At 61.3% G+C, this 51,526-nt stretch carries 71 protein-coding genes (2 of these 71 running past the window's edge); 33 read left to right on the top strand and 38 right to left on the bottom strand.

Translation table 11 applies throughout. The features are described 5' to 3' along the window. The 3 genes in view from AC0L27_RS17305 to AC0L27_RS17295 are tightly spaced (each overlapping or abutting the next) and all read right to left on the bottom strand, a layout consistent with a single transcriptional unit that may run on beyond the window. Window positions 1-457, bottom strand: partial view of a helicase-related protein gene (locus tag AC0L27_RS17305; protein WP_473319806.1) — the 5' end (the start) only. It extends 1,157 nt beyond the left edge of the window; only the first 457 of its 1,614 coding nucleotides appear in the window; its start codon is at window positions 455-457; the stop codon falls past the left edge of the window. Then, entirely contained in the window at window positions 454-993 is a 540-nt protein-coding gene (locus AC0L27_RS17300) for an HNH endonuclease (RefSeq protein WP_473319804.1), read from the bottom strand. The genes AC0L27_RS17305 and AC0L27_RS17300 overlap by 4 nt, the downstream gene beginning before the upstream one ends. Beyond that, a complete protein-coding gene (locus AC0L27_RS17295) occupies window positions 993-1,262 on the bottom strand; it encodes a hypothetical protein (protein WP_473319803.1) in 270 nt (89 codons plus the stop codon). The genes AC0L27_RS17300 and AC0L27_RS17295 overlap by 1 nt, the downstream gene beginning before the upstream one ends. 700 nt (window positions 1,263-1,962) lie before the next feature. Between AC0L27_RS17295 and AC0L27_RS17290 the strand changes: the two genes are divergently transcribed. From AC0L27_RS17290 to AC0L27_RS17280, 3 genes are read left to right on the top strand one after another with little or no spacing between them, the layout of a single operon-like run. Further along, window positions 1,963-2,199 carry a hypothetical protein gene (locus AC0L27_RS17290; protein ID WP_473319802.1) on the top strand — a complete coding sequence of 79 codons (237 nt, stop codon included), beginning with the start codon at window positions 1,963-1,965 and terminating at the stop codon, window positions 2,197-2,199. A 23-nt stretch (window positions 2,200-2,222) separates the two neighbouring features. Further along, window positions 2,223-2,429, top strand: a complete 207-nt coding sequence (locus tag AC0L27_RS17285) for a hypothetical protein (RefSeq protein WP_473319801.1) — start codon at window positions 2,223-2,225, stop codon at window positions 2,427-2,429. Window positions 2,430-2,453: 24 nt separating this feature from the next. Next, a complete protein-coding gene (locus AC0L27_RS17280) occupies window positions 2,454-3,251 on the top strand; it encodes a tRNA(His) guanylyltransferase Thg1 family protein (RefSeq protein WP_473319800.1) in 798 nt (265 codons plus the stop codon). A gap of 4 nt (window positions 3,252-3,255) precedes the next feature. On the opposite strand, the gene AC0L27_RS17275 is transcribed toward AC0L27_RS17280, so the two are convergent. The 23 genes from AC0L27_RS17275 to AC0L27_RS17165 form a co-directional block, all read right to left on the bottom strand. Next, window positions 3,256-4,530, bottom strand: a complete 1,275-nt coding sequence (locus AC0L27_RS17275; RefSeq protein ID WP_473319798.1) for a glycoside hydrolase family 16 protein — start codon at window positions 4,528-4,530, stop codon at window positions 3,256-3,258. 8 nt (window positions 4,531-4,538) lie between these two features. After that, window positions 4,539-6,902 (bottom strand): hypothetical protein, encoded by a 2,364-nt coding sequence (locus tag AC0L27_RS17270; protein WP_473319797.1) that lies wholly within the window; start codon window positions 6,900-6,902, stop codon window positions 4,539-4,541. Beyond that, window positions 6,903-7,250, bottom strand: coding sequence for a hypothetical protein (locus tag AC0L27_RS17265; RefSeq protein ID WP_473319796.1), 348 nt, complete (start codon window positions 7,248-7,250; stop codon window positions 6,903-6,905). Then, window positions 7,247-7,738: a hypothetical protein gene (locus AC0L27_RS17260; protein ID WP_473319794.1), complete on the bottom strand. Its 492-nt coding sequence runs from the start codon at window positions 7,736-7,738 to the stop codon at window positions 7,247-7,249. Before AC0L27_RS17260 ends, AC0L27_RS17265 begins: the two co-directional genes overlap by 4 nt. Window positions 7,739-7,793: 55 nt before the next feature. Then, window positions 7,794-7,985, bottom strand: coding sequence for a hypothetical protein (locus AC0L27_RS17255; protein ID WP_473319793.1), 192 nt, complete (start codon window positions 7,983-7,985; stop codon window positions 7,794-7,796). Then, window positions 7,975-8,154 carry a hypothetical protein gene (locus AC0L27_RS17250; protein ID WP_473319792.1) on the bottom strand — a complete coding sequence of 60 codons (180 nt, stop codon included), beginning with the start codon at window positions 8,152-8,154 and terminating at the stop codon, window positions 7,975-7,977. Before AC0L27_RS17250 ends, AC0L27_RS17255 begins: the two co-directional genes overlap by 11 nt. Then, the gene (locus AC0L27_RS17245) at window positions 8,151-8,708 is read right to left on the bottom strand and encodes a 3'-5' exonuclease (protein ID WP_473319791.1); all 558 of its coding nucleotides are present in this window, start codon (window positions 8,706-8,708) and stop codon (window positions 8,151-8,153) included. The genes AC0L27_RS17250 and AC0L27_RS17245 overlap by 4 nt, the downstream gene beginning before the upstream one ends. After that, complete coding sequence (locus tag AC0L27_RS17240) at window positions 8,705-8,929, bottom strand: hypothetical protein (RefSeq protein WP_473319789.1); 225 nt, start codon at window positions 8,927-8,929, stop codon at window positions 8,705-8,707. Before AC0L27_RS17240 ends, AC0L27_RS17245 begins: the two co-directional genes overlap by 4 nt. A gap of 24 nt (window positions 8,930-8,953) precedes the next feature. After that, window positions 8,954-9,148, bottom strand: a complete 195-nt coding sequence (locus tag AC0L27_RS17235) for a hypothetical protein (protein ID WP_473319788.1) — start codon at window positions 9,146-9,148, stop codon at window positions 8,954-8,956. A 199-nt stretch (window positions 9,149-9,347) separates the two neighbouring features. Then, entirely contained in the window at window positions 9,348-9,602 is a 255-nt protein-coding gene (locus AC0L27_RS17230; protein WP_473319787.1) for a hypothetical protein, read from the bottom strand. 61 nt (window positions 9,603-9,663) lie between these two features. Continuing rightward, complete coding sequence (locus AC0L27_RS17225) at window positions 9,664-10,041, bottom strand: DUF1937 family protein (protein ID WP_473319786.1); 378 nt, start codon at window positions 10,039-10,041, stop codon at window positions 9,664-9,666. A gap of 169 nt (window positions 10,042-10,210) precedes the next feature. Beyond that, window positions 10,211-10,336 carry a hypothetical protein gene (locus AC0L27_RS17220; protein ID WP_473319784.1) on the bottom strand — a complete coding sequence of 42 codons (126 nt, stop codon included), beginning with the start codon at window positions 10,334-10,336 and terminating at the stop codon, window positions 10,211-10,213. Then, a complete protein-coding gene (locus AC0L27_RS17215) occupies window positions 10,333-10,548 on the bottom strand; it encodes a hypothetical protein (RefSeq protein WP_473319783.1) in 216 nt (71 codons plus the stop codon). The genes AC0L27_RS17220 and AC0L27_RS17215 overlap by 4 nt, the downstream gene beginning before the upstream one ends. Window positions 10,549-10,627: 79 nt before the next feature. Beyond that, a complete protein-coding gene (locus AC0L27_RS17210) occupies window positions 10,628-10,852 on the bottom strand; it encodes a hypothetical protein (RefSeq protein ID WP_473319781.1) in 225 nt (74 codons plus the stop codon). Beyond that, a complete protein-coding gene (locus AC0L27_RS17205; protein WP_473319779.1) occupies window positions 10,849-11,043 on the bottom strand; it encodes a hypothetical protein in 195 nt (64 codons plus the stop codon). The genes AC0L27_RS17210 and AC0L27_RS17205 overlap by 4 nt, the downstream gene beginning before the upstream one ends. Further along, window positions 11,040-11,363, bottom strand: a complete 324-nt coding sequence (locus AC0L27_RS17200; protein WP_473319778.1) for a hypothetical protein — start codon at window positions 11,361-11,363, stop codon at window positions 11,040-11,042. Before AC0L27_RS17200 ends, AC0L27_RS17205 begins: the two co-directional genes overlap by 4 nt. 1 nt (window position 11,364) lies before the next feature. Further along, window positions 11,365-11,541, bottom strand: coding sequence for a hypothetical protein (locus AC0L27_RS17195; protein ID WP_473319777.1), 177 nt, complete (start codon window positions 11,539-11,541; stop codon window positions 11,365-11,367). A gap of 134 nt (window positions 11,542-11,675) precedes the next feature. Then, window positions 11,676-11,894 carry a hypothetical protein gene (locus tag AC0L27_RS17190; RefSeq protein WP_473319775.1) on the bottom strand — a complete coding sequence of 73 codons (219 nt, stop codon included), beginning with the start codon at window positions 11,892-11,894 and terminating at the stop codon, window positions 11,676-11,678. After that, window positions 11,894-12,076, bottom strand: a complete 183-nt coding sequence (locus AC0L27_RS17185; RefSeq protein ID WP_473319774.1) for a hypothetical protein — start codon at window positions 12,074-12,076, stop codon at window positions 11,894-11,896. Before AC0L27_RS17185 ends, AC0L27_RS17190 begins: the two co-directional genes overlap by 1 nt. A gap of 990 nt (window positions 12,077-13,066) precedes the next feature. Next, window positions 13,067-13,333 (bottom strand): hypothetical protein, encoded by a 267-nt coding sequence (locus tag AC0L27_RS17180; RefSeq protein WP_473319773.1) that lies wholly within the window; start codon window positions 13,331-13,333, stop codon window positions 13,067-13,069. Between the two features lie 42 nt (window positions 13,334-13,375). Next, window positions 13,376-13,612 carry a hypothetical protein gene (locus AC0L27_RS17175; RefSeq protein WP_473319771.1) on the bottom strand — a complete coding sequence of 79 codons (237 nt, stop codon included), beginning with the start codon at window positions 13,610-13,612 and terminating at the stop codon, window positions 13,376-13,378. An 82-nt stretch (window positions 13,613-13,694) separates the two neighbouring features. Continuing rightward, window positions 13,695-16,319, bottom strand: coding sequence for a VapE domain-containing protein (locus AC0L27_RS17170; RefSeq protein ID WP_473319770.1), 2,625 nt, complete (start codon window positions 16,317-16,319; stop codon window positions 13,695-13,697). A gap of 905 nt (window positions 16,320-17,224) precedes the next feature. Then, complete coding sequence (locus AC0L27_RS17165) at window positions 17,225-17,635, bottom strand: integrase arm-type DNA-binding domain-containing protein (protein WP_473319768.1); 411 nt, start codon at window positions 17,633-17,635, stop codon at window positions 17,225-17,227. A 206-nt stretch (window positions 17,636-17,841) separates the two neighbouring features. Between AC0L27_RS17165 and AC0L27_RS17160 the strand changes: the two genes are divergently transcribed. From AC0L27_RS17160 to AC0L27_RS17070, 19 genes are all read left to right on the top strand, one after another. Then, window positions 17,842-18,504 carry a hypothetical protein gene (locus tag AC0L27_RS17160; protein ID WP_473319766.1) on the top strand — a complete coding sequence of 221 codons (663 nt, stop codon included), beginning with the start codon at window positions 17,842-17,844 and terminating at the stop codon, window positions 18,502-18,504. A gap of 59 nt (window positions 18,505-18,563) precedes the next feature. Next, window positions 18,564-18,782 (top strand): hypothetical protein, encoded by a 219-nt coding sequence (locus AC0L27_RS17155; RefSeq protein WP_473319764.1) that lies wholly within the window; start codon window positions 18,564-18,566, stop codon window positions 18,780-18,782. Between the two features lie 344 nt (window positions 18,783-19,126). Beyond that, window positions 19,127-20,146 (top strand): hypothetical protein, encoded by a 1,020-nt coding sequence (locus tag AC0L27_RS17150; protein ID WP_473319762.1) that lies wholly within the window; start codon window positions 19,127-19,129, stop codon window positions 20,144-20,146. Then, window positions 20,143-20,556, top strand: coding sequence for a hypothetical protein (locus tag AC0L27_RS17145; protein ID WP_473319760.1), 414 nt, complete (start codon window positions 20,143-20,145; stop codon window positions 20,554-20,556). Before AC0L27_RS17150 ends, AC0L27_RS17145 begins: the two co-directional genes overlap by 4 nt. Before the next feature lie 29 nt (window positions 20,557-20,585). Further along, window positions 20,586-21,002 (top strand): hypothetical protein, encoded by a 417-nt coding sequence (locus AC0L27_RS17140; protein ID WP_473319759.1) that lies wholly within the window; start codon window positions 20,586-20,588, stop codon window positions 21,000-21,002. Next, a complete protein-coding gene (locus tag AC0L27_RS17135; protein WP_473319757.1) occupies window positions 20,999-21,343 on the top strand; it encodes a hypothetical protein in 345 nt (114 codons plus the stop codon). Before AC0L27_RS17140 ends, AC0L27_RS17135 begins: the two co-directional genes overlap by 4 nt. A 452-nt stretch (window positions 21,344-21,795) precedes the next feature. Then, window positions 21,796-22,041 (top strand): Acb2/Tad1 domain-containing protein, encoded by a 246-nt coding sequence (locus AC0L27_RS17130; RefSeq protein WP_473319755.1) that lies wholly within the window; start codon window positions 21,796-21,798, stop codon window positions 22,039-22,041. Next, a complete protein-coding gene (locus AC0L27_RS17125) occupies window positions 22,041-22,421 on the top strand; it encodes a helix-turn-helix domain-containing protein (protein ID WP_473319753.1) in 381 nt (126 codons plus the stop codon). Before AC0L27_RS17130 ends, AC0L27_RS17125 begins: the two co-directional genes overlap by 1 nt. Next, entirely contained in the window at window positions 22,418-22,663 is a 246-nt protein-coding gene (locus tag AC0L27_RS17120; protein WP_473319751.1) for a hypothetical protein, read from the top strand. The genes AC0L27_RS17125 and AC0L27_RS17120 overlap by 4 nt, the downstream gene beginning before the upstream one ends. Beyond that, window positions 22,660-23,787, top strand: a complete 1,128-nt coding sequence (locus tag AC0L27_RS17115; protein ID WP_473319750.1) for a DUF2800 domain-containing protein — start codon at window positions 22,660-22,662, stop codon at window positions 23,785-23,787. Before AC0L27_RS17120 ends, AC0L27_RS17115 begins: the two co-directional genes overlap by 4 nt. Before the next feature lie 116 nt (window positions 23,788-23,903). After that, complete coding sequence (locus tag AC0L27_RS17110) at window positions 23,904-24,815, top strand: hypothetical protein (protein ID WP_473319749.1); 912 nt, start codon at window positions 23,904-23,906, stop codon at window positions 24,813-24,815. A 25-nt stretch (window positions 24,816-24,840) separates the two neighbouring features. Then, the gene (locus AC0L27_RS17105) at window positions 24,841-25,308 is read left to right on the top strand and encodes a DUF2493 domain-containing protein (RefSeq protein ID WP_473319748.1); all 468 of its coding nucleotides are present in this window, start codon (window positions 24,841-24,843) and stop codon (window positions 25,306-25,308) included. After that, complete coding sequence (locus AC0L27_RS17100) at window positions 25,301-27,334, top strand: hypothetical protein (protein WP_473319746.1); 2,034 nt, start codon at window positions 25,301-25,303, stop codon at window positions 27,332-27,334. The genes AC0L27_RS17105 and AC0L27_RS17100 overlap by 8 nt, the downstream gene beginning before the upstream one ends. Next, window positions 27,331-27,723 (top strand): VRR-NUC domain-containing protein, encoded by a 393-nt coding sequence (locus tag AC0L27_RS17095; protein WP_473319743.1) that lies wholly within the window; start codon window positions 27,331-27,333, stop codon window positions 27,721-27,723. The genes AC0L27_RS17100 and AC0L27_RS17095 overlap by 4 nt, the downstream gene beginning before the upstream one ends. A 62-nt stretch (window positions 27,724-27,785) precedes the next feature. Next, entirely contained in the window at window positions 27,786-28,493 is a 708-nt protein-coding gene (locus AC0L27_RS17090; protein ID WP_473319741.1) for a response regulator transcription factor, read from the top strand. Continuing rightward, window positions 28,490-29,296: a DNA-methyltransferase gene (locus tag AC0L27_RS17085; protein WP_473319739.1), complete on the top strand. Its 807-nt coding sequence runs from the start codon at window positions 28,490-28,492 to the stop codon at window positions 29,294-29,296. The genes AC0L27_RS17090 and AC0L27_RS17085 overlap by 4 nt, the downstream gene beginning before the upstream one ends. Continuing rightward, on the top strand, window positions 29,296-29,697 hold the full coding sequence (locus AC0L27_RS17080; protein WP_473319738.1) for a GIY-YIG nuclease family protein: 402 nt from the start codon (window positions 29,296-29,298) through the stop codon (window positions 29,695-29,697). The genes AC0L27_RS17085 and AC0L27_RS17080 overlap by 1 nt, the downstream gene beginning before the upstream one ends. Next, a complete protein-coding gene (locus AC0L27_RS17075; protein ID WP_473319736.1) occupies window positions 29,694-29,972 on the top strand; it encodes a helix-turn-helix transcriptional regulator in 279 nt (92 codons plus the stop codon). The genes AC0L27_RS17080 and AC0L27_RS17075 overlap by 4 nt, the downstream gene beginning before the upstream one ends. After that, complete coding sequence (locus AC0L27_RS17070; RefSeq protein ID WP_473319735.1) at window positions 29,929-31,005, top strand: tyrosine-type recombinase/integrase; 1,077 nt, start codon at window positions 29,929-29,931, stop codon at window positions 31,003-31,005. Before AC0L27_RS17075 ends, AC0L27_RS17070 begins: the two co-directional genes overlap by 44 nt. 178 nt (window positions 31,006-31,183) lie before the next feature. On the opposite strand, the gene AC0L27_RS17065 is transcribed toward AC0L27_RS17070, so the two are convergent. The 3 genes from AC0L27_RS17065 to AC0L27_RS17055 all read right to left on the bottom strand — a co-directional run bounded on the left by AC0L27_RS17065 (window position 31,184) and on the right by AC0L27_RS17055 (window position 32,864). Next, window positions 31,184-32,110: an AraC family transcriptional regulator gene (locus AC0L27_RS17065; protein WP_473319733.1), complete on the bottom strand. Its 927-nt coding sequence runs from the start codon at window positions 32,108-32,110 to the stop codon at window positions 31,184-31,186. A 189-nt stretch (window positions 32,111-32,299) separates the two neighbouring features. Further along, a complete protein-coding gene (locus AC0L27_RS17060; protein ID WP_354209308.1) occupies window positions 32,300-32,434 on the bottom strand; it encodes a hypothetical protein in 135 nt (44 codons plus the stop codon). A gap of 157 nt (window positions 32,435-32,591) precedes the next feature. Further along, entirely contained in the window at window positions 32,592-32,864 is a 273-nt protein-coding gene (locus AC0L27_RS17055) for a hypothetical protein (RefSeq protein WP_354058752.1), read from the bottom strand. Window positions 32,865-33,178: 314 nt separating this feature from the next. Here AC0L27_RS17055 and AC0L27_RS17050 point away from each other — a divergent pair, with 314 nt between their 5' ends. Further along, the gene (locus tag AC0L27_RS17050) at window positions 33,179-33,640 is read left to right on the top strand and encodes a host attachment protein (protein WP_354209310.1); all 462 of its coding nucleotides are present in this window, start codon (window positions 33,179-33,181) and stop codon (window positions 33,638-33,640) included. Between the two features lie 30 nt (window positions 33,641-33,670). Here AC0L27_RS17050 and AC0L27_RS17045 read toward each other — a convergent pair whose 3' ends face one another. After that, window positions 33,671-33,934: a hypothetical protein gene (locus AC0L27_RS17045; protein WP_354209311.1), complete on the bottom strand. Its 264-nt coding sequence runs from the start codon at window positions 33,932-33,934 to the stop codon at window positions 33,671-33,673. Window positions 33,935-34,223: 289 nt separating this feature from the next. On the opposite strand from AC0L27_RS17045, the gene AC0L27_RS17040 reads away from it, so the two are divergent. The 3 genes from AC0L27_RS17040 to AC0L27_RS17030 all read left to right on the top strand — a co-directional run bounded on the left by AC0L27_RS17040 (window position 34,224) and on the right by AC0L27_RS17030 (window position 36,488). After that, a complete protein-coding gene (locus AC0L27_RS17040) occupies window positions 34,224-34,670 on the top strand; it encodes a hypothetical protein (protein WP_354209313.1) in 447 nt (148 codons plus the stop codon). 101 nt (window positions 34,671-34,771) lie between these two features. Beyond that, a complete protein-coding gene (locus AC0L27_RS17035) occupies window positions 34,772-35,644 on the top strand; it encodes a DMT family transporter (RefSeq protein ID WP_354058755.1) in 873 nt (290 codons plus the stop codon). Window positions 35,645-35,741: 97 nt separating this feature from the next. Continuing rightward, window positions 35,742-36,488: a hypothetical protein gene (locus AC0L27_RS17030; RefSeq protein ID WP_275168051.1), complete on the top strand. Its 747-nt coding sequence runs from the start codon at window positions 35,742-35,744 to the stop codon at window positions 36,486-36,488. Between the two features lie 56 nt (window positions 36,489-36,544). On the opposite strand, the gene AC0L27_RS17025 is transcribed toward AC0L27_RS17030, so the two are convergent. Continuing rightward, complete coding sequence (locus AC0L27_RS17025; RefSeq protein ID WP_354209314.1) at window positions 36,545-36,874, bottom strand: histone; 330 nt, start codon at window positions 36,872-36,874, stop codon at window positions 36,545-36,547. 66 nt (window positions 36,875-36,940) lie between these two features. After that, the gene (locus AC0L27_RS17020) at window positions 36,941-38,452 is read right to left on the bottom strand and encodes a cryptochrome/photolyase family protein (RefSeq protein ID WP_354209315.1); all 1,512 of its coding nucleotides are present in this window, start codon (window positions 38,450-38,452) and stop codon (window positions 36,941-36,943) included. Window positions 38,453-38,529: 77 nt separating this feature from the next. On the opposite strand from AC0L27_RS17020, the gene AC0L27_RS17015 reads away from it, so the two are divergent. Beyond that, window positions 38,530-40,260: a methyl-accepting chemotaxis protein gene (locus AC0L27_RS17015; RefSeq protein ID WP_354058758.1), complete on the top strand. Its 1,731-nt coding sequence runs from the start codon at window positions 38,530-38,532 to the stop codon at window positions 40,258-40,260. Window positions 40,261-40,316: 56 nt separating this feature from the next. Here AC0L27_RS17015 and AC0L27_RS17010 read toward each other — a convergent pair whose 3' ends face one another. Beyond that, window positions 40,317-40,976 (bottom strand): peroxiredoxin, encoded by a 660-nt coding sequence (locus AC0L27_RS17010; protein WP_007603114.1) that lies wholly within the window; start codon window positions 40,974-40,976, stop codon window positions 40,317-40,319. 392 nt (window positions 40,977-41,368) lie between these two features. On the opposite strand from AC0L27_RS17010, the gene AC0L27_RS17005 reads away from it, so the two are divergent. Beyond that, window positions 41,369-41,941, top strand: coding sequence for a hypothetical protein (locus AC0L27_RS17005; protein WP_275168047.1), 573 nt, complete (start codon window positions 41,369-41,371; stop codon window positions 41,939-41,941). A gap of 56 nt (window positions 41,942-41,997) precedes the next feature. On the opposite strand, the gene AC0L27_RS17000 is transcribed toward AC0L27_RS17005, so the two are convergent. The 5 genes from AC0L27_RS17000 to AC0L27_RS16980 form a co-directional block, all read right to left on the bottom strand. Next, window positions 41,998-43,863, bottom strand: coding sequence for an alkaline phosphatase family protein (locus tag AC0L27_RS17000; RefSeq protein WP_354209316.1), 1,866 nt, complete (start codon window positions 43,861-43,863; stop codon window positions 41,998-42,000). A 910-nt stretch (window positions 43,864-44,773) separates the two neighbouring features. After that, window positions 44,774-45,082 carry a response regulator transcription factor gene (locus AC0L27_RS16995; protein WP_275168044.1) on the bottom strand — a complete coding sequence of 103 codons (309 nt, stop codon included), beginning with the start codon at window positions 45,080-45,082 and terminating at the stop codon, window positions 44,774-44,776. Between the two features lie 48 nt (window positions 45,083-45,130). Beyond that, window positions 45,131-46,354, bottom strand: a complete 1,224-nt coding sequence (locus tag AC0L27_RS16990) for an ABC transporter permease (protein WP_354058760.1) — start codon at window positions 46,352-46,354, stop codon at window positions 45,131-45,133. Continuing rightward, complete coding sequence (locus tag AC0L27_RS16985; RefSeq protein WP_354209317.1) at window positions 46,351-47,076, bottom strand: ABC transporter ATP-binding protein; 726 nt, start codon at window positions 47,074-47,076, stop codon at window positions 46,351-46,353. The genes AC0L27_RS16990 and AC0L27_RS16985 overlap by 4 nt, the downstream gene beginning before the upstream one ends. Beyond that, window positions 47,073-48,500 (bottom strand): efflux RND transporter periplasmic adaptor subunit, encoded by a 1,428-nt coding sequence (locus tag AC0L27_RS16980; protein ID WP_354209318.1) that lies wholly within the window; start codon window positions 48,498-48,500, stop codon window positions 47,073-47,075. The genes AC0L27_RS16985 and AC0L27_RS16980 overlap by 4 nt, the downstream gene beginning before the upstream one ends. 643 nt (window positions 48,501-49,143) lie before the next feature. Here AC0L27_RS16980 and AC0L27_RS16975 point away from each other — a divergent pair. The 5 genes from AC0L27_RS16975 to AC0L27_RS16955 all read left to right on the top strand — a co-directional run. Next, window positions 49,144-49,803, top strand: a complete 660-nt coding sequence (locus AC0L27_RS16975) for a response regulator transcription factor (RefSeq protein WP_275168040.1) — start codon at window positions 49,144-49,146, stop codon at window positions 49,801-49,803. 165 nt (window positions 49,804-49,968) lie between these two features. After that, on the top strand, window positions 49,969-50,370 hold the full coding sequence (locus AC0L27_RS16970) for a curlin subunit CsgB (protein WP_275168039.1): 402 nt from the start codon (window positions 49,969-49,971) through the stop codon (window positions 50,368-50,370). 118 nt (window positions 50,371-50,488) lie between these two features. After that, window positions 50,489-50,881 (top strand): curlin, encoded by a 393-nt coding sequence (locus tag AC0L27_RS16965; RefSeq protein WP_275168038.1) that lies wholly within the window; start codon window positions 50,489-50,491, stop codon window positions 50,879-50,881. 83 nt (window positions 50,882-50,964) lie between these two features. Next, complete coding sequence (locus AC0L27_RS16960; protein WP_354209320.1) at window positions 50,965-51,291, top strand: curlin; 327 nt, start codon at window positions 50,965-50,967, stop codon at window positions 51,289-51,291. Between the two features lie 71 nt (window positions 51,292-51,362). Continuing rightward, window positions 51,363-51,526, top strand: the 5' end (the start) of a protein-coding gene (locus AC0L27_RS16955) for a curlin (RefSeq protein ID WP_354209321.1). It continues 259 nt past the right edge of the window; 164 of the gene's 423 nt are visible here — the first part of the coding sequence; the start codon lies at window positions 51,363-51,365; the stop codon falls past the right edge of the window.

The raw sequence follows: 51,526 nt of genomic DNA, 5'->3' as shown, positions 1-51,526 counted from the left end.
AACGATATACGGTGCCGGAGAACCCGGGGAACCGGGCGCCGGGAAAGCCCCGTCGGAATTCACGATACATGCCGTTGTCGCTCGGCGGGATCAAATGCGCTTCGTCCGTGAAAATATTGGCTACTGGACCGAACGCTGGCGCATTTTTGTAGACGCTTTGAATGCTGGCACTGATCACAGGAGCGCGCCAGGTTCGTTCGCCGAGGGACGCCGCGTTGACGCCGACCTGCAAACCAAGCTTCCGGCAAGCCTCTGCGTTTTGTTCGACCAACTCCCGTGTGTGAGCGAGGATGATGGTTCGTTCCCCGCGCAGCCACGCGCGCCGGGCTAACTCTGCCATGGTCAACGATTTGCCGGAACCGACACACGAATCGACCAGAGGGCGCATCATACCGAGGCGATAAGCGTTCTCGACCGCGTCCGCCGCGTCGATTTGATTGGGACGGAGCGCGATCATGACAGGGGCACAGGGCAGGGTGGGAAATTGAGCCGCGCGAACTGACCAAAGTGTTTCGCCGCGGCCCGGTCATAAGCGATCGCGGCTTGTATCGAAGTTTCGTGCAGGCCGAGAAACACCGGTTTTGTTTTGACACCCAAGAACGCCTGCCACTTGCCTGCACTGCGATTGAAACTAACGCCCTTGTAGCCGCTCTTATTGGCCGTCGAGCGCGCAGAGTTGGCCCGATTCTCACACTGCGTAGCAGGTCGCAGATTCTTAAAACGATTGTTGGTGGTGTCGCCGTCCTTGTGGTCAATGCCCTTCGGCATCTCACCGGTCATGTAAAAATAAGCAAGACGGTGAGCATAGTACCGATGGCCGTAAATCGTAATCGACCGATAGCCGTGGTGCGCGTTGCATCCTGCGATATTGCCGGCATTCTGGGTATTCCAAATCTTATCAAAACGCGATCGTACCTCGCGGGCTCGCCAAACGAACACACCCGTTTCGGGGTTGTAATCAATGAACTTATGGACTTGCTCGACACTCAACATCACGCAGCAAGCCGCTTGCTAACGATTTCGTCGCGGCGCCTGTGGTTATCCTCCGCCGCTTTTGCGTGCCGGATATGGGCTTGGAACACCCGACGCAGGTTCTTTGGCTTGTGCCCTTTCCAAGACGTGATCGGCATCCACCGGTACCGCACACGCGACAACGGCCTGAAATAATAGACGGTGGTCACATGACCGTAGTCGACGCGAGTGTGCAAATGCCACTCGTGCTCGTCGACAATGATGCTCGGGGAGCGATACAGCGTTACCATGACACCAAGTCCCCGAATGCTGCGTGCGCCAGCGCGGCGCAAAGACCGATTTCAACGGCCGCGAGAACTAGCCACTTCATCGGGCGCACTCCCGCGCAAGGCGGTCAGCCTCTTGCCAGGGCAGGCCGGCGGTCAGGAGCAGGGTCAGAAGGCGTTCATATGTGTGTTTCATTCCGCGACGATACAACATGAATGTTCATTGTCAACATAAATGTGTTGCACGGTTCGAATTTGCGGGGTAGGGTGGGGTCAATACCGCAGTCGTGACCGAGGAGCGATGAAGTGAACCTTTGGGGACATCTATTCCGCAAATACGGAGAAGAAGAACGCATATGCCGCGCCTGCGGCTACGTGATCGGCTCGAAGTGGACGGAACAAGAAACAAAAGATTGGATCAGGGACGAGGAAGGCTGCGAATTGCACTGCGGGGGTGCTTGGCACGTTCATAAGCGCGTCCCGATTAGACAGGGAGCACTGAAGTGAAAAGAGAAGATTGGGTCGTCTTCGAGGGCGAGTGCCGAACCTATATTGCTGTGGCCGAGGCATGCTGGCGAAAGGAAAGCCCGTCGCACTCGTTCCATGTGTTCGAGTGGCTCTGTTGGCGCCAGCGCCTCAGAATGCCTTTGGTGCGTAAATGCGACCAGATTATCAACTTGGACTATACGGGCACATAAGCGCAGTTGAGCAGGAAGGGAAACTGATGATTTTTCTGTTGGTACTTTGCGCCGCTGCGATCTGGCTACTTATTCACGTTAGCAGTCTGGGCAGTTATTGCATTGAATTCGATGGCCGTGATTATTGGGTGTGGCGGCGGGAGTTTGGCGGCTACAATCGCTGTCAAGGCCACTTCAAGACAGAAGCGGAAGCTCAGTCTTGCGTAGCTGAACGCGAGAAAAACCCTCCGCGCATCATCGATCCATCACACCACAGATCATAAGCGAACAACTCTGAGGAGGCAAAATGCGAATAGTCCACAAGAAGCGCGGCACGGTCTATGAGATAGTCGGGCACGCAAACATCCAGTGCGACCGGCCGCTCATCGACTACGACGTTGTTGCAATCTACAAAGACCCATACAGCGGAAAGCTATGGGTGAGGCCGGTTCATGAGATGGAAGACGGCCGGTTTGCCGAGGTTGCGGACGACTACGCCGCACCACCTAAGTGATGGGCAATCAACGCGAGACACCCTATGAGCCGGCTTAAAGATACCGACGAGTTCGGCAACCGGATGAAGGCTTACGAGGCCGCAGAGACGGCGCGCAAGTTTGACGCGACGCTGCCGATCTATGCCCGCATTGACGGCCGGTCGTTCTCGCGGTTCACCCGAGGCATGGAGAGGCCCTTCGACGGCAGGATGACCGCCGCCATGGTCGAGACCACAAAGCACCTTGTCCACGAAACGCATGCGCGGATTGGCTACACGCAGTCCGACGAGATCAGCCTTGTATGGCTGGCTGACAGCCCGGAATCTGACGTGTTCTTTTCGGGGAAGGTACAGAAGATGGCGAGCGTGCTGGCCTCTATGGCCGCCGCCAAGTTTGCCCGCGTCTGCCCGCCCAGCTACGAGGACAGGATGCCCCATTTTGATTGCCGGGTGTTCCAGCTACCATCCAAGGAAGAGGCCGCCAACGCCTTCCTGTGGCGCGCTATGGACGCCCGCAAGAACGCCATCAGCATGGTTGCGCAGAGCAAGTTTTCACACAGGAAGCTACACGGCCAGGATCAGAAGGCCATGCTGGCGATGCTGAAGGAAATCGACGTCAACTTCGAAGCGTTCCCGGCAGCCTTCCGACGCGGCTCATTCATCCGACGCTTCACCGTCGAGCGGCCGTTGACGGCTGAGGAACTAGAGCGCATCCCCGAGAAGCATCGGCCCACCGGCCCCGTCATGCGGAACGAGATGCGTGTGGTCGATATGCCGCCATTCAACCGGGTTGCCAACCGCGTCGATGTGATCTTTGACGGGGCACTCCCCCGCTCTCCCTGAGACATTACACAGGCGACGGCGGCCCGTACTTGCTCGCGATCTTCGTATAGGTCTTGAGGAAGTTGACCGTCGTGGTCACAGGTCCACTCGGGACCGGCAGCGTCCATGCTCCCGTGGGCCAGTTTCCGCCGATCGCAAAATTCAGCATCATGGTCGCCGGGACAGCCACTCCCCCTTGGAAAAACCAAGGGAAGTACCACTTAGCGGTCGGATTGCCGTCATGGTACAGCGTCATTGTGCTGTCGTCGCTCCAGAGAATGCAGATATCGACCGGGCGATTAACCCAGTAATCCGCATCATAGAATGTCGGGTCCGGCTTTAAGAAACCGAACTGTTTGTTATAACTTGCGTCGCTCCAGAGCAGCGACTTATTTGCACTGCAATTTGTGTGAATCATGTTCGCCGTTTCGTTCGCCCCGTTGTAGACGAATTCGAGCATATCCATTTCTGGATTCGGGTCGATCGCACCGTCGCCTGGAATAATCCACCAAGCCGGCCATACGCCCCTTTCCTTCGGCAAAACGATTTGAAGGTGGCTGAAGAAATACTGAGAGGTTGCGACGGATCTCACCATGCCACTATCGAACAGCGGATATGGGTCGCCGTTCGGGCTCGGAGCATGGCCTGAAGTCCCCGGACGGGGAGTCGCAGTCAGAAGCAGCCGACCGTTTTGATAATCCACCCCGCTGTCAACGTAGCGCTGGAGTTCATCATTGAGGTGGTCGGAAAAGCCGCCGTACTTGGCCCATAACTTCCGCCGCCATTTCGTGGTGTCGAGCACGGAACTGTCAACGATGCTCATGTCCGGGATGGGCTGCCAGTTGCCCGTGCTAGGCAAATACGATCCATCATACTGCTTAACGAGCGGCACGATTCCCACCTCAGCAGGCGGCTTGTAGACCGGAACATAGTATTTGAAGCCGTTGACAGAGGGAATGTCGGCGACGCTCCACTCCTCGCCGACTTGAGCAACAGTCTGCCAGGCGTAGTTGCTGGTGGTCCGCACGGACATTAAGAGGCGATATTTGCCCAAGGTGGGAGGCGTGTACGTCGGGCCAAAGAACGTCTTTGGCTCCTGCGTGATCGCCTGCGGCGTCGGGAGCATATAGTCCATCACGCTCGCCCAGGCGCCGTTCGCGTCCTGCTTGTGAAGCATGAACGCCACATAGTACGTCCCAACGCTTGCAGCGTCGGCCGCTGCAATTGTGGCTTTCGTACTGATCCTTTGGCTTAAAACAATATCGTCAATTGGCGTGATCGTCGCAATATAATTGGTCATGGGTTATCCTACTGCCACTTCGTGGCGAGGTATGATTCCGCCGACAACAATGTGCTGTCCGCAAGTGACACGCCGCCCGCAATCAGGATCACCTCTCCGATTGCGCCATCGAATGCCGTCGTAGTGTCCCACGCCGCCGAGGCAGCGGTGAACAGAGCGCCGACCGAGAACTGACCAAGCGTTAGAGCGTTCGTGTCACACGCAACTGCGCTTGCGATCAGCGTCCCGTTCATTCGGACGTCGAGCGTCGTTCCGTTGAAGTGGAATAGGACAATGTTCCACACGTCCGTGGTCGCGATTGTGTTCGCCGATAAGGCGTTCGTGGTCGTGCCGTTGATCGAACGAGCACAGCCCACAGCGTCACCACCGCTGAACAGATAGCGCATGAAGTCGTTCTGCGTCGTCAGCCTGGAATAAGAGGCCGGAGTGACAGAGACGGCATTGGTGCCGCGCCTGACAGCCATCAGAACGGAGTGCGTCTTGTCGTTACCGTTCGCCAGCGCGACAACAGTAGCGTCGGTCGTCGTCAACCGGGTGACGTTGGCGCGCGTGAATTTAGCGACCTTCTTGCTGTTGATACCGTCAGTCTGATAGGCAGGGCTGGTCGTGGTGCTGGTGCTATTGGCCAGATTGGCGCCGAGCTTCTTACCAACCCATCCCCTGACCTTGTCGGTGCCCACAACCGCTTGGGTTGTTGCGGCGGCATCAGAAAATACCGTCGTGTTATCGGTCGAGTCCCACCACTCGATGGCACTGGCCCACGTCGCCGGGTTGAAGATCGCCGAGTAGGAAATCGTTTTTGTGACGGTGGTGGTCTGGCCGATCGCGTTGGTGCACACAATCGAAAAGGTCGATGTCTCGTTCGTCGAGGCCGTCCCCGAGATTGTCAGAGTTCCCGTGCCGTTACCCGTGATCGTGTAATCGGTGCCGCCAACTGTCTTTGTTGCGGTGTAGGTATGCGGGCCTAGGTTGCCGGAATGGAAATCGGTGTAAGCAATAGTCTTTGACACCACGTCACCGCCGCTTGCAGTGAAGTCACTCCAAACCGTGCCGAGAGCGACAGGGGCAACGTTGAAATACCGAATTGCCCTCCGGACAGGGCCGCCAGCGGTGAACGAACCCAAGAACAGAAGACCGACGCGCCCGCCCTCAGTTGCCGGCACCGTGCCCGAGGTGGTGCGGCCCGTCATGTCCACGGTCATGCCACCGGGCAGCCGGTTGGCCCGCGTCGGCATTCCGGGCGTGTCTTCGTTGTCGAAAGCCGCGTAGACCTCGACCAAGTCGGGAGATGTGCCGCCGAACAAGGACGAATCTGTCGGGATCGAGGAAGCCCATGACCCGCCTGCCGTGGTGTTGACAGAGGATATGACGTTCATAGAGGTATTGGCGGCGGCGGCACTTGGACCCCAACAACGAATCCAATCCCACTCGACCGTCTTCGGCCAGTCCGCGGCACTGAAAGCCGACCCGTCCCAGCCGGGATTGACCATGTTGTCAACTCGAATGTCGTGAGCGCCACGGAGACGCCCCACGCGCGCATTCGTGTACGTTCCCTTGAGGGCCATTGTCCCTTCAACGGCGACGTCGTCGTAGACCGTTAGAGTGGTCCCGACCTTCTTGATTGCCATCGTCGTATAACGCGAGGTCGAAATAGAACCGGAAGAGGCGAGCGCCGTCCCGACATCTGCGCCGGCATCGGTGTCTGAGACATGCAGAACAGCCGTGCTGCCGACTGCACTAGCCAAGGAGGTTTTCAACGTCTCCAGGACATCGACCTCGCCGTAATCGGGCCAGTTAAGCGCAGTTCCCCAAAAGCCGGACCAGAAGCCCGAGGCGACACCGGAAGGAAGGCGAACCTTGCACTCGATCATGAAGTCGCCGGAAGCGCTGTACATGAACGTCGGCCACGTCCTTATGGCCGTCGAGATCAGTTGCGGCTTGCTGCTGCCGTCGCCGCCGCCCTGCGTATAGGTGGTCGGGAGATATGCTGAAAGGCCCACCGGGATGGGCTGGATCGCGACACTCAGAATGCTTGATGCAACGGAAGCGGCGTCGAACCCGAGATCAGTTGGCGACGTGTTCCGCGGGCCTCGATAGCCGGGCTCAATATAGATTGCGACGTCGGCGCCAGCCGCGTTCTCTCGCCGAAAGCCGATGTGGGGCGGGCTCGATGAATACTTACCGGACGTGTTCGCACCTGACCATGTCGTCGGCCGGGTGTTGAAATCGTCACCCCACAGGAGTTTAAGGCCGGAGCGAATACCCGTGCCGGCGTCGCCGATGGCGATACCCCCGATGACCTCGGGTGTGCTCGTCCCCACTCTCCCAAGGGCATTGAAAGTGTTGAACGGCCGCGTGAGGATCTGATCCATTTACGCGAAGTCTCCGCCGACGAGGAATTCCGCGGCGTTCTCGGCGCTGTTCTGCTTGCAGACAATCACCGAGCCCGAACCGTATTGCGTCGACAGCGCGGTCTTGGCGGAGCGATTGAGCGCGGTTCCCGACGCCACGAGCGTGATCGTCCCGGTTGACCACGCTGTGAAGCCGCAGGAGAACCCGCCGATCAACGTGCCGGGAACGGTGATGGTGTAATTGATCGAGCCATCGTTGCGAAACACCGACCCCATGTCGTCATTGGTCAGCGTGTAATTGTCGCCGGGGCTGACGAGAGTGGAGAGATTGCGGAGGCGGACGCGGCCGGTCGAATAATCGTAGCTCAAGATCCACCCCCATTCGTGAGTTGGTTCAGCGCGTCCTCTGCGGCGCTCACACCGCGCTCTGCGTCGTCCAAGAGCGATTCGTGACCACTGAACGCCTTGTCGCCGCCGGTCTCGAGGGCATCCCACCGGGCGCTGATCTGATCAGCACGTTGACCCAATTTGGTAGGGACAGCCTTGGAGCGCTCGGCGAGCCGGCGGAATTTGTCGGACAGCACAATGGCACCTACGATGTTGGCATGAGCGGAAACGATTTCGGTTGCCCGGGGCAGGGTCTCGGCGAGCGCGGCCACAGCCTGGCTGGTGATCTCGTGTCGAACCGTGCCGATGACGGTCTCGATGCGGTAATGGCCCGCGCCGAGGTGCAAAGGCGATTTGGCGCCGACGTTCCATTGGCCGAGCGGGCCGAACACGGTTCCATAAGAGCCGGCAGCGGCCGTCACGGTCAAAACGTCGCCATCAGCGACGGTAACGTGCAAGGGGTCGGGCATTGGACTCGTTACATGACGCAGCGCCGGCCGGGTTCAGGGCGTTCGGCGAACCGTATCAGCGTTTATGTAAATTGTCAACAAACGGCAATGCACTGGCGAAAGGAAGCCGCTCGGGGGCGAGCTGCACCGACTTGGGGCACACGGGCACAATCTGGTCGTCAATATCCCAGGCGATCCGGCAGACCGCGCAGCGGATCGTGTGCGGGTCGTGGCGCTCGGCGCGGGCGTAGCAGATACTATTCGCCATCGTCGCGCTCGCTGAAATCATGGACAAAGCCGATCGCCTCGACGCGTTCGGACTGACGCAAGCGCGGCACGTTCGGCTCGGTGTCCGGAATGCGCCAGATCGAACGCACGCCAACCTTGGGCTGGTGGATCGGTCGACCGGACGGGTGCGGCTTGCCTTTGGGCGTCACGCCGCCACCCCCTGATGCGCCCTGCTCAGTATCGCCAAGCTAGCCACTAGCGCGCGCGCCTGGCCCAACGCATCGTTGAGCGCGATGTGCGGCGGCGGCACGGCGTAGTCCTTGGGGTTCACGCCGGCGAGGTTGAAGGCCGTTCGGGTGCACTGAACGCGCCAAAAGTCGCGAGTCCATGGGCATTCGATTCCGGCCCTACGATACACCTCGCCAAGAATTGGCCCGTCGAATGTGGCGCCGTGACACCAAAGCAGGAAATCGCCATCGGGCGCAGCCCAATTGATCCATTGCAGGAAGTAGGGCAGGGCAACCGACAGCGATTGCGGGTTCGACGTCGCCGCCGCCCACGCGCCGGGGTGCCTGGCTTCCTGATCGTGCCACCATGCGGCCGTTTCCGGATCCTGTTCGAGCCCGAGTGCGGTTTGCTCGGGGGTCGATAGGTTCAGCGTGCAATGCGCCTCGTCGTGACAGCGAACGAACGCTGCGGCCAGGACCACGCCGCCGGGACGCTTACAAATCGTTTCCAGATCGCACATGATGTGAGTGGTCATCCCAACACGTCCTCAATTCGTCGCAGCAACTGCCGCGGGTCAGAAACCAGGCGCCGCATCACGAGCCCGTCGTGCAGCCAGTATTTGACGTCGGTTAGAGCGGCCTCGAGTTGTTCGTCGCGTTCGTTCTCGCGGCCCGATTCCTGCTCTGAGCGCCACTTGCTGAGCAGGAGCCGTTTCTTGGTTTCGTCGTTCTGAGCCATGCCGCCAACAGTAAACACGCCATGCTCATTGTCAACATAAAATCAATCGCCGTGCGCATTTTGTTTGCTCGGCAACGGCACGGGGCAGGGCGGCATGGTCAGGAGCGCCACAAAGCGCACCAGGCGTTCCGCGTTCATGAGGTAATGCAGATCGGCCAAATCGTCCGACGTGCCCATGACGACCGCGCCGGAGCGACAGGCGGCCTCGTGGATTTGATCGAGGTCGGGTGTCGTCATGTGCGGTCCTGCACGAACGTATTCTCAATTTCGTCAATTGAGCCGTCGGGGCGTTCAGCTCCCCAATAGCCGTCTAGGAGTCGCATCCAAACGATCGGGCCGTCTTGTGCATGGATGTCCCACGCCTCTCGCGCCGACCGACAATTAGCCGGAGGGCGCGAGGTATATTTTTTGTAACTGGTGCGGAACGCCGCGTAAGTCATCGAAGCCCGAGTGTCTTGGCGGTTGCCATGCCCTTGGCGACATTCTTGGCAAAACTGGCCAATCCGCGCTCTTTCAAGAGCCGATAGGGAAATTGCCCGACCTGCCAACTGTGCAGGTCATCCAGCGACTTGCCGGCATCCAGATAGCACTTGAAATGTGCATAGTGCCGGACGCCATACTTCACCATCTTATCGGTGTCGAACGATGATTCCTTGCAGAACCGACATGTCATTAGCGTCTGATCGAACATTGATGCCTCCCGTTGCGAGCAAGGTTACGGTATAGCATCAATGTTCATTGTCAACATAAATTTATAGTTCAATCACCCGTTTTCCGAGTGCTTCCGCGACGGCCTTTTCGGCCTTGGCGCCCTTGGACGTTTCCCAGCCTGGCAGAAGCGCGACGACATCGGCGTGATCGCAGATAAAGTTCAGATCCGCTTTGAACACCACACACCCGTCAATCCCGGCCTTTGTCTCGTCGCCTTCCGGGTTGTTCAGGTAGACGGCATAGCCGTAAAGCGACTCGGTGTGCTCGACCGGATTGAACACGATACAGCCGAGCTGGCGGAGCATCGTCGCCGCGTCTCGGAATTGTTGGTGGTTGAAGTTCGGCAAGCCGCGCATCTTGCCAGCCACATAAACCCGCGTGCCCATCGGCAGCGTGTTAGCCAGTTGCGTCAACGTCATATCGCTTCCCCTTCGTGGTTGATCGTGGCGCCGTAGAGGCGATTGGGTACGGACATCCCGCAGGTCGGGCGGGAGCAATAGCGCTCCATGCATTGAGTGCAGCGTTTTGGCTCCGCCTGCTTCCGGAACGGCACGCCGTTGCGTGTCTGTATTCTCTCAATCGTCGCCATCAAACGCACTCAATGAGGAACACGAGGAACAGGCACCAGCCCCACCCGTCATGTCCCGAATAGCCGATCACGGCCGCAGCGGCGCAGAGCGCCAGCGAAACGCAGTGCTTGCCGATATCCTTCATAGCGCCATCCCTTGGCTCGTCACCGCGAACGCGCCGTGCGTCGGCGCCAGGAGACCCGCCCCGATCAGCCCCTCGAGTTCGTCGATTCGCACCGTGGCATGTTCGCCGCGGTCGGACGTCGCGCGCACCATTGCGCCTTGGAAGATGGCCTGCGTGCGCTCGACGATGCGAGATTGATGCAGGCGCAGAAAGCGGAGCTGTTGCGGTGTCACGTCTAAAACCCCCATCGCAGACCGGCGGCGATCGACACCGCAGTAAACAGGACCACCACGACCCATCCCCGTGCGTTGATCATTTGCCCACCCATTCGGCTCGGATCCTGCGCACCAGGCGCCGCGCGCGGTCATCGGACACGCCGAGCGCGTAAGCGACTTCGCGGGCCGTGCAGCCAAGGTGCGTTTCCATGAAACTGCGGGCGCGTTCGACGTTCAGCGCGGCGGTGTATTGCATGTTCGGGCGGATCTGCACCATTGCAGCGATGCGGGCCAGGTCGCCGGTATATTGAAGGTCGCTCATGTCCGCGCGTCCCTCTGCGCCGTCCAGTCCGCCGACGTCGCGGGCTCGAACCGGCCTTTGGTCAGCCATTTGCCGGCGACGAAATAGTTGTGGTCCTGCTCGCCGCTACATTCGTAGACTTCGCCGACGGTGAGCAGGTTGCGCACCAACGTGTTGTCTTTGCAGCGGACGAAGCGGGGATAATTGGTCATCGACCCGCGCCCGCGAAAATGTGGCCAAGTCGACGGGACTGCACCAGTTCACGCTTGATCGCAGCGATAACATCGGGATCGGGAGAGGCGAACAGCCGAACCTCTATGGTGCGACGGCTCGGAGCCTTGACGCGAATGATCGGCTTGAAACGGCGCGTGGCGTATCGACCCATACCGGCCTGTGTCTTTCCGCCGGTCACGAAGATGTTGTCGCCTGCGTTCCATAGAACGGTGTAGGTGCGCCCCACGTCAAGGAACAGCGCGCCCTTTGCATCCACACACCGCACGCGCATTCCGGGTTCGAGGGCGATCGACTGCATCTCAGTGAGCCGCGATCTGGCGAGCGCGCCGCGCCACTTCACGGGCGCCGCCGCCGGCCAGGCTCGCGACTCGGTGGTTCTGCGCGTGGTGCTCGCGCTTGATCCGCTGCCACTGAGCCCGCGTGTAGCGCTGTTCCTGCGGCTTCCGCATCTGATAGTCAGCCTGGCGCTTGAGCATGTGCAATTCTCCGGAGGTGAACGCGCCTACAGTCCCGGCCGTCACCGTGTTGAGGGCTTCTAGACCGAATGCCATCGGTCGGTGCTGCGCCCTGTCTCGCACTGTAAACACCGTTTGTTGATTGTCAACATTAATTAGAAAAGTTTGTAGACGGCCACGCCCTGCACAGTGATCAGGTCGCCGTCGTCCGATTCCTCGCAATGCACGTCGTCCTCATCGACCCCGTGCTCGAGCGCCACGGTCTCGCACACCCAGCCCCAAGCCGCGCCAGGATCGCCGCCGGCGAACCCGGCCGATGCCCATGGGCGGCCGTCGAGGTGCAGGAGGCGGATATGCCGAAGGGTAAGGGGCATCAGATCAACCCTTTCTCTCGCGCGAGCCAATAGGGCAGGGTGATGATACCGCCCTTACCATCGTCGTGATATTTGCATTCGGACTTCGGGAGCCAGATCGGGTTCGGCTCGCCGATGTCGACGAGATACGCCCGTTCGGTCTCGTGCTTCAGGATCACGGCAAAGTCGAGGGTGTCTCTCATGACTGCGTCCCTTTCGAAATGTACTGCTGCAAATAGGCGCGAGCGTCGTCCGTCAGGCGAAAGTAACTCAGCATGAAGAATGCCCGAGCACGCGGATTTTCGTTGCTCTCAACGTCCCGCTTGACGGTTTCGAAAGTGTGGAGGCCGCGGACTTCTGCGCGATAAGGGAGAAGGGTTGTCATTGCCATTCGCTCCGTTTCGATACGCTCACAATAAGCATCGGATGTTCATTGTCAACATAATTGTGAGGTTATTCGGGTGGAACGCTTGGAACGCATCTGGAACGGCATGTTTTGGGCTAAGCGTTCCAAAAAATGTTGCGATTTTCCAAGGCTTTAAGCCTCTCTGGAACGCTTGGAACGCTTAGACTCTATTTTATGTAACCGTATTGCCGAGAGAGGAATGTATTATTACCCGGTATTAATTAAATAGTAACCATAGCGGGTTCCATTTTAGAGCGGCGGAGACTCCATGGGAATCTAGCGTTCCATGCGTTCCACGCGTTCCAAGCGTTCCACTTCCTACACCAGAATACCGTTTCGATGTAAGAGCAATTTACATTCAACTGATTTGTTCAGTCCGAAGCGGCCCAATCGCCTCTAATAAGACCAGGGTAATAATAGACTGTCAACTAAATGTTGCACTAGCCTCCGCCTGCGCTCGGGCTAGAATGCGACTATGCGAACCATAGCAATTACCATTGTGGCGCTCTGCATCACTGCACCCGCGATCGCCGCCACACCGGCCGAACAAGCCTGCGTGCTTAAGGCCGCGGACACGTTGCCCAAGGTCCAAGGGATGAAGATTGGAAAGAGTAGGGCGAGCCCTGCCGCGGGTGCTCCGGCGGGCTTCGTGCGCGTCGAGGTCGATTGGTCGGCCGCCGGCCAGAACGCGACGTGGGTCTATCTGTGCGCGACCGACGGGGCGGGAAACGCTCGAGTGCAGCGTCTGGCTCAGTAGTGGGCAAAAGAAAAGGGCGCCGAAGCGCCCCTAGTTTGACATCCGACCGAACCAGAACCCCATTGGGTCGATCTTGTTCTCGGTCGTGTTCGCCATCTTAGCGCGGAACTTCCGCAGCCGGTCCTTTCGATCATAATAAGCATCGGGAGATGCGTGCAGGCCGTTGCCGTTGTCGCCAATCTCAAGATCACGCTCGAGGTCGGCAAGGCGGGCGCGCTGCCACGCCATCGGGCGTTTGTGGATCGGGGTGTTGCAGAAGTCGTAATAGTGCTGGCTGTAGGTCTCGACGATTTGCATCTGTTCGCTCCGTGTTGATGAGAGGTTGAGAGGTAGGCGGCGCTAGGCCGCCGCTTTCTTGGCCAGGAGTGCTTTGCACTCGTCGAGGCTCAGATCCTTGGCGATATAGCGCCAGGTATAGGACATGCCGCCGCGCACCTTGCCGTCGTAGTTGGCGCAGAGCTTGAACACGGCGTAATCCTTGCGGTCAGCGTAACCAGCCGGGCGAACGTCGGCCTTCGCCGGAGCAAACTTGACACCCTTGGAGTTCGTGACCGCCTTGTTGGTGAAAATCTGCATTCGCTTGCTCCGTTCTGATGAAGCAAACTTAGGGCGTCATATGTTTATTGTCAACATAAATTTGAAGTACAGTGCGATTATTTTAACGCCCCGGTATCGGCGGCGGGGGAAGCGGCCCGCGCAATTGCGGCCGCATTTCGACCCTGCCGTTCGACGACATGACCGGTTCGAGCACGGTGCATTCGGCCAGGTTGTCGCCGTTGTGCCGGATCCACACGCGAGTTCGCTTGCCGTTGATGCGGGGCGAGACGTCCCGCCAGCCCAGGCGCTCAAGGAAGCCGCCATAGCGAGACGTGGGAGGCATGCCGGCCAGTTTGAGCGCGGCGCGGATGTCACAGGCATGAATATAGAAACTGCCGTCGCGATCGAACCAATCGTGACAGGATTCCTCGAGCGGTCCCATGGCGCGTGCGGCTTCCTGATGGCGAGCCGCGATGTCCCAAACCTCCCGCGGAATGGCGAACGATTCGCCGGCCGCCTCTAACGCTGCGGCTTCGCCGATCAACTGTTCGACATTGCGTCGCAGCCATTCCAGATTGACTTCGCCGCGCACATGAACGGGCAGAAAGCGCCGATTGCCCGTTGTGTCGACGAGAGGCTGCTTATCGTTGCTGGTGCCGATGAACACGCAGCGTCGCGGTTGTCTCGTCGGGTAGGCTTGATATTTTTTCACGTATTCGTCGACGTTGATGGTCATGAAATGCTTCACGTCCTCGACGTCCGATTTGTTCATGCCCGACAGTTCGGACAACTCGACAACCCATTTGCTTGCGAGCTGGGGCAGGCTGTTTTGCTGCGTCCCGCCGAGCTTGAACGAGTCGGTGTACCAATTGGGGTCGAGCGCGAGGATTTTGCACAGCGTCGACTTGCCGGTGCCTTGCGTGGGGCTGATGAAAATGACCGTCTCTGCCTGGTCGCAGCCGGGCTTCCGAGCGCGCTTGACCAGGCCCCCAATCAGGTTCCGACCCACGGCGCGGTGATAGTCATCCGTCGGCACGCCGACACAGGCCGAAAGCCAAGTGTTCAACCGGGGCAGGCCGTCCCAGCGCGTGGCCAATTCGTCAATGCGCTGCCGGATCGGGTCGAACAGGCCGCCCTCGGCCGACGCCACGCTAATGCCGCGGCGGAACGCCTCTTTCGACGGGTGAAAATTATAAATGCCCGATTCCGCCTCGACCAAGAGGAAGTCGAACAGCGCGTCGGTGAGCGGTTCCCACGGTGCGCCGTCGTTCGATATCTCGGTTTGGTCGAGCAGGACGTTGTGACGGAACTGCGCTTTGCGCTGCCGAAAGTAAACCCGCACGTTGTCGCTGTTCTGCGGGTCCGGCTGACCTTTGTTGTTCAGCGTGAAACCGGCGGCGGTGCGGGTCTCCGCTTGCACCTTGCGCTCAAACGCCTCGACCGCATCCTTGAACCCGGTCAGGACGACGTTCGGCATCGCGACCAATCGCAACTGCAGGTTCTGCGCCGTGGCCGGGTGCATGGCGCCGAGGACGCCCAAGACGTTCAAGACGCGCTGTTGCCGGAATGCTTTCGGGGTCTCCGCCAGGGCAACGATGCGCGCGATCGCCGCTTGCATCAGTTCGTAGAGGGGATGCGCCGCGACGTCGGGATTGTCGGTAGGCAGGCGCGGGAAATCGAGCGTCATCGGAACGGACGGGGCATCGCTCGTGCCGTTCAGGAAGTGGTCGAGGATCGGTTGCCCGAGTGCAGCGATGAGCTGTTGCGTATTGCCGACCAGGGACGCCGTAGCGCTATGGGTGGTTGCACCAGCGGCCGCGGCCATCTGCGACACGACATCGCCGAACATGGCCTGCGTGCTGCGACCGATCGAACCTTTCCAGCCGAGCTTGTGTGCGCGCGACAGGAACGAGAGCAGGGTGACGGAATGCGCGTCGGGCTCGGTGGCGAACGATTCCCACTTGCTCGCGGCGGTGTCGGGCGTGACGGTCTGGTCGTGGCAAAGCTCCCACAGGGGAAATCCGGCGTCGCCAAATTCGATTTTGAGCGCCATTCCGACTTGGAACCACGACTCGTAGTCCTCGAACGCGCCGTGCTCGGTGAGCCATTTCAGGAGGCCGGCTGTAGCGACGGGATCCAGCGACCCGGGCGGTGTGGCCGTGGCGCGCGGCGGCGCGGGGCGCCTGGTGCAATGTTCGATCAGGGCAGCGGGCGCGGGGTAGGGCGGCATATCGGTGAGAAGCGTATAGGGCCGACCCTCGAACGTGCTGCCGGCGGCGACCACGTACCCGATACAGCGGACGTTGATATGCGATTTGATCGCGTCGGGCTGGCGCAGCGTGGCCGGGTCGAGATCGGCGGGGATGGCGAAAAGAACGTGCCAACCGCCCGAGGGTGACGAAACCTGCGGCATCGGGACGGTTGGGAGTTGCCAATCGGCGGCGAGCTGACACCACAACGCCCAAGCCTCGTCGCGGCCGACCTTGGTATCGATGTCCACCACGATCAGGCGCGAGGCGAACGCGACCAAGCCAAAGTTGCAATCGGGGTGCTCGGCGCGCCACGCCGCCCATTGCGCGGGATCGCTGGAATGGTGGCGCTTGAAGCTGCCGGCTGCGTCGGGCTCGGTGGGGGACGGCCAGAACGACGCGGGGCCGGGGATCTTGGAGCCGGCCGGCAGCGGGAACAGGGCGCAGGCATGGCGCGCATAATAGTCGAGGGGATCGGTCTGCACGGGATTGGTCATGGCAAGGGCACCGGGCAGACTGGTAACCGCACGGCATGCGTTGCGCCGAGCGCGCAGGGGCCGCGATTGTCGCGCTCAAGTCGGCCACATGCGCAGCGCGTGGGCTCGGCGGGCGGCAACGGAACAGGGCAGGGAGGGGGTTGCATGGAGGCGCTACACTATGCGCCCGAATGTAAATTGTCAACAAAAACGTTGACGTGCGACACCGCTAAATGTAGTGTCGCTCCCTATGCCCCGCCGCAAGAACGATCGTTTTACCTTTATTTATTGGGTCTACGACACGCGACCGGAAGTCGTCGCCAACTGGTGTTGGCCTAAAGGAAAGCCCTTCTATTGCGGCAAGACGGTTTTCGATGTCGAGACTCGACTCGCAGACCACTGTGGACGGGACTCCCGTCGACATCCACATCGGCCGATCGCCATTCGCATTGCCGAGTGCAACGGGTTCGTTAGAACCGAAATTAAGGTAACGGTTCCTCATACTGAAAATTGGGCGGAAGCAGAGAAACTGTGGATCCGCATCTTAAAGAAGGTGAACCCGCAATGCGTCAATGTGACTGTCGGAGGTCAGGGTGCGGCAGGCTGCATTCCATCAGAGGAGACTCGTCGCAAGCGTAGCGAAACGATGAAAACTAGCGAGCGGAATCGACTGGCTCGTCTTGCCAAGAGAGGCATACCCGGACCTAAGCTTTCGGACGAAGCTAAAGAAAAGATACGCCGGGCTCGTTTGGGAACAAAAGCGAACGCACAAACGCGCGCCAAAATGAGCGCTGCCCATAAGGTGCGCCCTCGTGATCCAGAATCACACAAGAAAGTAGCCGCTGCTCATCGGGGGATGAAGCGATCTCCGGAGGCTAGGGCAAGAATCAGTGCCGGAATACGTGCTGCTCGGGCGGCGCGCGATGCTAACGTTTCTTCGACGTGACCTTGTCCAATTTCCAGTCGACTCCGTCGCGCAATAATTCTCGCACGAGTCTTTTGTGAAGGCCCTCTTGCGGGTCGATTCCCTTGTCGGCCAGCGCCTTGATTGTCTTGGTCAGTTGGCGCGCGTCGTCCAGGCTGATGTAGTCGGGCGCCTTCGGATCCATGACGCCGAGTTTCAACAGCGGTCGCGTATCGCCCAAATGATAGGACGCATGGTATGTGACATTGCCGTCCTTGGTGATAAGGGCTCGCAGGCCGACCACCAGATCGTCCGAGACGGTCGTGCGGTCGAGCACGAGGCGTCTGCTCTTTAGGTCTTTCGCCATTGCGGCCAGGGTTGCTTCGGTAAACACCGACTCTTCCATGTCGCGAAGCGGCTTGCGCTTGGGCATCTCTAAAACTCTCCTTTAGTCCTAACGACTGCAACCTTCCACTAATGTTTATTGGTGTCAATCAGTTTTTTGTTGACAATCTACATAAGACGATAGGAACGAATCGAATCGCACTTTGGTTACGCGACCCGTCATATTTATGTTGACAATGAACAGTCCGTGTTTATTGTGCCCACCGTTGCAACACTCAAACACGGGAAATCCGAATGTCCTTGAAGTCCACATTTAAGCGGGCATCCATCGAAGCCGAGATGGAATTTGGCTCGCTCGAAGAATTGGCCGGCTACATCGGCGAGAAAGGCACCGTTCTGACCAAGATTTTCGGCGACGATATGGAAATCGTCGTCAAAGGTCTTTCGGACAGCACCGCGCTTTCCACGGGCACCGTCGAGACCACCGAAACGGAGCAGGGCGCCACCACCGGCAAGAAGCGCGGGCCGAAGCCCAAGGGTGCCGATCCCGCGACCGCTGTCGCACCGCCGCCCGCGCCGATCCCCGGTGCTCCTGCCGCGCCTGCGGCGCCCGCACCCGATCTGGTCGCGCAGAATGCGGCGGCGAACGGCGGAGTGCCCGAGTATCTGCGACGCGACCCCGCCACGCCCGCAGCTCCGCCCGCGCCTCCTGCACCGCCGCCGGCTCCCGCCGCTCCGGTAGTGCCGCCGTCCGGCATCCTGGCCGGCAAGGTGATTGCCAACCTCGAGGCGCGCGCCGCGGACGATGCGACCAAGAAAGCGCTCGTCGATTGGCTCGCCGGCCCCGGCTACGCGATCGTGACGCCGACCGCGACGTTCGACGAGACGATCGCCGCCATCCGCCTGATGCCCGACGACAAGCTCGCGTCGGTCGCCACGGGGCTGCAGGTCGCCTGATCGAAAAGAACGAAAGGGACCGGGGCGCGATAGGGCGCCTCGGATACAGGAGCCCCGACATGCTCGTGAGTGTAATCGTTACCCTTTGCCTCGTCGCCTCTAGCCAGAACTGCATCGAGCGCACCGTCACGCAGGAAGCGACGCTGATGCAATGCGGCGGCGCCATGGCCCTGCAAGTGCTTCCGAAGTGGATGGAAGAAAACGGCTACACGGCGCGCGGGTATCGCCTGGCGAAGTGGGGTTGCGTGATCGGCGGCAAGGGGAGGATGGGCGCGTGAGTAATTTTCTCCTGCTTGTCATTTTGGCCGCCGTCTTTTGGGGTGTGATCAACAACACCGGCCCGCTCCCGAGGCAGAGCGATCGTTCGCCGCGTATGCGGAACGTGAGGTAACGATGACCAATTCACACTTTTCATGCTCCGCTGAGAGTGGAAGTGCGGCTTACCCAGGCGGCAGACCATGAGCAAAATTTCCGAATGTCCAAACTGCAACCGATCCGGATGGGGATGCATCTGCCCTGTCGCACGGGAGGACGATATGCCGACTTGCAAGAACTTGGGCGGTCCCATTGGCGCGAATGGAGAATGCCTCCTCTGCACAGCAGAGGCCGGAGAGGAATGCCGATGACCGATCACACTTTCACTACTGCCGCAGAGCCGCGCTTCTTTATCCACCATGGGATGATACATGACCGCGTGACCGGGAAGCACGTTACCACGGACGGAGAGCCGCCGTTCGAAGATAGCATCGAGCAAGTTTGCGAATTGCTCAACAGCCTTGTCATAACCAATGTTGCCCAATCCGTGCCAGAGCGCGGCGATTTGCGAGACATTCTCCAAGAGATCATCGAGGCGGAGCAGGATTTCCGCAGCATGATGCCGAAGGATTGGGAGGGCGATCCGCTGTCGGATGCCTGCGATCGCGCTCAACTCTACCTCAACTCTCGTCCCGCCCAGCCGCCGGCCGCTCCGGTCGAGACGACGAGACTTGATGTCGCCAAAGCCATTGACCCAGGCGCCGCATGGGGAATGGTTGTCGAGAGGGATTCCCCTGCGAACGAGCGCATCTTGCAGGCACTAGCAAAGGCTGATGCCGCTCTGACTCACTTGCCCTGTTCTGCCGCCACTGTGGATGAGCAACTAGAGGAGGCTGGGAAGGCCGCAATTGCGATCCGCAATGAATTGGACCGCGCTCGGAAAGATCGCGATTATCACGCGGATCTGGCTGAGCGTTGGAAGGCGCAATTTGAAAGCGCCTCCGCTGCGGCTTCCGAATACAGCGAGTTCTGGGAGAAGCACAGCGGCGACTTTGACCAGTTCGGGAATTACCTCCCGTACAGCCAGATGGACGGCGACCTGCGCGCGGCCAAGGCCGAGATCGACCGCCTCAGAGCTGAACCGCAGACATCTGGCGTGTGGCAGCCGATCGAGACGGCCCCGAAGGATGGCACCTGGATCATCGGCATCTGCAACGATCACTCGCGCCTCTATCGTATGTCGTGGGGCCGAGCTCGCGATGGTCATATGGCGTGGTGTACCGCAAACGGCGTCGTGGCCTACGGTGAAGGCCTGTTCTCGCCGAACGGCGGCTGGGCCTCATGCCCGGTTTCGCGCCCACAACATTCAACAGGAGAAACGAAATGAGCATTATCGAGCAAGCTAAGACCGAACTCGCCGCCATCAACTTCGGAGCGGAGGATTCCGCCGTGATGATTGAGATCATGGAGAAGTTCTTCGACCAGTGGGACAGCGGCGGGGCGGTGCACGCGGTCGCTCCGGTCTTGCAGCGCCTCATCGCCGGCCAGCCCCTGGGGCCGCTCACGGGAGCCGACAGCGAATGGTTCGACCCGATGGACGACGGGATCATGCTTCAGAACAAGCGCTACAGTAGCGTCTTCAAGGACTGGCGCGACGCAGAAGGCCACCTGTCGGCTGCTGCCGGCGAAGGCAAGCTGACCATTCACGACCTCAACAATCCGGCCTGGGATGGCAAATTCCCCTATGACCCGGAGACCAAGCTCCCGGCGTCGCCCGTGGTCGAGATAGGCTCATAACCGTTGGCTTCGCAACAGGGGAACTGCAAATGAAAGACCTTATCGATAAGTGTGACGTGATTCTTGACGCGAATGATCCAGATTTTGCCGAGCAGTTCCGAGAAGCGATCGGCGCCGCGCCTGGGGAGGCGATCGAGATCATCACCCCTCAGTTCACTCGGACGGACGGCCTTATCCCGTCCCTCCCGCAGATCAATTGGGCCGACCTGCACAAGCTGCCAACGGAGACGCTGAAGGCAATCGGATGCTGTCCGTGGGATGAGCCCGACGCCAAAGGGGAATCGCTCTGGCTGCTTCCGGGCGAGTGGTACGCTCATATTCCAGAAGGGACGCCTCTCACCTGCATCGACGGCAAGACTGAGCCGTTCAAGCGCGGTGTGACCGACGACGACACGCGCTTCGGCTGCTTGGCCTACGGCGTTGTTGTGGGAGGAACGCCCAAGTGAAAAGCCAAGGCATCAATACCGCCGAGATGCTGAAGACACTCAGCGACGACGCGAAGATCCTCCTTGGTGGGTGCTTCGGGGTTCTCGGCATTCCTGGCAAGACCACCCTTACCTTTGGCATGAAAGAGTCCAGGCCGACTGTAAGAGCGAAGGCCGCGCTTGATGAATGCGTACTGGCCGGGGCGCTCTCTCAGCGCTCATTGACCGGCGGCGGCGTCGAGTACCTTGTCCAAGTCAACTGTAGCGATTTTGGAAAATGGGCGGGGCGCAATCGGTCGAAGGGGAAATGGCCGATGACCGAGCCTGTCTCGCCAGCGGTCCCTTCAGATCAACGGGCATGACGAACATCACACTCATGGCGCATTAAGGGAAGGTGAGACGATGGCCGGCTTTAGCGACCCCAATTATGAGACGCGGCAGCAGATCAGCAGCCTTCGTCGCCAGATGCAGCACATGGAAACCGAGATCCACAGTTTAAGGACGTCCACCGTCCCGGCATGTCGGTTCTGCGGAGAGCAGATCAGCTACCAAACACAGGTTTTCAGGTGCGCCGATTGCCAAGCACCGTTCCACCGCGACTGCATCCGCAAGCACTTCGCCAACGAGCCTCACGTTACTCAGAATTTGCCCCCTAGGCAGCAATGACGCAGGGCACGGGAATGAACCCGCTAAGTCCGGACTCAATGGTCAGGATGCCTAGGGGACTTATCTTAATCAGCAGCAAGCGGAATCCGCTCTGTCGGTTTCCTCAAATAAGTGAAAGTGAACCACCCACCGCCAAACGGAGGAATCCATGGCACACGTCTACGAAGGTAACCCAGACGGCAGGCAGGCCGACACTGCCATCCTTGTGAGCCGCTTCCGGCCGAAGTACCGGGCGCTGAGCGACGACGAAAAGGCGCTCCACGACGAGATCAAGAACAAGGCAGCCGAGCTGGAGGAAGTGTTCTCCCGCGTCAAGACCGGCCGCTATTCGTCGCTTGCGATGACCTCGCTGGAGCAGTCCGTGATGTGGGTTGTCAAGGAGCTGACCTCCTGATGGGTGAGGTGATGCATCCCGGCGGGCGCGTGGCGCGCGCTCTGATTCAGCTAGAGACGGAGGTCATGCAAGCGCTGGCCGACGCCTCTATGTTGGTCCACGACACCGCGCGCTATTCAATGAAGGCCATCCTCAAAGAGGAAAGAGCGAAGCTCAATCTCTCCTTGCAGGCGGTGGCTGACCGGGCGGGCATCACCAAATCCCACATGTGGGAGCTTGAGCAAGGGCGAGCCGTAAACCCCACGGTTTGGACAGTCTACGGACTCGCCCGAGCGCTCGGCGTTCCCTTCTCAAGGATGGCCGCTGGCGCCCTCAACGATACCGAAGACAAAGACGATGCCTCATACGCATTGTCGTCGAACCATGGAAAGAGCAAATGAACCACGACTTTACCCGCTCAAAGGTCAAACTCAACCAGGCCAAGACGATCGCCAGGCTGCTCAAGATGCGGAGCGCGATCGGCGCTGATACACCGGCGGGCCATCGAATTTCCAATCTCGACGAAATTCGCCAAAACAAGGCGAAGGCGACCGATCCGATCCAACTCGCCTATCTCGAAAGTTTCGAGCGGCGGCAGTGGGTCGATTTGGAGCGGACGCGGCAAAACAGGGAATCGTCATGACCATTCACACCGACCCGAACGCGGCACATGCCGTCTACGCGCCGAGCAGCGCGCACCGTTGGACAATCTGCACGGCGAGCGCAGAGGCGATAGCAAGGTTGCCGCCCGCAGAGGAAGGCGAGGCGGCGGCGAAAGGAACGGCAGCGCATTCGGAATTTGAGCGCTGCATCGGTTCGCTCAATGGCGAATTCGTTAACCCCGCGACAATGCCGATTGCGCCTGTGGATCCGGACCATCCGTCCGCCTTCGGCATAGCGCGGGCAATCAATTACGTCCGCCAGCTCCCGCCAGGCCGCATTTGGGTGGAACGACGCGTCGCCCTGACCGAGAACATTTGGGGCAAGCCCGATTTCCAACATTGGCACGACGACTCGGCGACGCTGACCACGCTCGATTTGAAAGACGGTTTTGTCGGTGTCGACCCCGACGCCGAACAGGTCTGGATTTATGACGTCGCGGGAATGTTCACCTACAATCTGCCGGTGAAGTGGTTTCGCAACGTCATTTGCCAGGAGAATGATTTCCGACCAGGGCCGCGCGTCAAGCAGGACGTTCGATCAGCCGAGTCGGTCCACGCGTGGGCGTCGGAAATCGCGCTCATTCCGGTGCGCGAAAAGAAGTTTGTTGCGGGCGAGCAGTGTACTTACTGCCCGTTGTTCGGATCGTGTCACGCATCACGCGATATCCTGGCGAATGTCGGCGCGCTCGTCGCTGGCCTGATGTCGCCCAAGGACGTGACCCCGGAACAACGCGCGGCGTTCAAGGCTTGTGAAAAGCCGATCACGGACGCCTTCAAGAACGCCGACAAAGCATGGCTCAAGGACGCCCTGGCGAAAGGTGAGCCAGAGGGCCTGGCAATCATTGAAACACAGAGGCACAAGGCTTGGCAGGATCCGATTGCGGCGCGCGCGCTCGTGCTGGAACGGTTGGGGCCTGACGGTTTGGACCTTCCGACGCCTGCACAGGCGATTGAACGAGGTATTCCCGAGGACGTCGTAAACGCGATGGCGCCGCGGCCACCCGGTGGTCCAGCACTTGCCTTTGCGAGTGACAAACGCCCGCGATTCAAACGGCAGAGCGGGCAGGAGATGTTCGCCAGCGTGCCGGGCGTGACCAGTACCTAAACGCTGCGTCACTCGATAAAAAGACGCTACGCGCACCGATTCAATGTTGACAATGAACAATGATGCTGTAAGTTAACAAAATTCTAGTTGTACAAATCGCACAGGGAGATCACGTCATGAACGCCCCCGTTACTCGCATCAAGAACCAACGCAGCGACGCGCAGAACAGCCCGAGCGAAGTCCGAGTCGCGTATCCCTATTTCCATGAGAAGCGCACCAAGAACGCAGCCGGGATCGTTTTCGTCAAGAAGGACGGTACGCCCAACCCGCGCCACAGCGGCACGTTCATGTTTCCGAAGCTGAACCGCGACGCGCACCAGTGCGCCAACTATATGTGGCTGTGGGGTCTCGCTGTCGAGGCGGCCAAGAAGATGTGGCCGACGAACGTCGACAACGCCGGCAATTGGGTTTGGCCGCAAGGCGCGCAGTTCTCCGTCAAGGATGGCGACGTTCCGATCGTTCCGAAGCCGAAGCCGGGTGTTCCGACGCCGACCGCCGACGAAATCGCCAAAAAGAACGCATGGCGCAACGGTTACTGGATCATCGAGGCCGAAAACTTTCTGGATCCGGGGCCGCGCATTTGCAAGGTCGTCAACGGCCAGGTCGTCGAGTTGCCTGCGAAAGCGATCAACGGAGTCGAGCAGTACAAATCCGGCGATTGGGGCTTTCCCAATATCCACGCTTGGGCATACCAGAACGAGACGTTCGGGGTGAACTTCGGATTTGACGGCTTCTGTTTCACGCGCGAAGGCGAACGCATCGGTTCGTCCGGCCAGCGGTCGGCGGCTCAGATGTTCGGCGGCTTGCCCGGGATGGGCGTGCAGGGCCAGACAGTCGCGCCGCCTCCGATGCCCGGTGCGGCTCCGGCGCCAGTGCCGGGAGCGCCCGCCGCTCCGACTTACGCTGCTCCACCCGCACCGGCTCCGGTGGCAGCTCCCCCGAGCCCGCCGCTCGCTCCCGCAGCGCCGCCGCCTCCGCCAGCCCCGGCGATGGCTCCTGCGGGTCTCCCTCCGATCCCCGGGCGCTAGGTTCCGCGTAGCCCGGTGGGGCGTGATGGTTCGCTGTCACGCCCCTAGAATTCCAATCCAACGGCCGCGGTGTGGGCATGCCCTCCGCCCTGTGAGCCGCCGCGGTCGTTGGTGTCCTTTTGGAGTCGTAATGCCAGGTTATCGCGTCCTAGTTTGCGGCGGTCGGAACTTCACGGACGCGGACTATTTGTTCGCGGTGCTCGATCATTACCACCGCGAGACGGGCGCGTTCGAGTGCGTCATTCAGGGCTGCGCGCGCGGCGCCGATACGCTCGCCGGGGAATGGGCAGATGCTCGCAATGTGGCCGTGCTACCGTTCCCCGCCGATTGGGAGCAAGGACGCGCGGCAGGACCGATGCGCAATGCGCAGATGCTGCGGCAAGGGCGACCGACGTTCGTCGTGGCGTTCCCGGGCGGCGATGGCACCGAGGACATGAAGCGCCAGGCGCGGCGCGCGGGCGTTCCGGTCTTGGAGATTCCGCGCCGTGGGTGAGTGGTCGAGACCGCCCCGGATCCCGATCACGCTCGACGATCTGCAGCGCGCGGTGGTCTACGATATCGAGACCATTGTAAACCTGTTCAGCATCCACGTTCAGCCGCTCTTTGGCGATTGGGAAGCGACGTTCGAGATCAGCGAGTTCCGCGACGACCGGCGCGAGTTGTTAGCCTGGTTCGATCACTGGCAAGCAAACCGCACCCCCATGATTTCGTTCAACGGACTCGCGTTCGATTATCCCGTGCTGCACTTTATCTGGCAGAACCCCGGCTGCACCGCTTGGGACATTTACGAGAAAGCACAGGAGCAAATCCGCGACCGAACCCACTTCAAAATGGTGTGGGAAAGCGACCGGTTCGCTCCGCAGATTGACCTGTTGAAGCTGTGGCACTTCGACAACAAAGCCCGCATGACCAGCCTCAAGGCGATTGAGGTCAACATGCGATCCGAAATTGTCCTCGATATGCCGCTACCGTTCGACGAGCCAATTGCGCCAAGGAACGTCGATACCGTTCTGATCCCGTACAATCGCCATGACGTCAAAGAGACGAAAAAATTCGCACTGATCAGCCTCGACCCGATCAAGTTCCGCATTGAATTGCAGGACATTCTCGACGGCGACGTGCTCAATTGGTCGGACTCAAAGATCGGTTCGAAGATTCTCGAACAGCGGCTCGGTGACGAACTCTGTTACACTCGGGAGAACGGCTACCGCGAGGCGCGCAAGACCAGGCGGGAACGGATCGCCCTGGCAGACATCATTTTCCCGTTCGTCCGGTTCTCGCATCCCGAGTTCGCCCGCATCCTGACGTGGATGCGATCGCAAACGATCACCGAGGACGAAGTCACCGGCAAACTCAAGACCAAGGGCGTGTTTTCGGACGTTCACGCGACGGTCGGCGGGCTCGACTTCCATTTCGGCACGGGCGGCATTCACGGCTGCGTGCCGTCGCAGGTCGTGCGCGCGGACGCTGAGACGATGATTCGCGATATCGACGTCGCCGGCCTGTACCCGGCGATTGCCATCGTCAATCGTCTCTATCCGGAGCACCTTGGCGAACGGTTCGTTTTCGAATATGCGCAGCTCCCGGTCGAGCGCGCCAAATACAAAAAAGGCACGCCGCGGTCGAACGCGTTCAAGCTGGCCGCCAATGGCACCTATGGAAACTCGAACAACGAGCATTCGATTTTCTACGACCCGAAGTTCACCATGGCGATTACGATAAACGGCCAACTCATGCTCTGCATGCTGGCGGAGTGGTTGTTGTCGGTGCCAACGGTGCGGCTCCTGCAGGCGAACACGGACGGCATCACCTACACCATTCGTCGGGACATGCTGCCGGCGGCGCAGGAGATCGAACGCGCTTGGGCGGCTTATACGCGCCTGGTGCTCGAGGACGTCGAATACGACAAAATGTGGATCGGCGACGTCAACAACTACATCGCCCGCGCGACATCGGGCAAACTGAAACTCAAGGGGCGGTTCTGGTATCCCGTCAACTTCCCCGACGACATCACCAACGCCAGCCCGCCCGCTTGGCACAAGGACTTTTCCGCACTGATCGCGACCAAGGCGGCTGTCGAGCACATGACCACCGGCGCGGATATCGCCACGGTCGTTCATGACTGCGACGACCCGTTCCTGTTCATGCTGCGGCAAAAGGTCGACCGTAGTTGCAAACTGTTCATCGGCGAGACAGAGGTGCAGCGAACCTTGCGCTACTACATGGTGCGGGACGGTGCGCCGCTGCGCAAGGTGATGCCGCCAAAGGGGCCGGCGGGGCATTACAAGCGCAAAAACAGCATCGATGATTCGCTATATTATGCGGTCCTGCGCGAGATTCCGGAGGGTACGCACGATCCTCGGATTCACACGGCGAACAAGTCACGATATGAGACGCGCGAGCAGGGATTGCAAGCCGGCTATCTGGTCGCCGACTGTTGCCGCGCGTCGGACTTTGATTGGAATCGGGTTGATTATGCCTGGTATATCCGCGAAGCGGAAAAGCTGGTGGTGAGATGATGCCCCAACCAACTGAATTCGACCTGCAACGCGCGCTCGTGCTCTGGCTCGATGGCAATGTCGACCGCAACGGCGTACCGCGCGTGACGCCGGCGCTTGCGCCGAACGTCGTTTATTTCCATGTGCCGAACGGCGGCGATCGCGATCCGCGCGAAGCGAAGCGGTTGAAGGAATCGGGGGTCAAGGCCGGCGTGCCCGATCTGGTTTTCCTGGCTTATCAGCGGTTTTATTGCCTCGAACTCAAGGAGCCCGGCGGCAAGGGGCGGCTATCGCCCGCGCAACTCGCCATGCACCCGCGACTGATCGGTGCAGGCGCGACCGCGCTTGCGACTGTGGATTCGTTGGCGGCGGCGAAAGCGTGGTGTATTTCTCATGCGCTTGCGATTTAATGTTGACAATAAACATTAGGCAGAGGTAAGGTTCTGTTAGGCAAATCAGGCGGGACCGAGCAATGCACATTCTGGTAGCGGACGGCGACGAGGCGGTTCTGCAGTCGATCGAACTCATGCTGAAATCCGAAGGGCTGCGCGTCTATGGCGTCGACCACGGCGAGGAAGCGGCAGAACTCGGCATTCTCTATGACTACGACGCCATTGTGCTCGGCGACACCTTCGACGAGCCGTGGGACAAGGTCGTGAAGGCGCTGCGCGTCGGCAAGTGCAAGGCGCCAATCATCGTCGTGTCCGGACACAAGCGGATTGACAAGATCGTTCACGCGTTCGCCGTCGGCGCCGACGACTACATGACCAAGCCGTTTCACAAGGACGAACTGATCGCGCGCATCAATGCCCTGGTGCGCCGCTCGAAGGGTCACGCGCAGAGCCGCATCGAGATCGGCCCGCTAGTGGTCGATTTGGACACGCGCACCGCAACGGTCCACGGCTCCGATATCCACTTCACCGGCAAGGAATTCCATCTGCTCGAACTGTTCGCGCTGCGCGCCGGCGCGGTGCAGAGCAAAGAACAGGTTTTGAATTACCTCTACGGCGGCCGCGACGAGCCCGAGCTGAAAATCGTCGACGTGTTCATTTGCAAGCTCCGCAAGAAGCTCACCCGGGCGGGCGCGCCGGATCTGATCGAAACGGTGTGGGGCCGCGGCTATCTGTTGCGGCGGCCGGCGCCGGAAGTGGCGGGCGGTCGCGAGGGGAGGGCGGCGTGAACTTCCCGGCGCTGTTCAATGGCGATTGCCTCGACGTCATGGCGACGTTGCCTGCGGCGAGCGTCGACCTGATCCTTTGTGATCTGCCATATGGAACGACGCAGAACAAATGGGATTCGGTGATCCCGCTTAACAATCTCTGGACAGAGTATTGGCGGATCGCCAAACCGAACGCTGCCGTGGTTCTAACGGCGCAACCGCCATTCGATAAGTTGCTCGGCGCGTCGTGTCTCGAAAGCATGAAATACGAGTGGATTTGGCAAAAGAGCCGAGCAACGGGTCACTTGAACGCTAAGCTGCAGCCGATGAAAGCGCACGAAAACGTGCTCGTGTTCTATCGCCGCCAACCGACCTACAATCCGCAGGGATTGGTCCGCAAACTTGTTCCCACCATCCGGAAAGGTGGCCAGGGCAACGGTACGAACTACGGGAAATCCGACCGCGACGCGCTGCAGGAATTCGGAAACTACCCAACGTCGATTCTGCCCATCGGCAGCGAGGGTAATCCCGTCCACCCGACCCAAAAACCGGTCGCCCTGATGGAATATCTCATTCGGACCTATACGAACCCCGGCGACGTCGTACTCGACAATTGCATGGGCTCGGGCACGACCGGCGTTGCCGCCATGCGTTCCGGCCGCCGCTTCGTCGGCATCGAGCGCGATCCCGGTTATTTCGCCATTTGTCAGGAGCGGATCGGCGCCGCGTCGCCGCGCAAGGTAATCGATCTGGCTGCGCTCCGGCCCGCCTTGCTCGCAGAATACGAAGCACGGCGCCTTTTGGCGCAATTGGTTGCCGCCTAATGTTCGCCGACGACGCCCTGATCACGCTCGACCAGGCGGCCGGATTTATCCCCGGGGCCGACGCGGACAGATGTGAAGTACCGCGGATCGGAAACAAGCGAACTTTGTCCGATCGGATCAACGCAAATATCTATCGAGAATTCCACGAGAGACCATGCGTCTATTTCGTCGGCAATCATCACGCGGTCAAGATCGGTGTAACGGAAAGCATCGGCCGCCGTGTCACCGAATTGGACCGGGGCTATGTGCCCGTTCGAATTCTCTTGTTGATGCGAGGAAGTTACGGCCAAGAGCGCGAGTTTCACCAGCGTTTCGCCGATCTCTATATTCGCAAAGAGTGGTTCGTTCACACCGGAAAGCTTGCTGAATTCATCGCGCGCGAGCGGGTCAAGTTCGCATGACCACGCCCGCGCCCCGCCTCATGTCCGGATCCGAAGCCGCCGCCTATTGCTCGGTGACGCCGGCAACATGGTCAAAGTGGGTCGCCGACGGCACCATGCCCAAACCCGTGGTCGGCCGGCGCTGGGACCGCAAAGCGATCGACCTGGCGCTAGACAAAGCGTCCGGAATTGTTGCACCGTCCATCGCGCCCGACACCAACCAAGAGGCAGAGGACGATTGGGAGCGTAGGTATGAGGCGCGCAAAACTGCTGCCGGGGTTGGCCACCGCAAGTAAGACGCTCGCGGACGGAACAAAACAGAAATACTATTACGCATGGCGTGGCGGCCCCTTGCTCAAGGACGCCGACGGAAAGCCGCTGCAGGTCGGCGACCCTTTGCTCGTTGCCGCCTACGCAAAGGCCCACGAGGACCGAAAAAAGCCCGCCAGCGGTACGCTGTTCTCGCTGGTCGCTGCCTTCAAGGCCGCCAACGAATTCACCAAGAAGGCCGCGCGCACCAAAAAGGACTATCTGCGATTCCTCGATTGGATCGAAACCGAGTTCGGCGACATGCCGGCGTCGCTGGTCGAGAAGCCTAAAACTCGCGGCCGGTTCAAGGAATGGCGCGACCGGATCGCCGAGGCGAATGGCGATCGCCAGGCCGATTATGCATGGGGCGTGCTCGCGCGGGTGCTGTCGGTGGCCAAGGACCGCGGCACCATTTCCGTGAACGTTTGCGAGCGCGGCGGCAAGCTCTACAGCGTCGACCGCGCCGAGGTCATATGGCAGGCGGGGCATATCAAGGCATTCCGCACGGTCGCGTCGGACGAATTGTGGTTCGCCCTGGTCCTCGCTCTATGGACCGGCCAGCGGCAAGGCGACCTGATCAAGCTCACCTGGCAGCAATACGACGGGACGTATATTCGGCTTCGCCAAGGCAAGCGAAAGGCTCGGGTGCTGTTGCCCGTCGGCGCCGTGCTCAAGGCTGAACTCGACGCGCGCCGGCCCGAAAAGGCCGAAGGCGCGATATTGCGCAACACTCGCGGTCAGAAGTGGACAGAGGACGGTTTCCGGACGTCGTGGGGCAAGGCGGCCGACCGCACCGACCTTGACGACATGCCGCGCTTTAACGACCTGCGAGGCACCGCTGTGACGCGCCTGGCGCTCGCCGGCTGTACGGTGCCGCAGATCGCCGGGTTCACCGGCCACAGCCTCAAGGACGTCGAGCGCATCTTGCAGGCGCACTATCTCGGCGGCAAATTCGAACTTGCCGAACAGGCCATGGCGATGCGCGAAGCCTTCGAAATCGGTTTGCAGTCGGCCGAATAGATAAACGATTTCAATCGGTCGAAATTGGACCGGTTTGCAAATATCAAATTGAAATTGCTCACAAAAGATCGGATTTCGATTCCGAGGGTCGGGAGTTCGAATCTCTCCGAGCGCGCCAATTCCGGATATGTTTGGAAGAGGGCGCTCACAACAACGACCGCCGCAGCGGCCTGCCTGGTCAGCCTGCCGTCGGACCGGCTTGCCGGCCCCGTGCCAGCGTGTCGGACGGCGCTTCGTGGAAGGTCGCGCGGTAAGCTGCGGCAAACTCCCCCAAATGGTGAAAGCCCTGGGCGCGCGCGCATGTGGTGACGGTGGCGCCGCCGCCCTTGAGAAGGCGAGACCGGGTCGCCCACAATTTTTTCAGGCGAATGTACTGGTGCAAGCTCATGCCGCGCACCTTGCTGACGGCGCCGCCGAGCGTCCGGATCGAGACGCCGAACTCGCCGGCGAGATCGGCTGTATAGATCGGAGCAGTCGGATGTGCCGCGACGTAATCGTCGATCCGCTGCACGAGTTTGATCGACCGCTCCGCCTGGACGGAGGCACTCCGGTCCGAGAGCGGATCGATGCGAAACAGATCGTCGAGCGCGAGCAGCAGACCTTCCTGGAGATGGGCGGCGACCTCGGTCGTTTCGAACAGGGCCGGCTGCACCGACGCGGTTCGCAGAATGTCGAGCAGGAGCTGGCGTATGTGGAGCAAAGCGGGGCGGTTCGCGCCAAAGGCCCGCAAATCGTCCGCCTGATCGAACCAGCCCCGGTCACTCAGGCCAGGTGAGAAGATGATCATCGCATGATGATTGGTCCGGCGCTCGACGAAATGGCATTCATCGCTGCCGCGGAGCGCGATGAAGAAGCGCGCGTCCAGCTCCATGCCCTTGGAATTGACCTGAAGGTCGTCCGTCATGGGCAGGATCACCATCCCGCCGGGCATCCGATAGGCGGCGTCGAGGATGCGCGCGAACGAGCGCATCATGACGATGCGGCAGCCGGGCAGGGAGACGACAGCGCGAGCCGCCGCGAAATTCTGGACGTCGAGCGGAATGCTTCTCGCATCCTCCATCGACTCGATCGGCCGAAACGCATCGACGTCGGCAAAGCCGATCAATTGAAGCGCCGAGGGAGGATGGGGCGAGGGCGTCGAACAACATGCGTGTGGCCGGCTGCCGCAATGTGACAATCAAATGAACGTCAGTACATCGCCATCAATGGCGAAACATCGCGCTTCAGTAAACCGGATTCCGGGCCGTAGTATTGCGGACATCATCGCATGAAGCCCGGCAGATCGATGTCGTCGTCAACGGTCTCGAGTCATCGGCTGGCCGGAGGCGAGGTCGATGAAGTGCAGCCGCGTGCAGGCGGGACAGGTGAAGGAGGCAAAGCTCTGCGCCTCCTGTCTCTGTTGCTTCTCGAGATGGGTCTGCACATTCATGCCGGTCTGGGGACATCGAAAAACGATCAAATCGACCATCGTCGGAGAATGACGGCGTGGCGGATTTCGTCTTTGATCTAGATCAGTTTTGGAATGACTCCAGATCAACATCCTTGATCTCGCAAAAGCGAAGGGGCCCCGGAGGGCCCCCTTAAAATCACCAGCGGCGGTAGCGTGGTCCGTAATAGCGAGGACCACCATAAAAGCGCGGTGCATATCGGGGACCATAGTAGGGCCGCGGCCCGTAGTATCCATAGTAGTTCGGGCGCCAGAAACAGCGTCCCCAGGCGTCACAGACCATGCGGACCTGCTCGACGTCCGAGACCTGCGGCGTCGCAGGAGCAGGCGCGATGGGCATGGCGGACGCCGCCGATGATGCGACCAACGCACCCAACAGGGACGCGGCGACGAGGCCAATTCTAAGCTTCATGATGTCTTTCTCCGCTTACGCAATACAGGGATATCGAAGTTTGTTCTGATCAAATTGTGGCGGGACCGAAATGTAATGCTGATGAACAGGTCTTCAGCCAGCCCGCCGCAGGCCTGACCTTTGGCTCCGGGAAACTATCCCAGGTTCGAGCTCTTGACCAATGCCGCGCTTGCGTTTGCGTCCCCGCAGGACATTGCCGCCATCCTTGATCCCGCGCAATTCACCGGTGCGGCTTCGTCTCTAAGCTTGCCGCCGTGGTCAGCCTTGCGAGCAATCGAAGAGCAGGCTCGCGAGGTCGCTTTGGAGCTGTGCAAATGGACAAAATGAGAATCGACAAGGGTGACTGGCTGGTCGTGTGCGACGGGCGCAAGGCGCTCATTCTGGAAAACCTCGGCGACGAGATGTTTCCGAACCTCCACACCAGGGAGGTGCACGAGCAGCCCAATCCCTCGACCGGTGCGCAAGGGACCGACGCTCCGGGCAGGCTCCATGGCGCGGCCGGCAGCACGCGCAGCTCGGTGGAGCAGACTGATTGGCATGACGAGGCCGAGCGCGCCTTCCTGCGCGGCCTGGCCGGACGGCTCGATGTCGCCGTCAGCTCAGGCGAGACCTCGGCCTTGACCATGGTGGCCTCGCCGCGTGCGCTTGGGATGATCCGCGCCGACTATTCGGACGTGGTGCGCAAGGCACTCCAGGGCGAGGTCGGCAAGGACCTCGTCAAACTGCCGGTCTACGAGATCGAGAAGCAATTGCTGCTGTCGGGCGCCGTCAAATAGCGGCCCCCGCAGAGAATACGCCTGCGCCCCTCAGTAGCAGGGGTGGCGGCGGCGGTCCTGGCCGACATAGGCGGCTGCGCTCTGGTAGCAATGGTTGGTCGACGGACCGTCGTAAAAGGCGAACGTCCCGGGCGTCATGCCGGGTCCGTAATTGTGCAGATAGCTGATCGGATAGGGCAACGGGTTCGTGTAATGGCGGTGGTACCGGTGATGTCCACGCGCCTCTGCGAGGCCAGGGGCAAGGATTGCGGCCGACAGGGCTGCAATCGCGGCTACAAGCTTCAACTTGCTCATCTCGAATCTCCGGAACCCGCACGAATAGGTCAGCTGTTTATAGCCAGTTCGGGCGGCCGGAACACCCGTCCGAAGCCCGGAAATCGTAGCCAATCCCGCAGATTCCCGGGTGGGTGTGACAGAATTGCCGGTTCTGTGGTCCAGACTTGCCCATTTTTGGCCTTTTCGAGATGCTTAACGAATTCCCCACACAAGTGTGACCAAAGAGAATTAGCATAAGATTCCTGTTGCCGGCTTTTTGGGGTCCATAGGCCGGTCCATTCCTGAAGGCTTTCGCCGTCACCTCACCATGCGCATCACGCTTCTAGGTCTGCTGTTGCTCTCGGTCGTCGCCGCCTCGCCGGCGCGGGCGGAGCTGCACATCACCCGCGACCACGGCGGCTATGTCGAGGAGTACAAGGCCAAGTACAAGCGCGTCCGCGAGAAGGGCGAGCGCGTCATCATCGACGGCATCTGCAACTCGGCCTGCACCCTGGTGCTCGGCATCGTGCCGATGAACAAGATCTGCGTGACGCCGCGTGCCAGCCTCGGCTTCCACCAAGCCTACTACGACAAGGCCTTCACCTTCGGCATCAAGGTCACCAGCGCGGAGGGGACGTCCGACCTGATGGCCTATTACCCCGACAAGGTGAAGGACTGGATCCGCCGCAATGGCGGGCTCACCACCGACATGAAAAAGATCAAGAACGGCGTCGAGCTCTGGAAGATCATCGATCCCTGTCCGGACGAATGGTGAGCGGCTGAGCCGTCGCTCCGTCGCAGCGCAACATCGCTCCGACAAAATTGGTCGAAATTCGCATTGCCGCATTGCCTCCCTGTGGGGCAATGAGGGCGGCAATGAACCATAATCAAGAAGCCCTGACCGCCCGCGCCGCGCCGATCCTGTTCGTCCTGCTCTGGAGCACCGGCTTCATCGGCACCAAATACGTCGTCAACAATGCCGATCCCTTGACCTACCTCGCCATACGCATGGCGTTCGTGGTCGGTCTGATGGCAATCATCGTCGCGATTGCGCGACCGAAATGGCCGGACCGTATCGGCATCGCGCACAGCGCGGTCGCCGGCATCCTCGTCCATGGCTTCTATCTCGGCGGCACCGCAATCGCGATCGCGCACTCGATTCCGGCCGGGCTCTCCGCGCTCATTCCGGGCCTTCAGCCGATTCTGACCTCGACCATCGCCAACCGCTGGCTCGGGGAGAAGGTGACACCGGTGCAATGGGCGGGGCTCGTGCTTGGCCTCGGCGGCGTGGTGCTGATCCTGCACGGCCGTCCCATGACCGGCGAAGCCGGGCTCGGCTGGCTTGCCTCCGTGGTCTCGCTGATCAGCATCACGCTCGGCACGCTCTATCAGCGCCGCTACTGCAACCAGATCGACTGGCGCGCCGGCAATCTCGTGCAGTACGTATCCGTCACGATCTTCTTCGCGATCGGCGCCTTTCTGTTCGAGGACCGCGTGGTGCACTGGACACGCGAGTTCATGCTCGCGCTGGCCTGGCTCGCCGTGGCGCTTTCGATCGGTTCGATCGGGCTGCTGTACTGGCTGATCCGCCATGCCGCCGCCACCTCTGTTGCAAGCCTGTTCTATCTGGTGCCCGCCGTGACGGCGCTGATGGCTTATCTGCTGTTCGGAGAGAAGCTCGATGCGCTGGCGATCGCGGGCATGGTGATGTGCGCGGCCGCGGTGTTCGTGGTCAACCGACGCTTCTAGGACCGGCGGGCCGGATCCCCGGAATACATCCCTGACGTGCGGGTGCGTTCGTGTTAGGTTTGGGGCATTTCAGCCTCCCTTTCACACGGTGATTTCCATGAAGAAGGCGCGTCGTGCACTGCTCGCCAGATCCCTGAAGCCGGTCCGGATTGCCTGCATCAATTACGCAGAGGAGATGATGAGCGAGCGGATGATGGCGCGGCTCACGGCCGCGCTGCAGAAATGCTATGACGAGCACTTCCTGCCGGTCTGGGGTTATCCCGTCGATCTCGACGTCACCCGCAAGCCGAAGCCCACCGACTGGCAGCTGGTCTATTTCGACGATGCGACCCACGAAAATTTCCTCGGGCGGCATGAATTGACGCATCGGGGACAGCCGATCTCGAAGATCTTCCTCAAGGCGCTGGCCGAGGACGACCCGGTCAGTCTGGCAGCCTCGCATGAGCTGTTCGAGATGGTGCTCGACCCCATGGCCAATCTGTGGGCCGACAAGACCCGGCACACCCAATATGCCTACGAGGTCTGCGATGCAGTCGAAGAGGACGCCTTCGTCGTCAACGGCTTCCCGATGTCGAACTTCGTCTATCCCTCCTGGTTCGAACCCTTCAAGCATCCCCGCGGCACGAAGTTCGACCACATGGGATCGCTCAAGGAGCCGTTCTCGATGACAGAGGGCGGCTACGTCATCAAGAAGGTGAACGGCAGGAGATTGATCAAGCAGTTCGGCTCACCCGAGAAGCGGCGGCGCTTCAACGCCGAGGACCGGCGCGGTCATCGCAGCGAATTCCGCGATCCGCAAGGCGAGCATCATCCGGGCCGGCGTGCAGCCAAACGGCGAGGGTAGGGTATCGCTGGAGCCGTCTCCGGGCGCGTCCGCACCCGGAGACTTGGGCTTTGCGATCAGCGCTTGGCCTTCTTGGCCTTCTTTTTCGACTTGGCAGCTTTCTTGGTGGCCTTCTTTGCCGTTTTCTTTGCAGTTTTCTTGGCCGCCTTCTTCGACGACTTCTTTGCAGCTTTCTTCGAAGTCTTCTTGGCCGCCTTCTTCGAGGTTTTCTTCGCAGCCTTCTTGGCTTTCTTCTTGGAAGCCTTCTTCGGCGCTACCTTCTTCGCGACCTTCTTGGCGGCTTTCTTCACCTGCTTGACGGCGCTGACAGCGGCGTCCTTGGTCGTCTCTACGGCGGCGGTGATCGTGTCCATCGCCTGTTCGGTGATCGGCTTGTCGTCGTCCATATCGTCCCCCACGGTTTGCATGGAGCGATGACGATAGCGGGTTTCATAATTGTGTCAAAGCAACGCTCAACCTTTGCGGATCTTTGCGTAGGCGGCGAGCGCGCGCTCTCGTCCCTTGGCATGATCGACAATCGGATGCGGATAGGTCTTGCCGAGCGTGACGCCGGCGCTTGCAAGCTCGATCGGCGTCGCCTGCCAGGGCTGGTGGATCAGCTTGGCGGGTACGTCTTTCAGCTCGGGCACCCAGCGCCGCACATAGGTTCCATCCGGGTCGAACTTCTGGCCCTGCAGCACCGGATTGAACACGCGGAAATAGGGCGCCGCGTCGGCGCCGCAGCCGGCGACCCACTGCCAGTTGGCGGGATTGCTGCCGGCATCCGCATCGACCAGCGTGTCCCAGAACCAGCTCTCGCCGTCGCGCCAGTCGATCAGGAGGTGCTTGACCAGGAATGAGGCGACGACCATTCGCACCCGGTTGTGCATCACGCCGGTATGCCAAAGCTCGCGCAGGCCGGCGTCGACGATGGGATAGCCGGTGCGGCCGCGCTGCCAGGCGGCGAGCGCCTTGGCGTCGGGCTTCCATGGGAAGCTGTCGAAGTTCGCTTGCAGGTTTTCGGTGGCAAGGTTGGGATGGTCGTGGAGCAGGTGGCGGCAGAACTCACGCCAGCCGAGCTCGCTCAGGAATTTTTCGACACCGGGTCCGGTGGCGGGATTTTCTGCCGCGGCGAACCGCGCGGCGTACCAGACCTGGCGTGGACTGAGCTCACCGAACCTCAAATGCGGTGACAGCTGTGAGGTGCCCTCCCGGTCCGGGCGGTCGCGATCGCCGACATAGCCGAATGCAGTGTGCTTGAGGAAGTCGCGCAGGCGGGCGCGGGCGGAGGCTTCGCCCGGGGTCCATGTCTTGCGCAGGCCGCCGGCCCAATCGGGCTTGCCCGGCTCGAGCTTCCAGGTCTCCAGCGCGTCGCTGGCGACCGTCGGCGCAGGATGCAGCTCCTTGGGTGCCGGAAGGGGCTTCGGCGGATCGCCGAGCGCCAGCACGCGCCGCCAGAATGGCGTGAACACGCGCAAGCCGCGGCCTTCCTTATTGCGGATTGCCGCCGGCGGCACGAGCAGGTCACCGGGGGAACTTTGCGAGTCCACGCCGATCTTCGCCAGCGCTGCTTCGAGCTGCCGCTCGACCGCCTGATGCGGCGCCTGTGCGATCCCATTCCAGTAGACAGTGTGGGCGCCGCTCTCGCGGACCACCTCTGCGATCACCCGCGCCGCCGGCCCCCTGCGCAGGATCAGCGATCCGCCGCGGGTGGCAATGTCGGCGCCAAGCGCCCGCAGCGACTGCGCCAGCCACCAACGTGCCGCCGCGCCCGGCGCTCGCCCGGCCGCGTCGTCGAGCACATAGAGGCAGATCACCGACGCGCCGCCCTTCGCGGCGGCCTTGGCGGCGGCGTGGAGCGCGGGATGGTCGGACAGGCGAAGGTCATCGCGAAACCAGACGATGATGGGCGGAGCGCTTGGCGTGGTCCTTAGCGTAGTTCTGGGCGTGGTCAGGGGTGTCCTCGTTAACGATTTGGAAAGCATGTCGCGACGGGAACCGCGTTAATGCGGCCGTAAGCCGATTGCATGAATATGCAGGAATTACAGGAGTCATTCCATTCATGTACGGACGAGCAACGGCGAAGTTTCTGCCGCAATTCAAACTTGGCACCAAGGCGCTCCTCTGCGCGGTGCTGCTGATCGCCATGAATACGGCGCTCGTGGTCGGGGCCGGCTATTGGTCGCTCAGCTCCGTGTTCAACGATCGTGCGCTGCGCGATATCGAGGTTAGCTTGCGCACGCTGGCGCTGGCCTTTGCCGAGACCAATCCCGACGCGAAGATCAGCATGAAGGATGGCGCGGTGGCGCGCGCCGAGATTCCCAAGATGCCGGACTTTAGGGATCACGCCATCGTCGATCGCGCGGTGTCCTATGTCGGCGGCAACGCGACCCTGTTCGTGTTCGACGATGCGAGCGGGCAGTTCGTGCGGCGCTCGACCAACGTAAAGAAGGAAAATGGCGACCGCGCCGTGGGGACCCAGCTTGCCGCCGATCATCCGGCGCAGGCGCTGCTGCGCCGCGGCGAAGCCTACAAGGGCCCGGCGACCCTGTTCGGCAAGACCTTCATGACCGCCTATTTCCCGATCGCCGACGCCAACGGCAAAGTCGCCGGCATCCTCTATGTCGGCATCCCGATGGCCCAGTTCGAGAGCATGCTGGCCCACACGATCGAAAGCATGGCGGTCGCCGCCGGGCTCGCCGCGCTGCTGGTGCTGGTCCTGACCTTGCTGGTCGTCCGCCGTATCACCAAGCCGCTCACCTCGGTCACGCGCTCGCTGACGGCGCTCGCCGAAGGTCAAAGCGACGTCGAGATCGATTGCGAGGATCGCGCCGACGAGATCGGCGAGATCGCCCGCACGGTCGCTGTGTTCAAGAGCAATTCGCAGGAGCGGGCGCGGATGCGCAGCGAGCAGGCGGCGGCTTCGGCTGCAGCCGCCGAGCAGCGCAAATCCGACTTGCGCAATTTCGTCGAAGAGTTCCGCGGCGGCGTCGGCGGCATTCTCGACAAGGTGCTGACATCGTCAGGTGAATTCGAGCGGGCGGCGCGGCAGCTCACCGATACCGCGCGCTCCACCGCCGATCTCTCGGCGCGGTCGGCTGGAGCTTCCGAAAACGCCTCCGAGCACGTGCGTTCGGCGGCATCGGCCTCGGACGAGCTGTCTCAATCGATCTCCGAAATCACCCGGCGGGTTCAGGAATCGAACGTCATTTCCGCTGAGGCGGTGCGGCAGGCCGAAGCGACCGATCAGCGCATCGCGCAGCTCTCCGAGGCGGGCGCGCGCATCGGCGATGTCGTCAAGCTGATCACCTCGATTGCCGAGCAGACCAACCTCCTGGCGCTGAACGCGACCATCGAGGCGGCGCGCGCGGGCGATGCCGGCCGCGGGTTTGCGGTGGTGGCCCAGGAGGTCAAGACGCTGGCCGGCCAGACGGCCAAGGCCACCGACGAGATCTCGAACCAGATCGCCAGCATGCAGCTTGCGACCGAGGAATCGGTCGCCGCCATCAAGGCGATCAGCCAGACCATCGAACGCATCAGCGGCATCGCCGGCTCGATCTCGGCTGCGGTCGAGCAGCAGAAGAGCGCGACTCACAACATCGTCGCCAGCGTTCGCGCGGCGGTATCGGGCACGGCCGACGTCGCCGTCAACGTCCGTCAGGCCGCCGAGGGTGCGAACGAGACGGGTGAGACGTCCAGCCGGATGTTTGCCTCCGCTCAGGCGTTGTCGGGCGAGAGCCTGCACCTGAAGGCCGAGGTCGAGGGCTTCCTCGAACGCGTGCGCGCGGCGTAAGAGCCAACATCGTCATCCCGGGTGATGCTGACGCATCGCCCGGAATGACAATTGGGTTATTTCGGCTGCGGCACGATCCGGATGTAAGGCTTCGGTTCCTTCCAGCCCTGCGGGTAGATCGTCTTGGCCTCGTCGTTGGAGACCGAGCCGGCGATGATGACGTCGTCACCCTGCGACCAGTCGGCCGGCGTTGCGACGCGATGCTTGGCGGTGAGCTGGAGCGAGTCGATGACGCGGAGGATCTCCTGGAAGTTTCGGCCCGTCGTCATCGGATAGACCAGCACCAGCTTGATCTTCTTGTCCGGCCCGATGATGAAGACGTTGCGGACGGTCTGGTTGTCAGCGGCGGTGCGGGTGAGGGGATCGCCCGAGATCGCGGCCGGCAGCATGCCGTAGAGCTTCGAGACGTTGTAATCGGTGTCGCCGATCATCGGATAGTTCGGGGCCGCGCCTTGCGTCTCCTTGATGTCCTCCGACCATTTGGCGTGGCGGTCGACCGGATCGACCGAGAGGCCCATCAGCTTGACGCCGCGCTTGTCGAATTCCGGCTTCAGCTTGGCGAGCGCGCCGAGCTCGGTCGTGCAAACCGGCGTGAAGTCCTTGGGGTGCGAGAACAGCAGCGCCCAGCTATTGCCGATCCAGTCGTGGAACTTGATCTTCCCTTCGGTGGTCTCGGCTTCGAAGTCGGGGGCGGTGGCGCCGATCGGAAGTGTCATGGTTCTACCTCATGCCATTGAATTTGCTTGCGAATTCATCTTTGATCGTCAGGACCAGTATAGGGACTCCACGATCCCAAGTGAACGCTAACTGAACCGCTTCAAGTAAAATGTGAATTCCTTCTTTGAAGGCCTGATTTCCTAGCACCTTTTTGTTACAGCCGCGCCTGCGGCGAAACATCTCCACCGGGGCTATACGGGCGCGATTGCCCCGAGAAAGCCTTTTATGACTCGCATCACGCTCGCCCGTCGCTTCCCAGAACCGAAATGGTCCTGACAGCGACCAATTGGCAACCATCTAGAAAAGTCGCGATCCCCGTATCGAATCATTAACCACCCCTTTACGCCGACATGAAAATGCTGGCCGATCAGAAGAAATCTGGAAGTGAACTATGTCTGCCGCTGCGCATAAGTCTGTTGAGTCGCCGTCCCTCGAACCGTCCTGCCGCGATACCTCGGCCCATGCACTGACCATCGTGCGCGACGGCGTGATCACGGGCGAAGGCCCGACCACCAAGGGAAGGGTGCATTTCTCCCGCTCGCTCGATGCCGATGATACCGCCTGGTGCGCCCGCATTCTGACGGCCACGGCCGTCAACGACCAGCCGATCAGCCGCGCCGAGGCCGAAGTGCTGTTCGAGATCAACGAAGCCGCAACCGAGCGCACCGATGGTGGCCGTTTCGACGACCTGCTCGCCAAGGCGGTGGCCCATTATGCCGCCAGCGCCTCCGGCCTGAAGGTGCCGCCGCGCAGCGTGGCGCTGTCGGCCGAGTCCGACATCGAGAGCTGGGCGCCGTCCTATGCCTCCAAGGTCAACAGCGAAATGCTGGAGTGGATCGCCGGCCAGATGCGCGGCAAGCGCCAGAACAACCGTCGCCTGATGGCGATGGTGGCGACCTTCCTGGGCGCCACCGCGCTGCCTCTGGCGGGCCAATTGCCGAACGTGTTCGACATCGGCATGTAAGATTTTGGGCATGTAAAATTCTGCGCCTCTCACGAGGACGCATTTGAACGGCGGGGTTATTTTCCCGCCGTTTTTTGTTTGCCGGTCTCCAACTCGAGGCCGAGCGTGCGGCCCGGGAAACCGGCAGTGTCGAAATAGCGCTGGCTGCCGACGCGCTGGAAGTTCAGCACGGTCTGCAGGCCGTTCTCGGACTTTTTCGACTTCTCGACCCCCCTGTACGCCTTCGGCACGGTGCCGTTGGGCAGGGCCTCCGACATCACGCGGCCGACGAGGCCGCCGTTCTGCGAACTGCGCAGGCCGAGGAGCTCGGCGGCGGTCATGCCGACATCGGCATTGCTGACCGGAATCTCGCTGACATAGCCGGCTTTGAAGTCCGGACCGATCGCGGCCATGAAGTTCATGGTGTCTCCGCGGCTGAAGCTGCCATGCATTCCCTGGCCCTGGCGCAGCACGGTGTCGGCGACCTGCACCGAGCAGTTGGTCGGCGCCTCGCCGCAATCGCTGGCATAGGAGCGGAAGTTGACGACGATCGCCGGCGTCGGTGTCGCCGCCTTGCCGCGCAGGTTGATGCTCGACAGCGGCAGGGTGCCGGGGAAGCGGCCGAGCGAGTCGTCGACGAACAGGCCGGAGATGTAGTCCTGCTCGAGCAGCGTCTTGATGGTCCTGGCCGCCAGCTTCTTGTCCTTGTTCGGCAGATAGATCAGGTCGGAGCCGCCATTGGTGGCGACGACGAGATCGGGCTTTTCCGGATCCTTGCCGAGCACGCCGTTGCCGGCCTTCGGATGCTTGTTGCCCTCGATCTTCGCATTCTTGTCGTTGGGATCGAACAGCGGCAGCTCGAGCGCCTTGGCAAGGTCGAGCGCCAGAAAGCCCATCGGCAAAAAGTCCTTCGGCGTGTCGTCATAGCTGACCTTGGCCGAGGGGCTGGTCTTGCTTTCCTTGGAGATGGTCGAGAAGCCGTGGTCGGCCTGGACCATGATATTGGTGTTGGCGGCAAGGCCGAGCTCGTCCAGCGCCTTGCGGAGCTGGGCGAGGTTATTGTCGGCATTTTTGATGCCGGCCATCGAGGTCGGCCCGTTGATGCCGGGCATGATCTGGTTGAGGCTGTCGCCGGTGTTGTGCTGACTGCCGTCTGGGTCGCGCGACCAGAACACCAGCACGAACGGCTTGTTGCGGGCCTTGAACATCGGCAGCACGACCTTGGCCGCGACGTCGGCGAAGTAGGCCTGCTGCGCGATGTTGGCCGCCGTGGTGCCGGGCGTCTTGGCATCGCCCGCCTTGGAGTTGTCGCCGCGCGGCGGCGTTGCGAGGGGCAGGCCGGCCTTGGTGAGAGCGGCCTTGACCTCGTCCGACAGCGCCACGCCGTTCTTGCCGCCGGTCGCATCGTCGAACACGACCGAATGCAGGCCGGACTTTTCGGGCTTGTCGGTGTGGTCGAACTGATAGGTCGGGCCGTGCTTGCCGAGCGCGGCGGTGCTGTAGCCCTTGTCCCGGGCCAATTTCAGGATTGTGTCCTCGTTGAGATAATCGCCCTTGAAATGCTCGTCGATGTCGCCGAGCACGGCGTCATTCTCGATGAAGGGGACGACGGTGTCGCCGGCGGGCACCGAGGTGTAGTTGGTCCAGATCGTGTTGGAGAACACGCCGGTGTCGCCGAGATAATGGCCGGTCGACATCGCCGAGCCGTTGGCCATGGTGAAGGTCGGGAACAGCGAGTGCGAATTCTTGAAATTGACGCCCTTGTCGCGGATTTCGGCCATCGCCGGTGCAGTCTCCGGTGTGACCTTCAGCGCCCGCAGACCGTCCGGAATGAACAGGATCAGGTTGCGGGGCGTGTTGTTCTCGGCGGAGGCAGGTCCGGTCGAAAGTCCGGCGGACAGCACTGTCAGTCCGGCTGACAGCAACACCAGTGAACGGCGCATCAAAATCTCTCCCTGCGAAGACAGCTTGGCCGCCAACCGCGGCCCCCGGCTTCGTTTAGTTTCGCTGCATGACGGTTTTGTTACAAGAGCGGAGCGGCATGCAAAGAAGGGGAGGGACCCCGCTCTGCGCTGCGTCCGGGCACGAGATCGCGGTGTCGGCAGGGAACTGCTTCAGCATCGTTATTGCGAGCGCAGCGAAGCAATCCAGAATCTTTCCGCGGCAGACTGGATTGCTTCGCTGCGCTCGCAATGACGGAATCTGTGGGTGGCAGCGTCGCGCTTCCATTCGCATTCCGGATCGCAGACGCACCTTCGCATCCTCGCGGCGTGTTCGCCCGAGCTTTGCTTCGTCGTCTCACCCTCAAATGAAAGAGGGCGCAGGGAAGACCGGGTGCCGGCTGGCACCCGCGGTCCACTGTGCGAGATTGTGGTAACTAGATTGCACAGCGGCATACAGGTGAAGCCAAAACATCCGGCCTTCCCTGCGCAGTGGTTTTACGGCTTATGTCGCGCTCTCCCCGGGGAGCGATGCACTATTGCCCCCGTCGCCTTGCGGATGGCTGATACACGTGCCCGGTCGGGCCGCAATATCACCGCAACGCTTGGCGCACAGACCCCGGGCGCCAGGACCACACGATTTTGCCGTACGCCGATCACACCGATCGTGTGCGCGACGCCTTCGCTCACGGTTGCCCGCCCTCCGAAGCCCTTCGCGCCGATGTGACCTGCGTCCACCGCCGTCCGGCCCGCGTTCGTGACGATCGCGATACGCCCCTCTTCCTTGGGCCGGAGTGAGGAATTACTAACAAAAATCCGAATTCTAATAAAGAGAAATATTTTGTCGCCGGTCCGTTGACCCCGGACTTGGGTGTTTCGTCTGAGATGACGCAAGGGATTGTGGCCGGAGCGGTCAATCCGGCGACGTCGGCACCGGCGTATTCTGCGCGACCGCCTTGGCAGGCGCGGGATTGGGGCCGCCATTGGCCAGGTGGCGGCGAAACGATGGCGGCGCCGCCTGCAGGGCAAAGATGATCGCAATCTGGGTTCGGTTCTGGAGACGGTATTTGCGCATGATGTTGCCGATATGCGCCCGGACCGTGTTCTCCGAGATCTTGAGCTCGTACGCGATGTTCTTGTTCTGCATTCCGCGTGCGATCAGCATCATCAGGTCCCGCTCGCGTGGCGTGGGTGTGATCGATTGTTTCGGATCCGGACTCATGAATGCTCCTCCGTGGCCTTTGGTCGATGCGAACACCCCAGCATGTTCTCACTCCGTCTTGAGTGCCTCGATCGGGCTGAGCTTGGATGCCTTGTGGGCGGGATAAAAACCGAAGATCAGGCCGGTCGCGATCGAGAAGGCGAGGGCAAGGCCGATCGCCTGGCCGTCGATCGAGGTGATCCATCCTGCCATGCGAGCCACCGTCATCGAGAGCGTGACGCCCGCACCGACGCCGATCGCGCCGCCGAGCAGGCAGAGCACGAGCGCCTCGCAGAGAAACTGAAGACGGATGTCCCGCATCCGCCCGCCAAGCGCGCGGCGGATTCCGATCTCCCGCGTGCGCTCGGTGACCGACACGATCATGACGTTCATGATGCTGATGCCGCCGACGAGCAGCGAGACCGAGGCGATGGCGACGAGCAGGAGCGCGACGGTCCGGATCGCTCCCTGCTGCGCTTCCATGGCGGCGGCCGGATCCTGGACCTTGAAGTCGTCCTCCTGGCCGGCGGGGATACGGTGGCGTTGCCGCAGCAGGTTTTCGATCTCCGTTCGCGCCCCCGCCATTTGTCCGTCCGCAGCCACCTTGGCGATGATGTAGGCGACCGAATCCCGGTTGATGTTGCTCGCGCTGCCGAGGAAGCGCAGCTTGGCCGTGGTGAGCGGCACGAAGGCGACGTCGTCCTGCGCCGGCCCCTTGCGATCGAGGACGCCGACCACTTCGAGCGGCACCTTCATGATCCTGATCTGTGCACCGATCGGATTCTCGCCGGGCGCGAACAGCTCCTGCGCCACCGTGCTGCCGAGGATCACGACCTTGCCGGCGCCTGCCTCCTCGGTGCCGGAAAAATAGCGGCCGGTCGCAAGCTGCCAGTCGCGCACCATGAAGTGCCCGGTCGTCGTCCCGTTGATCGTCGTATTCCAGTTCTTGCTCTCGTGAATGACCTGGGCCGTTCCTGCAATCGAGCCGGCCGCTGCCTGGATCTCGGGGATCTGCTCGAGGATCGCCTGCACGTCGCTCTCGGTCATGGTCAGCTTGCTGCCATCCTTGAGACGCACGCCGCCCTGGTAGACCGCGCCGGGGTTGATCATCAACACGTTGGCGCCGATCGAGCGGATCTGCTCCTGGAGACGAAGCTGGGCGCCGGACCCGATCGCAAACACCGTCACGATGGAGGCAACGCCGATCACGATGCCGAGCATGGTGAGGATGCTGCGCAACGGATTGAGCCGCAAGGCGTGCAACGCGATCTGAAAGCCCTGGAGCATCGTCATGGCGCAGCGCTCCGTTTCGGCAGGATCGGAGCGAGCGTTTCGTCAGCGACGAGCGCGCCGTCGTGCAAGCGGATCGTGCGCCGGCACTGGGTCGCGATCCCTGGATCATGCGTGATCATCACGATGGTCTGGCCGGTCCGGTTGAGCGCGGCGAACAGGGCCAGTATCTCGGCGCCGGTACGGCTGTCGAGCGCGCCGGTCGGCTCGTCGGCGAGCACGATCAGCGGGGAGGCGATCAGTGCGCGCGCGATCGCGACGCGCTGCTGCTCGCCGCCCGAGAGCTGCCGCGGGAAGTGGTGGGCCCGGTGCACCATGCCGACGGCCTCCAGGCTCTGCTCGGCGCGAGCCAGACGTTCCTTGCGGCTGATGCCGCAATAGACCAGCGGCAGTGCGACGTTCTCAATCGCATTGTGGCGAGCGAGCAGATTGTAGGACTGGAAGACGAAGCCGATGCTGCGGGCGCGCAGGGACGAGCGGCGGTCTTCCGAGAGATCGGCGACGTCCGATCCCTCAAGATAGAGCGCGCCCTCGCTCGGCAGGTCGAGCAGCCCGATCATGTTCATCAGCGTCGATTTTCCCGAGCCGGACGGTCCCATCACCGCGACGATCTCGCCTCGTTCGATGTCGAAGCTGACATTGCGCACCGCAGTCACCGCTACGCCGTCGGCGCGATAGGTCCTGGAGACCGACTGCAGGCTGATCAGGGGCGGGAGGGCCGTCATGATCCGAACCTGATTCCGAGAAACTCCATGCCGGCCGGCCGGATGGCCTGACCAACGGCGACCTGACTGCCCTCGACGAGGTCTCCGCTCCTGAGCGCGACCTGTTCGGTGCCGGCCGCGCCGACGGTCACGGGAATGCGCCGGAGTGAGCCGCTTGCGGTGCGCGCCCATACCCCGCTGCGCGCAGCGGCATCCGGCTGTGTGCCGGAGGGCTGGAAGCGCAACGCGGCAAGCGGCACTTTCAGCACGTCGTCCTGCCGCTCGATCACGATCTTCACCAGGGCGGTCATGCCGGGCAGCAACGCGCCGTCGAGATTGGAGGTCGCCAGGACGACGGTGTAGGTCACGACGTGCTGCTGGTTCTGCGGTGCCTTGCGCACCTGCCGCACCACCGCCTCGAAGCGGCGGTCCGGGTAAGCGTCCACCGTGAAATGGGCGCGCTGGTCGGGGGCGATGCGTCCGATATCGGCTTCGTCGACCTGCGCGTGAATTTCCATGTCCTCCAGTCGGTGCGCGACCACGAAGGTGGTGCGCGATTCCAGTCCGACCGCGAGGGTCTGGCCTTCGTTGACGAACCTGCCGACAACGACGCCATCGATCGGCGAGCGGATCACGGTGCGGTCGAGATCGGCCTGGGCGGCAGCGAGAACGGCCGCCTTCTCCGGTACGGCCATTCGTGTCTGCTGCAATTCCGCCTCGATCCGACGGACGTCGGCCTGCGCCCCATCCACCGCATAGGAGTTGAGGGACATCAGAACTTCGGCCTCGCGTTCCTGGGCCAGACGCGCGGTGAACTCTGTCTGCGCGTCATCAACCGCCGTCGTGGCCACCACGTTTTGCGACTGGAGGGCCTGCTTCCGCTGCAGGGTCTTTTGCGCCGAACTCTTGACGGCCTGAGCGCTGTCGAGCTTGGCGGCGAGCACGTCCCGGCTCCCCCTCGCGTTTTGCAGGTCGATCCTGGTGCGATCGAGCTTGGCCCGGGCGACGTCGACCAGGGAATTGGCAACGGCCAGAGAGGCCCTGGCCTCGTCGACCTTTGCCGCAAAGCTGCGCGGATCGATCAGGGCGAGCGGCTGATCCTTGCTGACGGTGTCGTTGAAATCGACATAGACCCGGGCGAGCTGCCCGGACAGCTGGGAACCCACCTCGATCGTCTTGACCGGCTGCAGGGCGCCGGTGACGGTGATGGTCTGCTCGATGCTGCCGCGCTGGATGGAGGCATAGCGGAACACGGGGGCATCCGATCCGAAGCTCCGTGCTTCCAGGCTGACGGGTTTGAGCAGCCGCTGGATCGATTCAAAGGCGCGGGCCGCCTTCTCCGCGGCGCTCCCGGCCGCGTCGGTGATGACGGCTGGCCCGGCGGCGTAGACCGCGGCGAGGCCACATGCAGTTCCGAGCAAGGCAATAACTGGCACAAATCGCATATCGAAAACCCGCCTCTTGAAATGGCATCGTTGGCGGCAAAGGCAAAGATCGCGCTATGGTTGCAAACTCGCTATGGTTGTAAATGGCCAAAAACGCAGTCGATCGTCAGTGTGTCGCCGCTGCCGGGGCGACGGTCGGGCGCGCTTGATGATCCAGAAGTAAAGCCTGCGGGTACTATTTTTCGTGACTTGCCGGAAATACATACGGAGCGTATCGATATGATGCGCGCGGTATCGAACTCGACAAGCTGACTGAACGTCCCGTCTGCTCTGGCCGAAGCGGCCAGCGCCTGGCGTTCAAGTCGGCACGTGGGTGGCGACGCCATGACGCAGTCGGGGAGACCGAAGTTCCGACGCCCGATCGTCGCATTTCCGATTGTCGCATTCCCGATCGTCGCATTGTCGATATCGCGCCTCGCCATGATGCCGCAGGTCGCGAGGGCAAATCCCCGCAATCACGAAAGCCGATATGTGAACACCTTCACTCGTCTTGAACGGGTGTTGGCCCTAAGACGTCGAAGCGGCGGATCGGCGCGACTCGCTCGATCCTCGCGAATTCATCCAAGCACCTTGATCTCGCTTGCAAGAAGAATGGATGGCTCGATGCTTGTTCATCGAGCCCCAAGCCGGGGAGCCCGTTGCCATGAGTTCAGGTCAAGCCACAGTTTATATCATTGACGACGAAATTCAGATTCGAACCGCGATAGGAAGTCTCTGCGAGGAGACCGGGCATCAGGTAAAATTGTTTGCATCGACGGACGAGTTCGTCGCGGGCAGTATTTCCGACGGGCCTTCATGCCTCGTGCTCGACGTCCGTTTTCCCGGCACGGCGCCGACCGGCCTCGAGCTTCAGCGCCGGCTCGCCGAGACGGGCGTGCTCATCCCGATCGTCTTCATCAGCGGCCATTCCGACGTCCGCGTCTCGGTCGAGGCCATGAAGCGTGGCGCGGTCGAGTTTCTTCCAAAACCCTTTCGCGAACAGGAGATCCTCGACGCGATCAGGCATGGCATCGAGCGCGACCGCAGGCGGCTCGAACGCGAAGATAGCGTGCGCGAAGCTCGCCAGCGTGTCGAAACGCTGACGGCGAGGGAGCGCGAGATCATGCTGTTGATGGCCGAAGGTCTCGTGGCCAAGCAGATCGCGGCGAGGCTTGGGGTGAGCGAAGTGACGGCGAAGGTCCATCGCACCCGGATGATGCGAAAGCTGGAGCTTCGCTCGCCGATCGAGGTGGTGCGGTTGGTCGACAGCATGGGACGCGAAGAAGAGACGACACGAACCGGCACGGGACAACCGTACAGCTAGTACCGCGGGCACCAAGACGCCGCGCAACGTCTAGTCCGTACCGATTAGCATGAACTGCAGTCTGTCGCACGCAGCACGATCGGTTCAAAGTCTGTCCTGCGATGTCGACCTCCTCCAAGACGGCATCCGAACCCAGTCAGAGATCTTAGCCAGAAAGGATATTCCATGCGCAAATTGTTTTTCGCTTCCGTTGCAGTGCTCGCCCTGTCCTCCGCCGCGCAGGCCGCCAACACCTCGACCACGGTGCAAGTGGGCGTCGTGAACGGTTCCAGCGTCTCGCAGCAGGGCCTCACCAACGACACCTCGTCGACCAGCCAGCTCGGCATCATCAACAGCGCGACCACGATGCAGGGCACCAGCGCGGCCTCGCTCAACAACGGCAGCACGGTGAACCAGATCGGCGTGCAGAACTCGGCAACGACCGGCCAGGTGGCGTTCGGCAACAACGGCAGCGCGATCACCCAGAACTCGTTCGGGCCTGCCCCGCTCCAGAACAACGCCGCCGCCGTCGGACAGCTCAGCGTGTTCGGCGTCAACGGCAGCACCGTCTCGCAGACCGCGCACTAAGCCAGCCCCGTTTGGCCGGACGCGTCAACTGCGGCGCGTCCGCGCCATTCTTGAAAGCACCGCCTCGGGCGGGACGACTCAGTGAGAGGTTGTCCGCCGACTTTGCGGAGGAAATGTCATGCATCAAAAATATCTCGTTGCCACGATCGTCGCGTTCAGCTTGTTGACCGCCGTCGATGCCCAGGCCGGCAACTCGGCCAGCGTGCTGCAATTCGGCACCACCAACAACTCCTTCATCTCGCAGAGTGGCGGCACCAACAACAGCGCCACCACGATGCAATTCGGCGCCACCAATACTGCGACCACGTTGCAGACGGGCTCGTTCCTTACCGTCAACACCTCGGTGATCGGGCAGGGCGGCACGACTGCGACGGCGTCCAACACCGCGTTACTCGGCCAGGTCGGCGGCTCCAATTCGAGTTTGATCGGCCAGATCGGCGCGAACAACGCGGCTGGCGTCGGACAGCTCGGAATCCTGAACGGCTCGACGATTTTGCAGCAGACTCCTTGATCGCAAATCAATTTTCAGTCGCGAGGCATGTCATGAGGCATTTTTCAGGCGCCGCCTGTGGCGCATTTCTCACCTTGTGTTGCGTGGGCGCCGGATCGGCCGGTGCCCAGACCGCCGACATCAAGACCATCGTGTCGCTCGGCGGCCCGCCGGTCGTGTTGAACCAAAGCAGCCAACTCAACATGGCCGGCGTGTTCATGATCGGCGGCAGCACCAGCGCGACCGTCACTCAAAACGGCACGAACAACGCGACCGGAATCCTGCAATTCGGCGGGACGACGTCGGCATCGGTCGGGCAGGCAGGCGTGAACAATGTCGCGTTTGTCGGCCAGGCCGGCCAGTCGACCAGCAGTTTCCTGTCGCAGTTCGGTGCGTTTAACTCGGCGACGGTTGTCCAGAATAGCCATTGAGCTGGGCGACCTCACCGCCATCAGAAATGTGATGGGGCAAGGCGATGAAACGCGGTAGACTTCTCCTGGCATTGGCGGCATTGCTCGCCGCTGTCAGCGTCGCGTCCGAGGCCTCCGCCGGATCCGTCCAGCGCGGCGTGACGAACCGGAACGTGAGCATCGAAACGGTCGTGCAGTTCGGCAACGATGTCCAGCCTGTTACGATCGAGGAGAACAGCCGCATCAATATCGCGCG

It is taken from the genome of Bradyrhizobium sp. Ken51, assembly GCF_055807435.1.
The sequence above is the reverse complement of the archived record's forward strand: the minus strand, read 5'-3'. Positions and strand labels throughout refer to the sequence as shown.

What these genes read in the sequence shown, in the direction of transcription:
- AC0L27_RS16975 (WP_275168040.1), top strand. Translation starts at nt 49,144, where the DNA reads ATGAGTTCAGGTCAAGCCACAGTTTATATCATTGACGACGAAATTCAG.
- AC0L27_RS17035 (WP_354058755.1), top strand. Translation starts at nt 34,772, where the DNA reads ATGAACCATAATCAAGAAGCCCTGACCGCCCGCGCCGCGCCGATCCTG.
- AC0L27_RS17275 (WP_473319798.1), bottom strand. Translation starts at nt 4,530, where the DNA reads ATGACCAATTATATTGCGACGATCACGCCAATTGACGATATTGTTTTA.
- AC0L27_RS17300 (WP_473319804.1), bottom strand. Translation starts at nt 993, where the DNA reads ATGTTGAGTGTCGAGCAAGTCCATAAGTTCATTGATTACAACCCCGAA.
- AC0L27_RS17230 (WP_473319787.1), bottom strand. Translation starts at nt 9,602, where the DNA reads ATGTTCGATCAGACGCTAATGACATGTCGGTTCTGCAAGGAATCATCG.
- AC0L27_RS17295 (WP_473319803.1), bottom strand. Translation starts at nt 1,262, where the DNA reads ATGGTAACGCTGTATCGCTCCCCGAGCATCATTGTCGACGAGCACGAG.
- AC0L27_RS16995 (WP_275168044.1), bottom strand. Translation starts at nt 45,082, where the DNA reads ATGAGTCCGGATCCGAAACAATCGATCACACCCACGCCACGCGAGCGG.
- AC0L27_RS17185 (WP_473319774.1), bottom strand. Translation starts at nt 12,076, where the DNA reads ATGAGAGACACCCTCGACTTTGCCGTGATCCTGAAGCACGAGACCGAA.
- AC0L27_RS17160 (WP_473319766.1), top strand. Translation starts at nt 17,842, where the DNA reads ATGTCCTTGAAGTCCACATTTAAGCGGGCATCCATCGAAGCCGAGATG.
- AC0L27_RS17225 (WP_473319786.1), bottom strand. Translation starts at nt 10,041, where the DNA reads ATGACGTTGACGCAACTGGCTAACACGCTGCCGATGGGCACGCGGGTT.
- AC0L27_RS17060 (WP_354209308.1), bottom strand. Translation starts at nt 32,434, where the DNA reads ATGAATGTGCAGACCCATCTCGAGAAGCAACAGAGACAGGAGGCGCAG.
- AC0L27_RS17245 (WP_473319791.1), bottom strand. Translation starts at nt 8,708, where the DNA reads ATGACCACTCACATCATGTGCGATCTGGAAACGATTTGTAAGCGTCCC.
- AC0L27_RS17075 (WP_473319736.1), top strand. Translation starts at nt 29,694, where the DNA reads ATGACCACGCCCGCGCCCCGCCTCATGTCCGGATCCGAAGCCGCCGCC.
- AC0L27_RS17050 (WP_354209310.1), top strand. Translation starts at nt 33,179, where the DNA reads ATGGACAAAATGAGAATCGACAAGGGTGACTGGCTGGTCGTGTGCGAC.
- AC0L27_RS17270 (WP_473319797.1), bottom strand. Translation starts at nt 6,902, where the DNA reads ATGGATCAGATCCTCACGCGGCCGTTCAACACTTTCAATGCCCTTGGG.
- AC0L27_RS16970 (WP_275168039.1), top strand. Translation starts at nt 49,969, where the DNA reads ATGCGCAAATTGTTTTTCGCTTCCGTTGCAGTGCTCGCCCTGTCCTCC.
- AC0L27_RS17130 (WP_473319755.1), top strand. Translation starts at nt 21,796, where the DNA reads ATGGCACACGTCTACGAAGGTAACCCAGACGGCAGGCAGGCCGACACT.
- AC0L27_RS16965 (WP_275168038.1), top strand. Translation starts at nt 50,489, where the DNA reads ATGCATCAAAAATATCTCGTTGCCACGATCGTCGCGTTCAGCTTGTTG.
- AC0L27_RS17235 (WP_473319788.1), bottom strand. Translation starts at nt 9,148, where the DNA reads ATGACGACACCCGACCTCGATCAAATCCACGAGGCCGCCTGTCGCTCC.
- AC0L27_RS17090 (WP_473319741.1), top strand. Translation starts at nt 27,786, where the DNA reads ATGCACATTCTGGTAGCGGACGGCGACGAGGCGGTTCTGCAGTCGATC.
- AC0L27_RS17145 (WP_473319760.1), top strand. Translation starts at nt 20,143, where the DNA reads ATGAGCATTATCGAGCAAGCTAAGACCGAACTCGCCGCCATCAACTTC.
- AC0L27_RS17080 (WP_473319738.1), top strand. Translation starts at nt 29,296, where the DNA reads ATGTTCGCCGACGACGCCCTGATCACGCTCGACCAGGCGGCCGGATTT.
- AC0L27_RS17155 (WP_473319764.1), top strand. Translation starts at nt 18,564, where the DNA reads ATGCTCGTGAGTGTAATCGTTACCCTTTGCCTCGTCGCCTCTAGCCAG.
- AC0L27_RS17070 (WP_473319735.1), top strand. Translation starts at nt 29,929, where the DNA reads ATGAGGCGCGCAAAACTGCTGCCGGGGTTGGCCACCGCAAGTAAGACG.
- AC0L27_RS17210 (WP_473319781.1), bottom strand. Translation starts at nt 10,852, where the DNA reads ATGAGCGACCTTCAATATACCGGCGACCTGGCCCGCATCGCTGCAATG.
- AC0L27_RS17025 (WP_354209314.1), bottom strand. Translation starts at nt 36,874, where the DNA reads ATGGACGACGACAAGCCGATCACCGAACAGGCGATGGACACGATCACC.
- AC0L27_RS17140 (WP_473319759.1), top strand. Translation starts at nt 20,586, where the DNA reads ATGAAAGACCTTATCGATAAGTGTGACGTGATTCTTGACGCGAATGAT.
- AC0L27_RS17020 (WP_354209315.1), bottom strand. Translation starts at nt 38,452, where the DNA reads ATGCTTTCCAAATCGTTAACGAGGACACCCCTGACCACGCCCAGAACT.
- AC0L27_RS17010 (WP_007603114.1), bottom strand. Translation starts at nt 40,976, where the DNA reads ATGACACTTCCGATCGGCGCCACCGCCCCCGACTTCGAAGCCGAGACC.
- AC0L27_RS17045 (WP_354209311.1), bottom strand. Translation starts at nt 33,934, where the DNA reads ATGAGCAAGTTGAAGCTTGTAGCCGCGATTGCAGCCCTGTCGGCCGCA.
- AC0L27_RS17115 (WP_473319750.1), top strand. Translation starts at nt 22,660, where the DNA reads ATGACCATTCACACCGACCCGAACGCGGCACATGCCGTCTACGCGCCG.
- AC0L27_RS16990 (WP_354058760.1), bottom strand. Translation starts at nt 46,354, where the DNA reads ATGACGATGCTCCAGGGCTTTCAGATCGCGTTGCACGCCTTGCGGCTC.
- AC0L27_RS17125 (WP_473319753.1), top strand. Translation starts at nt 22,041, where the DNA reads ATGGGTGAGGTGATGCATCCCGGCGGGCGCGTGGCGCGCGCTCTGATT.
- AC0L27_RS17260 (WP_473319794.1), bottom strand. Translation starts at nt 7,738, where the DNA reads ATGCCCGACCCCTTGCACGTTACCGTCGCTGATGGCGACGTTTTGACC.
- AC0L27_RS17005 (WP_275168047.1), top strand. Translation starts at nt 41,369, where the DNA reads ATGTCTGCCGCTGCGCATAAGTCTGTTGAGTCGCCGTCCCTCGAACCG.
- AC0L27_RS17290 (WP_473319802.1), top strand. Translation starts at nt 1,963, where the DNA reads ATGATTTTTCTGTTGGTACTTTGCGCCGCTGCGATCTGGCTACTTATT.
- AC0L27_RS16985 (WP_354209317.1), bottom strand. Translation starts at nt 47,076, where the DNA reads ATGACGGCCCTCCCGCCCCTGATCAGCCTGCAGTCGGTCTCCAGGACC.
- AC0L27_RS17000 (WP_354209316.1), bottom strand. Translation starts at nt 43,863, where the DNA reads ATGCGCCGTTCACTGGTGTTGCTGTCAGCCGGACTGACAGTGCTGTCC.
- AC0L27_RS17175 (WP_473319771.1), bottom strand. Translation starts at nt 13,612, where the DNA reads ATGCAGATTTTCACCAACAAGGCGGTCACGAACTCCAAGGGTGTCAAG.
- AC0L27_RS17105 (WP_473319748.1), top strand. Translation starts at nt 24,841, where the DNA reads ATGGTTCGCTGTCACGCCCCTAGAATTCCAATCCAACGGCCGCGGTGT.
- AC0L27_RS17040 (WP_354209313.1), top strand. Translation starts at nt 34,224, where the DNA reads ATGCGCATCACGCTTCTAGGTCTGCTGTTGCTCTCGGTCGTCGCCGCC.
- AC0L27_RS17055 (WP_354058752.1), bottom strand. Translation starts at nt 32,864, where the DNA reads ATGAAGCTTAGAATTGGCCTCGTCGCCGCGTCCCTGTTGGGTGCGTTG.
- AC0L27_RS17120 (WP_473319751.1), top strand. Translation starts at nt 22,418, where the DNA reads ATGAACCACGACTTTACCCGCTCAAAGGTCAAACTCAACCAGGCCAAG.
- AC0L27_RS17195 (WP_473319777.1), bottom strand. Translation starts at nt 11,541, where the DNA reads ATGCTCAAGCGCCAGGCTGACTATCAGATGCGGAAGCCGCAGGAACAG.
- AC0L27_RS17255 (WP_473319793.1), bottom strand. Translation starts at nt 7,985, where the DNA reads ATGGCGAATAGTATCTGCTACGCCCGCGCCGAGCGCCACGACCCGCAC.
- AC0L27_RS17205 (WP_473319779.1), bottom strand. Translation starts at nt 11,043, where the DNA reads ATGACCAATTATCCCCGCTTCGTCCGCTGCAAAGACAACACGTTGGTG.
- AC0L27_RS17150 (WP_473319762.1), top strand. Translation starts at nt 19,127, where the DNA reads ATGACCGATCACACTTTCACTACTGCCGCAGAGCCGCGCTTCTTTATC.
- AC0L27_RS17110 (WP_473319749.1), top strand. Translation starts at nt 23,904, where the DNA reads ATGAACGCCCCCGTTACTCGCATCAAGAACCAACGCAGCGACGCGCAG.
- AC0L27_RS17030 (WP_275168051.1), top strand. Translation starts at nt 35,742, where the DNA reads ATGAAGAAGGCGCGTCGTGCACTGCTCGCCAGATCCCTGAAGCCGGTC.
- AC0L27_RS17285 (WP_473319801.1), top strand. Translation starts at nt 2,223, where the DNA reads ATGCGAATAGTCCACAAGAAGCGCGGCACGGTCTATGAGATAGTCGGG.
- AC0L27_RS17180 (WP_473319773.1), bottom strand. Translation starts at nt 13,333, where the DNA reads ATGCAAATCGTCGAGACCTACAGCCAGCACTATTACGACTTCTGCAAC.
- AC0L27_RS17095 (WP_473319743.1), top strand. Translation starts at nt 27,331, where the DNA reads ATGATGCCCCAACCAACTGAATTCGACCTGCAACGCGCGCTCGTGCTC.
- AC0L27_RS17280 (WP_473319800.1), top strand. Translation starts at nt 2,454, where the DNA reads ATGAGCCGGCTTAAAGATACCGACGAGTTCGGCAACCGGATGAAGGCT.
- AC0L27_RS17170 (WP_473319770.1), bottom strand. Translation starts at nt 16,319, where the DNA reads ATGACCAATCCCGTGCAGACCGATCCCCTCGACTATTATGCGCGCCAT.
- AC0L27_RS17190 (WP_473319775.1), bottom strand. Translation starts at nt 11,894, where the DNA reads ATGCCCCTTACCCTTCGGCATATCCGCCTCCTGCACCTCGACGGCCGC.
- AC0L27_RS16980 (WP_354209318.1), bottom strand. Translation starts at nt 48,500, where the DNA reads ATGCGATTTGTGCCAGTTATTGCCTTGCTCGGAACTGCATGTGGCCTC.
- AC0L27_RS17200 (WP_473319778.1), bottom strand. Translation starts at nt 11,363, where the DNA reads ATGCAGTCGATCGCCCTCGAACCCGGAATGCGCGTGCGGTGTGTGGAT.
- AC0L27_RS17015 (WP_354058758.1), top strand. Translation starts at nt 38,530, where the DNA reads ATGTACGGACGAGCAACGGCGAAGTTTCTGCCGCAATTCAAACTTGGC.
- AC0L27_RS17165 (WP_473319768.1), bottom strand. Translation starts at nt 17,635, where the DNA reads ATGCCCAAGCGCAAGCCGCTTCGCGACATGGAAGAGTCGGTGTTTACC.
- AC0L27_RS17220 (WP_473319784.1), bottom strand. Translation starts at nt 10,336, where the DNA reads ATGAAGGATATCGGCAAGCACTGCGTTTCGCTGGCGCTCTGCGCCGCT.